This window comes from Pseudoduganella sp. GW821-FHT12E03 (genome assembly GCF_058807115.1).
The window spans coordinates 1-57,671 of sequence record NZ_JBXAQJ010000014.1 but is presented as its reverse complement, the minus strand read 5'-3'; the positions used below and the strand labels follow the sequence as shown (position 1 = coordinate 57,671).

Genomic DNA, 57,671 nt, shown 5'->3' with positions numbered 1-57,671 from the left:
GCACTGGGCGAAATCGTCCAGGATGCCACGGCAGCGGCTTTCCCAGTCTTCGCTCTGGAACAGGATCATGAAATCGTCGCCGCCGATATGGCCGACGAAATCCCGGTCCGGATCGCAGTGCGCCGTCAGGATGCGGCCCGTCATCTGGATCACGTCGTCGCCGCGGCGGTAGCCATACACGTCGTTGAATGGCTTGAAGTGATCGAGGTCGCAATAGCAGACCCAGAACCGCGTGCCGCTTTCCAGCAGGCGGTCGATATGTTCGTTGATCGGCACATTGCCCGGCAATTGCGTCAGCGGATTGGCATAGCGCGCCGCGTTGATTTGCATTTGCGTGATTTCCCGCATCAAATCGTGGCCGGTGCCCATGCCGATGTAGCGTCCCTGTGCCGTGATGATGAAACCGTTGAACAGGTGGTGGGCGTCCGACTCCGCCATGCGGCAGGATAATTCCTGCAAGCTGGTGCCCTTGTCGGCAATCAGCGGCTTGCCATCCATGAACTGGCGGCACGATTTGCGGCCATACAGTTCGCGCTGATACGGGCGGGCAAAGTGGTCGATCATCGCAAACCGGGTGATCAGGCCGCGCGGCACGCCGTCATCGACCACCGGGATGATCATCAGCTTCGTGTCTTGCATGAAGATGTCGTAGACATCGTTATTGTTCATACTGGAAGGGATGGCGGCGACTTCGGTCAGTAACTTTTCAATCGTCACGTTATGGTGCTCCGTACTGCGCTGCGGGTAGACCGCAACGCCGTTGCGCGACAGGGCTTTTGCCACTTCGGCAGGCAGTGCGCGCGCAGGCGCCGCGTGCGGGCGGCCCAGGTGGTAGCCCTGGCCATAGGTGACGCCGAGGTCGCGCAGCACCAGCAGTTCAGCCTGCGCTTCGATGCCTTCGGCAATCACCAGCGTGTCGGATTTGTCGGCGATTTCCTGGATCGAGCGCACGAACTGCAATTTCACCGGATCCTGGTTGATGCCCTGGATGAAGTGCATGTCGATTTTGACGTATTCCGGACGCAGCTCGGACCACAGGCGCAGGCTGGAAAAGCCTTCGCCCAGGTCATCGATGGCGATCTGGAAGCCGAGGTTGCGGTAATGCAGCACCGCTTCGCGCATCAAGTCATAGTTATAGGTCGGCTGGTTTTCCGTCAGCTCGATGATCACGCGTTCCGGATTGATCCCGGTTTGTTCGATGAATTGCAGCGTTTCGCCATGCGCGTCGTCGCGTTGCAGCAGCAGGCATTCGGGGCTGACGTTGAGGAACAGTTTGCCGGGCAAGTTCAGCTCCGCAAAACGTTCCAGCACCACGTGCCGGCACAGGTGCTCGACTTCCAGCGCCAGGTTGCAGGCCCGCGCCGCCTTGAACAGGTTCAATGGCGAATGCAGCGGGCTGTCGGACGGACCACGGATCAAGCCTTCATACGCAATGATGGCGCCGCCCTGCAAGTGGGCGATGGGCTGGAACAGCGCCGTCAATTGGCGGCGTTCGATAATATCGAGTAACTGAGCGCGCAGCATGGGGTCAAGTTCCGGCTTGGCGTCGGGTGGAAGGGCCGGCGAAGCCGGGCGGCGCAGGTAGGCCACGTTGTTCACAATATGAAACTTATTAATTGAAAGACCATTCCATATTAGTGCGCCAATATGACAACTTGATGAACTGGGGAAACAGATGAGCGGCATCATGGTGTAAAGGGCTAGGGCGAAATTTGCTCTGGGGCTACAATAGAACGTCTGAACATTGCCACCGCGCGCATGCCCATGATTCGATTCCGCCCCGCAGGATTTCGCCACACCGCTGTTTTCATGATGCTGGCTGCCGCCAGCGCGTTATCCAGCGCGTCCGGGGTGGCGGTGCAAGTGTCGGACGCGGCGGGCAATCCACTGCCTGATACGGTGGTGTATGTCGAGGCGGAAGGGGGCGCCGCGCTGCCCAAGGCGTCGAAGGGTGCGGAAATCGAGCAAAAGGGCTTGAAGTTCCTGCCACTGGTGACCGTCGTACAGGTGGGCAGCCGGATCGAGTTCCCGAATAACGACAAGGTGCGGCACCACATTTACTCGTTCTCAGCCGCGCACAAATTCGACCAGAAGCTGTATTCCGGCACCAGCGCGTCGCCGCAGATTTTTGACAAGCCCGGCATCGTGGTCCTCGGTTGCAATATCCACGACAAGATGGTGGCGTATATCCGCGTGGTCGAAACGCCGTATTACGGCAAGACCGACAGCGCCGGTGTGGTGCGTATCGAAGTGCCGGCCGGCGGCAAGTATGTGCTCAAAGTGTGGCATTACAACATGGCCGGTGGTCAGCCGCAGGAGCAGGCGCTGGCGGTGAAAGCCGGGGATGTGCTGTCCACGGCGACGTTCAGGCTGGCGCTGAAACCGCCGGCGGCGGAAGCGGCGTTGTAGGCCCGGCCATGCGCGCACGCTTGCACTTCCGCAGCCTGGAAAGCCGCATCCTGACCCTGTTCCTGCTGCTGATCGTGGCGGTGCAGGTGACGGGCTTGCTGGTGATTCAGCGCGGCATCGAGTCGAACGCGCGCGGCGCCATCGCACAGGAACTCAATAACGGCGGCAAGGTGTTCCGCCGGCTGTTGGACCAAAATGCCCAGAGCCTGCGCTTCGGTGCGCGCCTGCTGGCGCGGGACACCGCGTTTGTGGCGGCCATCGGCAACAATGACGAGTCGGACCGGGCCACGATCGAATCGGCCCTGGCCAATCACGGCCGCCGCATCAAGGCGTCGGCATCGATGCTGGTCAGCGCCGAGCGTGCCATCAGCGCCACCACCAGCGAGGTGCATGCGGCCGGCCTGAAAAAACTCGTGCTGGGCATGCTGGACCAGGCCGAAGCAGCCGACGGCGCCAATGGTATCGGCATTGTCGACCGCTATCCGTACCAGGTGGTGGTCATGCCGGTCAAGGCGCCGATCGTGATTGGCTGGATTGTCATGACGTTCCCGATCGACCGCCAGCTCGTCGAAGAGATGCGCAACATCAGCGCGCTGCAAACGTCGATTGTCACCCGCGACAGCAAAGGCGGATGGCTGCCGGTGGCGTCGACGTTGCCGATTCCGCTGGCGACAGCGCTGGTGCAGAACATGGAATCTGCCAAGCCGGGCAGCGACGGCGCGTTCGAAGCGGAACTGCCCGATGCGCGCTACAGCGCGCGCCGCCTTGAAATCGGCGAAGACGCCGGGCAGGGCGTGTCGGTCGTGCTGGCCCGGTCGTTTGACGATGCGATTGCCGAATACGCCCGCCTGGAGCGCTGGCTGCTGGCGCTGACGGTGGCGGGAATCGTGATTTCCGCGTCCATCAGCGTGGTGACGGCGAAACGCATTGCACAGCCGATCCGGGAACTGGTGACGGTCGCGAAGCGGCTGGAAAAAGGGGATTACAAGGGCCAGATCGAATTCGTGCGCGAAGATGAAATCGGCGCCCTGGCGCACGCGTTTGACAGCATGCGCGACGGGATCGCGCGGCGCGAGCAGGAAATCCGCCGCCTAGCGTATTGGGACACGCTGACCAATTTGCCAAACCGCGCGCAATTCGTGCTGCATTTACTGGATGCGATCGACGCGGCGCGCAAGCATGAAACCTCGGCCTTTGTGCTGATGATGGACCTGGACCGTTTTAAACATGTCAACGACGTGCTGGGCCACAGCTTCGGCGATGCGCTGCTGCGCCAGGTGGCCGAGCGGCTGCAACTGACCTTGGCCAACCGGCGCAACACCACGGCCCAGGTGGCCCGCCTGGGCGGCGATGAATTCGTCGTGCTGCTGCCGGACTGCAGCCTGGAACAGGCGCAAATGGTGGCCCGTGAATTGCTGCAATCGCTGGAGACACCGCTGTCGCTGGAAGACCAGATGGTCGACATCGGCGCCGGCATGGGGATCGCGGGCTATCCGCTGCACGGCGACGATCCGGAACAGTTAATGAGCCTGGCGGAAGTCGCGATGTACACCGCCAAGCAGCGCACCGAGGGCGCGGTGGTCTATGACGCCGCGTTTGACCAGTCCAGCGCGCAAAGCCTGTCGCTGTTGACGGAATTGCGCAACGCGATCGAGCGCAATGAATTCCGGCTGTTCGTCCAGCCCAAGATCGCGCTGGCGACCGGCCAGGTGGTGGGGGCGGAGGCGCTGGTGCGTTGGGTGCACCCCGAGCGGGGCAATGTGTTCCCTGACCAGTTCATCCCCTTTGCCGAGCAGACCGGCTTTATCCGCGTGCTGACGCGCTGGATGATGGAACAGTCGGCCATCCTGTCGCAGCAGTTGGCCAGCCAGGGCATTCATCTGAAACTGTCGGTCAACCTGTCCACGCGCGACTTGATGGACCAGGATTTGCCGGTCAAATTTGCCGACGTGCTGGCCCGCCACCAACTCGCGCCCTCCGCGTTTTGCCTGGAAATCACGGAAAGCGCCATCATGGACGACCCGGTCCGCGCCCAGCAAACGCTGGAGCGGCTGCACCTGATGGGCATGGATTTGTCGATCGACGATTTCGGCACCGGGTATTCGTCGCTGGCGTACCTGAAACGCTTGCCGGTCAATGAGTTGAAGATCGATAAATCCTTCGTGCTGAACATGGAGCACGACATCGGCGACACCAAGATCGTCCGTTCCACCATCGACCTGGGCCACAACATGGGCTTGCGGGTGGTGGCGGAGGGGATCGAGAGCGAAGCGGTGTGGCGCTTGCTGATGCTGATGGGGTGTGATCAGGGGCAGGGGTATTTTATGAGCAGGCCGATGCCGGCTGCCGACCTGGCCAAGTGGATTGGGCAGTGGCGGGCGCCGGACGGGCTGGCGGAGAGGGCTGTTTCTTCGACTGAGGCTGAGTTGTGATGGGGCGTGGCATTTTTTGGGCGGTTACTTTTTCCGTATGTGCTGCACTGCATCCGGTACATGCGCAGGACGGGTTTGGTATCGAGGACGAGAACTTGCGGCCGGTGCCACCTGCGGTAGCCGCAGCCTTGCGCGCCTATGTCAGGAATACGGACTACAAGGAATGCGCCGATGGGGAGTTTGTCGGTAGCGCCGTGGACCTGACTGGGGCTGGTAAAAAACCTGATTGGATTGCGAAGACTGCCGATGGATGCGCTTGGGGGGCGGCCACTGCAATCATCTGGGTATTAAAGAGGGACAAGACCCAGTACCGAGTCGTGCTTGGCCATGGTGGCCAGGGCGTAGTCCTTCTGGACACAAAGACGAAAGGACTTCGGGACCTCAGAATGCCTAGCGGTACTGCTGGTCATTATTCGGATTCGTTATTGAAGTTCGATGGCTGGCGATACAAAGTGATTAGCTCGTGCATGATCGATTGGCAGGATCCTGATGCAAGCAAGAAATATTCAAATGGGAAATGCCGGGAAAATTAGCCCTGGGCTCGTATATGACATGAAAAATGCAGGAAAACGCGAGAAGAACTGGAAGGATTTGTATATCAGGTCGACAAAGCTCGCACGCGCAAAGCAACTTGGTATTGAGTATCCTAGAGTTTCCGAAGCCGAACTAAGAAAAAAACCTGTTTCCGAGCCAGGTGAACGAATCAACGTCCTTTTCGTATGTAGCAAAAATCAATGGCGAAGTCCGACGGCAGAAACAGTCTGGCGCACTCATCCAAGATTGAATGTGCGGTCTGGAGGAACAAGCCCTAACGCTCGGCACCACGTTTCAGAGGATGACATTCGGTGGGCTGATGTAATCATGGTTATGGAAGAAAAGCATAAGTCTCGGTTAAAGGCGGAATACACGCGAGTTCTGGATTTTAAGCCTATCCATGTGCTGGATATTCCTGATGATTATAGGTATATGGATACCGAATTGGTCGAGCAGCTGATACAGGCAGTACCGTCAATTCTGATGTTAGAGTGATGTCGGGAATCGGCCAGAAGCGGACGGGTTTAGCATGGTCAACAGAGGAGCTTGAAAGTATTTATGGAGCAGGACACCAAGCCGTACTTGGCCATGAAGGAAGCGGGAGCCTCCGCTGAAGATGTATATCGTAAAGCTCGTGAAGGCGGTTACTAACGCCACGAATGTTTGAGTTTGATAGCGGCCGTTGCCGCCATAACACTTGAGAAGAAATCACAAAATTCGAAATAGATGAAAAAGATACTCACAGCAGTCCTTGGTGCTCTTGGTGTTACGTCGACAAATGTGGAAGCAGAACCACCCAAGGTGGTAAATGTGCCAGTTGAATCGATTCGATTTTCTATACCTACCATTTCTTTGGATTCGGTCGAGTTTGATATGCCGACCGCAAGTAGCTTCAAGGGTGCACCTCAGTTTCATGAAGATGAGTGGGCTCAATTGGAGTTTTTCCCAAGGACTCGCCTTTCCGAGGTCCAACAACTTCTGAAAGAACTTAAGTCCTTCGAAGCGGAAAATCGAATTCCATACGGATGGAAACAGATTTACAAACGCGAGCTTAGCCGCGCCCCGCTAGGCGTGTCACCGGTTGATTTGGGGCGTGAATTGAACGCCCAAATCCTTCCAGCGCCCATCCTAACCACATCTTCCCAGCCACTTGGGCAGGTACGGCATGGATATAGCTTGGAGCTGGGTAAAAATGCGTATCTCTATGGCCTGCAGTCAGATGGGCACATCACGGTGCTTGGAGTTTCATTACAGGGCGCTGATGATATCTTGCTCTCAAGTTCGTTCTTAACGCTGAACCAGCGATATGGATTGATATTGGTGGATTGGCGACAGCAGTTTGTGCTTACATCCGTAAATAGCAATGGGCAGTTTGAGTTGTGGCGCCCGTAGGCTGCTGATGGCCAAGAGTTGATCTTAGGTATTCATCTGTCCTTTCACAGTCGGGAGTATTCGTCGTGCAGTTGAAAATTCAGGTAACCCGTGGCGGCGAGGTGATTTTGGCGGGGGCATCTTCAAGTGGGACAGCCTATTATGGAGGACCACCTCCGGAAACAGGAATATGGAAGCTGAGCATCGTAAAAATTGAAAATTACTTTAATAGGATTTGAAAGGAGTGTCTTAAGTTGTGGCAATATTATTCTCGCTGGGCTTGCCTCAGCTTGGTAATGGTCCGAAATGCGAATATTTGGTATCACTGCTTGAAAGAATGCGAACTCGATGAATTGAATTTTTTTCACAAAGGAACTACGGAAGAGGGCTGAAACCTCTCATTTCCGGACTTCGCAGCGAACATAACGATTAGAATCCAGAGGAATATGCGGTTTTTTATAGTGATATTGTTTTCTCTTTTATCGGCTTGCTCAGTGACTTCGCCCTCCAGCCGAACATCAGAATTGCTCCCATCCACAATTGAAAAACTCTACGATGAGGGTTCCAAAAATTCGAATGGGAATGGGTCAGGTATCATTAAACTAAGCGAAAAAAAAGTTAACTTGTTTGTTAATGCGATTTGGGGGAGTTCGCTGAAAGATAAACTCAAGGAATCAAAGTTGCAGGATGCGATTAAACGTGGAGCTATAACGAGCATTACTTTTGCCGGCATCGGCCCTCTTGGGTGCGGAAGCGGTGAATTTAGACTTATTCGTATTGAGGAAGAGGAAGGCGGGGAGGTGTGGACCATAAATATTTGCGGGGAGAGAAGATGTTTATTTGATAAAACTGGAACTTTGCATCGTATTGGAGAATATCAGGTGCAACGAATTTCGCCTTGAATCACGATGGGCCTTAAGCCATTCCATTACACACATCTCGGCCTCCCGTCCTGAATGCTGCCGGAAAGCCGTTTACATTCAATGAGTTGCAAGCCCGCTTGTAAACTTGCTCGATTTCGCGTTTACTCTCGTCTTTTGGGCGGCGCACGTGAGCAGAAGGCAAGCAGCACAGAGTTGGACCGACGACGAATTTGCCGGACTGGACCTGGGCGATGCCCGCCGTAACAACAGGGCGAGAAAATTGATGGAAACATTCGCGGCCAAACCGAAGGCCAGCATTCCCGAAGCGTGTGACAACTGGACGGAGACGCATGCGGCCTACCGCTTTTTGGCCAACGAGGACGTGACATGGGATGGCATCCTGGCGCTGCACTGGGCACGCACGGTGGAGCGCATGGCGACACAGAAGGTTGTGTTGTGCATTCAGGACACGACTGAACTGGACTTCAGCGGTCAGGACATTGATGGCCTCGGTCCGCTCAACTATGAAGCGCGGCGCGGCATGTTTTTGCATCCAACGTACGCGGTGTCGGTGCAGCGTGAGCCACTGGGCTTGCTCGATGGGTGGATGTGGGCACGAGAAGCCCGTGGCGCGGACGGGCTTCGCCCTGCCAGTGTGAAGGAAAGCGAACGCTGGATCGAGGGCTACGAGCGGGTCGCAGAGCAAGCTGCGCATTTGCCCGATACGCGCTTGGTGTACGTGGCCGACCGCGAAGCGGACATGATGGGAATGCTCCGGCGTGCAGCCCAGTTGGACACGCCCGCCGATTGGCTGGTGCGCGCCAAATATGACCGGTGCCTTGCTGACGGCGAAGGTAAGCGCTTGTGGTCGGAAACCACGGCCGATACGCCACTGGGCGAAATCAGCTTCATCATGGACGGGCGCGGTAAGCAAAAAGCACGGCAGGTGCGCCAGCAGGTGTGGGCCAAGCGCGTGGTGCTGCGTGATGGCAAGCGCGGCAAGATCGAAGCGACCTGCATCGTGGTGCGCGAAATGGCGGCGCCTGCGGGCATCAAACCGGTGGAGTGGCGCTTGCTGACCAACCGCTCCGCCGCCACGCTGGCCGATGCCTGCGAACTGATTGATTGGTATCGGGCACGCTGGGAAATCGAAATCTTTTTCAACGTGCTCAAGAATGGCTGCGAAGTCGAAGAGCTGCAACTGTCCGCCATGGACCGGCTGGAGCGGGCGATGGCCCTGTTTATGGTGGTGGCCTGGCGTATCGCATACTTGATGCGCATGGGGCGCACCTGTCCGGATCTCGACGCCACATTGTTCTTTGATCCCGACGAAATCCGGGCGGCCTATTTGCTCAATAAAAAGAAAGCGCCCATTACGCCCGGCATGAACGAGGTGTTGCGCATGGTGGCCCGTGTCGGCGGTTTTCTCGCACGAAAACATGACGGCGAACCCGGCGTGAAGACAATCTGGCTTGGACTGCAGGATGTTCAAGTTTCGGCTCAGACAATCAGGACGTTACACGAAATGGGGGCTTTGCAAGATTGAGTTGTGTGTAATGGAATGACGTCAAGCTTCATCGTCCCGGAAGCGCGGTGAATGGAACCACTATAGTGCAGCGCGATTCCGCAGATTTCTTGGTGGATGGTGAGTCGCTATTAGCCCGTCTTGTCAAGATGAATGGCGGACATGGCGACTTCATGGGGGGCTTCGTGCACGGTTTTGCCGAAGCTAAAGCACAAGCCTTAAGTGAACTCTTGCTCGAGAAATTTGAGCAGCGTCGAGTCGGCATATACATTTGTCCTGAATGCGGCGATATCGGATGCGGAAGATTTTCGGTTATGGTGGAGCGGCGAGCCGATGAGGTAATTTGGTCAGAATTCGCCTATGAAAATGGCTACGAAGAGCCTTGGATATTTGAAAAAATGGGGTCGTTCCGGTTCGAGTCTTCGCAGTATGAAAAGGCTATTCGTCAGTCTGCAGAGATTTAATGGATGCCTCTATTCGGCCAAGAGCAGACATTGAGTGGACTTCCGTATGAGACCTCATATTATTTACACTGAATCGGCCATACTGTTGTCAAAGAAGGATTATGTGACATGGCAGGAAATACAGCAGGATTTCCCAGATTACAAAGCATCACTCGGCCCTTGGATTGATGCAGAGGTAGTGGAGTATCTTGATGAAGAGTATGTCGATATTTTTCCAAACGCGCACAAACAGGTTGCTGAGTTTCTAAACTCAGAGTCAAAGGCTGCTGTGGTACGGTTCGCGAAGCAGGTACCATAATCCAAGTCAGCAACCGGCCAGAAGTCGACGCCGATGCCGATGCCGAAAGAGTTAAATTTATTGGGCTAATTAGATGTGCCAGAATATTAATGAATACTTGGCGTCGCTAAACTGGACAGAGAAAGTACCACCTGTCGTGGACTTCCATATGTATTTCTTGGGTAACACCGAAGAGGAATGCATCGCACCGAATCAATGGGAATGCGGACGGCCATCCATCACTGAGCTGTATGCAAGGTTCAAGGAGATAGCGGCCAGGCAAGACGTAGAAAAAGTGCTAGTCGGATTGCACTCTGACTGGGATGACCCTGACTACACTGACGGTTTCCCTCCAGGGGAGAATGTTCATATTTTAACCTCCGCCAGCAAGTGTGACGTTGAGAATTGGATAGTTGGCCTAGGGGCTGATGGAGTGGTCAAGGGCTGGCCCTATGGGAAACCAGGAAACGCGCCGGAGCCGTCAGACGGGTACGCAGTTTATTCCGTATGCTGGGACTAATAATTATCTATTTGCTTATGAAAAAATCTGAACCTTGGACGAGTATCATTTCATATTGGAGTCGATACGGTCTGCCAATCCGTCAGGGCGTGACATTGGAGTCAATCAAGGCCTTTGAAGAGAAATACCAGATCACTTTACCATTCGACTTCGCTGAGTATTTGCAAGCCGTTGATGGAACTGGCATCGATGATTCAGACGAAAATATTCTTAGTTTCTTGTCGCTTGCTGAAATGCGGCCTGTTCACGAAGTGTTGGATGACTCTGGAGGTGTCGTGTACCCCGACCGGTTTGCATATCCCCAATGCTTTGTATTTGCAGACTATTTGATGAGCTCGTGGCTCTACGCTATTCAGATAACTTCGGACGCGGCGGCCTTAGGGCCAGTTTATCGTGTAACGGCGAGCGAAATTCCCGGCCAAATGGAGGCTGCTTCATTTCGCGAATTCATGACGAGGTATGCGAAAGACCCGGAAAGTGTTTTATAGCGAACGTCCGCAGGCGATTGCAGCCAGTCACCTAATAAGTAAGTACTGCAGGGGCGTCCCATTTTTCGCAGCCAGCCTAATTTCGAAGTCTGGAAAATCACCTATGGGCAGATATATCGCCTGCTTCGGTTCGTATCCCATGATTCAGTCCTTGCGAAATGTGTCTAAAGCTTGGACCGGTGAAACGGAGTATGGTTCGCTTTAGCGTTTCGCCCCTTGGAACTGGATCAAAATAGACGTTCGCCCTGAATTTGTAGACCATTCTCGACATACGCCTTGGTGTTTTCGACCGAACGAGACGTAGACGGCCCGGAATATACTGAGTTAGACCATGAATCAATTTGACATGTGTCTCGGGGATGCCGCCATAGGGGGAGACAACCGGCACTCATGTTGAGCTGGCCGCGTCGAATGCCGTGCTTTGGGGACGCAAAGTGCGACGTCAAAAGATGCACAGCCTGTGGCCATTTCATGTTTCTGAAGAACGCACCAAATATTCCTCGCCCCACACCCATCGAGATCGTATCTTATTTGCCACACTTACAGATATCATCATATACAGTGCGGCGATCCCAGCACTTGCCCAACACATCGACAACAACACACCCACGAAAACGAGACCACCCCGCTATGCAACTGAAACGCGCTTCCCTGATGTTCGCCCTGGCTGCCGCCTTTGGCGGTTCCGCTTTTGCGCAAACCTGCCCGGCCACCGGCCCTGCCACCAGCTACCCAGTGACCAAGAAAGTCGACCAGCAGGACAACTACCACGGCACCACGGTCGCCGACCCGTATCGCTGGCTGGAAGACGCGAACAGCGCGGAAACCAAGGAATGGGTGGATGCGCAAAACAAGGTGACGCAGGCTTACCTGGCGCAGATTCCGAACCGTGACGCCATCAAGCAGCGCCTGACCAAGCTGTGGAACTATGAGCGTTTCAGTGTGACGTACCAGGAAGGCGGCCGCTATTTCTATAGCCGTAACGACGGCTTGCAAAACCAGGCGGTGCTGTACACGATGAAATCGCTGTCCGACACGCCACGCGTGCTGCTGGACCCGAACACCCTGGCGCTTGATGGCACCGTGGCGCTGGCCGGCACCGCCGTCAGCCCGAACGGCAAATACCTGGCGTACAGCACGGCCGCTTCCGGCTCGGACTGGAATGAAATCCGCGTGCGCCATATCGATTCCGGCAAGGACACGGAAGACCACATCAAGTGGGTGAAATTCTCCAGCACCGCGTGGGCGCATGACGGTTCCGGCTTCTATTACAGCCGCTATGACGAACCGACCGAAGCCACCAAGCTGGCCGGTGTGAACTACTTCCAGAAACTGTACTTCCACAAACTGGGCACGCCGCAAAGCGCCGATACGCTGGTCTATGACCGTCCGGACCAAAAGGAATGGGGCTTCTCCGGCGAAGTCACCGATGATGGCCGTTACCTGGTGATCTCGTCGTCGCAGGGCACCGAGCGCAAATCGCGCATCTTTTTCAAGGACTTGAAGCAAAAGGATGCGAAAGTCACGGGCTTGATGGAAGCGTTCGACGCGGCCTATGACTTCATCGACAACGATGGTCCTGTGTTCTACTTCCGCACCGACAAGAATGCGCCGCGCTCGCGCATCATCGCGGTGGACGTGCGCAAACCGGATCCATTGCAGTGGAAAGAAGTCGTGGCCGAAGCGCCGCAAACCCTGGTGTCGGCCAACATCATCAACAACCAGCTGGTGGTCGATTACCTGAGCGACGCGCACAGCGCCGTCAAGGTGTTCGACTTGAAGGGCAAGTTCGTGCGCGACGTGGAGCTGCCAGGCATTGGTTCGGCCGGTGGCTTCAATGGGAAGCGCGGCGACAAGGAAACGTTCTATTCGTACACCAGCTTCACGAATCCAACCACGATCTATCGCTACGACATGAAGTCGGGCAAGAGCACCGTATACCGCCAGCCGAAGGTCGACTTCGATCCGTCGCAGTTCGAAACGCGCCAGGTGTTCTACACCAGCAAGGATGGCACCAAGGTGCCGATGTTCATCGTGTCGAAAAAAGGCATCAAGCTCGATGGCTCCAACCCGACTTACCTGTACGGCTATGGCGGCTTCAATATCCCGCTGACCCCGGCGTTCTCGGTGGCCAACCTGGCGTGGGTGGAAATGGGCGGAGTGTATGCGATGGCCAACCTTCGCGGCGGCGGCGAGTACGGCGAAGCGTGGCACAAGGCCGGCACCAAGCTGCAAAAGCAAAACGTGTTCGATGACTTCATCGGCGCGGCGGAATGGCTGGTGGCCAACAAGGTGTCGTCGCCGTCCAAGCTGTCGATCGGCGGTGGCAGCAACGGCGGCTTGCTGGTGGGCGCGACCATGACCCAGCGTCCGGACCTGTTCGCGGCGGCGATTCCTGCCGTCGGCGTGCTCGATATGCTGCGCTTCCAGAAGTTCACCATCGGCTGGGCGTGGACCTCGGACTACGGTTCGTCCGACAATGCCGATGAATTCCAGGCGCTGTATAAATATTCGCCGCTGCACAACCTGAAGCAGGGCTCGTGCTACCCGGCCACCATGGTGGTGACGGCTGACCATGACGACCGCGTGGTCCCGGCGCACAGCTTCAAGTTTGCCGCCGCGGCGCAAGCGGCGCAGGGTGGCGCCAACCCGATCCTGATCCGCATTGACACCAAGGCGGGCCACGGCGCGGGCAAGCCGACCGGCAAGCAGATCGAGGAAGTCACCGATCGCTGGGGCTTCCTGTCGAAAGCACTGGGCATGAAAGTGCAGGACGGCGCGGCTAGCGCGACCGGCAGCGGCGCGCAGTAATTGCCGTGACGGGGCCGGACCGGTGACTCAGCCGGTCCGGCTCACATGGCGTTTGGTGGGAAGCGGGGCGGCACCGCAGCAACGTAGGGCGGTAAGCCGCAGGCTTGCCGCCATTGCGTGCGCACCAGTGCTGCGATTGCCTGCGGCAGTGCCTAGACGGCGGCTTTCGCTATGCGAAAACCGCCCTACCTGTCCCATCCACGACATACCTTCCTCATTGAACGACTCCTATGTGCCGGGCTACCGTGCCTCAATTTCCTTCGACCATGATCGCAACCCGCTCCGCCTTGCTGGCCACCTTGTTGTTGACGGCCATTCCAGTTTTGCCCACCAACGCCGCCACGTCGGCAAGCCAATCAAAAACCCTGCAGGATCACATCCACGGCCTGGCTTCCCAGTCCGGTTTCATCGACCTGTGGCGCGATGCCGCGCAAGGCCGCGTGCTGCTGGGTGTTTCCGCGCTGGACCAGCCGTTCCTGCTAATGAGTTCTTTGCCCTATGCGCTGGGTTCGAACGACGTTGGCCTGGACCGCCGCCAGTCCGGCGAGGTGAAAATGGTGCGTTTCCAAAAGCATGGCAACCGCCTGTTTCTGGTGCAGGACAACACCCGCTTCCTGGCCAATTCATCAGACGTCGATGAACGCGCCGCCGTGGCGGAATCGTTTGCCGGCGCGGTGCTGTGGGCCGGCGAGATCCTGGCCAGCGATGGCGGGCGGCACCTTATCGATTTTTCCTCGTTCTTGCTGGCCGACCAGCATGGCGTGGCGGCCCGTTTGGCGGAAACGAAGCAGGGCAGCTACGGCGTGGATGCGAAACGCAGCGCGGTGCTGGCGGCGGACGCCAAGGCTTTCCCTGACAACATCGAGCTGGAAGCCTTGCTGACCTTCCAGGGCCCGGGGCAGGGTGAATGGGTGAAACAGGTGGCGGCCGACCCGAACAGCCTGACCATGCGCCAGCACATCAGCATGGTGCGGCTGCCCGACAGCGGATACCGTCCGCGCAGCTACCATCCGCAATCGGGCGGCTTTGACATCGGCTACATTGATTTCGCCACGCCGCTGGCGTCCAGCCTGGACGTGCGCTGGCAAGTGCGGCACCGGCTGGAAAAGACCGATCCCGCCGCCGCGGTCAGCACCGTGAAAAAACCGATTGTGTATTACGTCGACCGCGGCGCGCCCGAACCAGTGCGCACGGCCTTGCTGGAAGGCGCGCGCTGGTGGTCCAGCGCCTTTGAAAAGGCCGGCTTCAAGGATGCGTACAAGGTCGAACTGTTGCCGGAAGGCGCCGATCCGATGGATGTGCGCTACAACATCATCACCTGGACGCACCGCGCCACGCGCGGCTGGTCGTACGGGAACGCGCTGGCCAATCCGCTGACCGGAGAAATCATCCGTGGCGCCGTGACCCTGGGTTCGCAGCGCGTGCGGCAAGATATCCTCATCGCGGAAAGTTTGTTAGCGCCGTATGGAAAGAGCGGCAACAAGGAACAACTGGCCGAACAGATGGCGCTGGCGCGCCTGCGCCAGTTGTCCGCCCATGAGGTCGGACATACCCTGGGCTTTGCCCACAACTTTGCCGCCAGCCGCCATGGCAATGGTTCGGTGCTCGATTATCCGCATCCAGTGCTAAAGCTGACCGCGCAGGGCGAGGTGGACCTGGCCGATGCGTATGGCAACGGCGTTGGTCCGTGGGACGACTACATCGTCAAGCACGTGTATGGCCAGTTTGCCGGCGATGAGCAGGCGGCGCTGGCGCAACTGCGGCGCGAAGCGCAAGCGGCCGGGTTGACGTATGTTGGCGATACCGATGCGCGTTCGCCCGGCGCCGCGCATCCGCATGGCTTGCTGTGGGATTTTGGCCCGGACATCGTGAAAACCTGGGACAGTTTATCGGCCGTGCGCAAGCGGGCGCTGGACAACTTCAGCTTCAGTGTCTTGCCGGATGCCCGCCAGGCCGGGGAAATCGAAGCGCGGCTGGTGCCGGTCTACCTGCTGCAGCGCTATCAGGCCGAAGGGCTGGCGCGCCTGGTGGCGGGCGGTGAATTCGAATATGCGGCGGTGGCCGATATCCGGGCCGGCGCCGCGCGCGGCGGCGTGCGCCCGGTGGCGCCGGCCACCCAGCGCGACGCGCTGAATAAACTGGCGTCGACCCTGCAGGCCGAATACCTGGCGTTGCCGCCCAATGTGCTTGATGTGCTGACGCCGCCGTCGCAGGGCTATGAGCGCAGCCGCGAGTATTTCGACACCCGCATGGGCGGCGTGTTCGACGCGCTGTCGGCGGCCGAAGCGGGCGCCGCGCACAGCGCGTCGTTCCTGCTCGACGCCGGACGCCTGAACCGCCTCGCGTGGCAGCACGCGCGCGATGCGAAACAGCCGGGTGTGGCCGAAGTCGTCGGGCTGCTGTTGCAGCGCACCTGGCGGCGCGACGCGGTGCCCGCATCGGTGGCGGGTGGTGAAGCGGTGCAACTGGCCGCCAACTGGGTGGTGCTGGATACGGTCTTGCACACGCTGAACGGCGGCAAGCTGCACGCCGGCGTCGATGCCGAAGTGCGCCGCCTGCTGGCGGACTTTGCCGGCTGGCTCGGGAAAAATCCGGGGCAGGGCGTGACGGCGGCCAGCCGCCAGGAAGCGGCTACCTTCATCAAGGCCTACTTGCATGACCCGCGCAGCGTGAAATTGCGGCCGTTGCCGCCAGTGCCTCCGGGCGCACCGATTTGATGCGCGGTTGATGCACCTTGCAGCCGCGCCGGCGGGTGCGGCTGCCTGAAATGGTGCGCAGCGGGTGCGGCGAAACAATGCGCCGCACCATCATGGCGCTAAATCAATGCCCATTATTGGTGCAAGGCACTTGACGCACTCTTCGTGAGCAAAACAAGAAAAGCAGTCGAATCATACACTTAGTCATTTCAACACTTTTCGCACCAATTTGGTACGGAAATTGCTTGAACGCACACTCCTAGTTCAACTTTGCATTATTTTGGGGAGTGGTTTGAATGGCTGGTACACATTACGGCGCGGATGCCTTGTTCATCCTGCTGGGCGCCATCATGATTTTGGCGATGCACGCGGGGTTTGCTTTCCTGGAGCTGGGCACGGTCCGCAAGAAAAATCAGGTCAATGCGCTGGTGAAAATCCTGGTGGACTTTTGTGTTTCAGCCATCGCTTATTTCTTTGTCGGTTACAGCATCGCGTACGGCGTGAATTTCTTTGCCGGCGCTGAAGTATTGGCGGCAAAAAATGGCGTGGAACTGGTCAAGTTCTTCTTCCTGCTGACGTTCGCGGCCGCGATCCCCGCGATTATTTCCGGTGGCATCGCGGAGCGGGCCCGCTTCCACCCGCAAACCGCCGCCACCTTTGTCCTGGTGGGGCTGGTTTATCCGCTGTTTGAAGGCATGGTCTGGAACCAGCGCTTTGGTTTCCAGGCCTGGTTGCTGGCGACGTTTGGCGCGGAATTCCATGATTTCGCCGGGTCCGTGGTGGTGCATGCGATGGGTGGCTGGATCGCATTGCCGGCGGTGCTGTTGCTCGGTGCGCGCCGTGGCCGCTATACAAAAAATGGCGGCATTTCCGCGCATCCGCCATCGTCGATTCCATTCCTGGCGCTGGGCGCGTGGATTTTAATCGTGGGCTGGTTCGGCTTCAACGTCATGAGCGCGCAGGCGCTGGAAAAAATGAGCGGCCTGGTGGCGGTCAATTCGCTGATGGCAATGGTGGGTGGCACCCTGGTGGCCGTGTTCATGGGCCGCAACGACCCGGGCTTTGTCCATAACGGGCCGCTGGCCGGTCTGGTGGCGGTCTGCGCCGGTTCCGACCTGATGCACCCGCTGGGCGCGCTGGCCACGGGCGGCATTGCCGGCGCGATTTTCGTGTGGATGTTCACGCTGGCGCAAAACAAGTGGAAGATCGACGACGTGCTGGGCGTGTGGCCGCTGCACGGCCTGTGCGGCGCATGGGGCGGCGTTGCGGCCGGGATTTTCGGCGCGAAAGCGCTGGGCGGCATCGGCGGTGTTTCATTGGCGTCGCAAGTTATCGGCACCGTGACCGGCGTGGCGATTGCCGGCGCGGGCGGGTACATCGTGTATGGCGCGCTAAAGGCCACGGTAGGCTTGCGGCTGGACCCGGAACAGGAATTCCAGGGGGCGGACTTGTCGATTCACCGCATCACGTCGACGCCGGAGCGCGAGTCGAACTGGTGATATCGTGGGGCGGTAAGCCGCAGGCTTGCCGCCATCGCGTGCGGACCGGTGCTGCGTGTGGCGGCGGCGATGCATGCATGGCGGCTTTCGCGTTGCGAAAACCGCCCTACGCGATTGGCGTCCGCGACATGTTTGCGATCACTCAGGGCGCAGCGACGATCACTTCCACGCCGGCCTTCTCAAACGCGTCCGCCGCCTCGGCCGGCAGCGGCGCATCGGTAAAGAATTTATGGACCTGGCCGATGCTCCCTAGCCGCACCAACGCATGGCGGCCGAACTTGGTGTGGTCGGCCACCAGCCACACTTCGCGCGACTGTTCCATGATGGCTTGCGTGACCCGCACTTCGCGGTAGTCGTAATCGAGCAGGGTGCCGTCATTTTCAATGCCGGAGACGCCGATGATGCCGATATCGACCTTGAACTGGCGCATGAAGTCGATCGTGGCTTCGCCGATGATGCCGCGGTCGCGGTTGCGTACCAGGCCGCCCGCCACGATCACTTCGGCGTCAATGCCGCTGGTGAGAATGGTCGCCACATTGAGGTTGTTCGTGATGACCCGCAGGCCACGGTGATGCAGCAGCGCCTTGGCGACTTCCTCGCTGGTGGTGCCGATGTTGATGATTAGCGAACGGCCGTTTTCCACGCGGGCCGCCGCCAGCCGGGCAATCCGGCACTTGGCTTCCGTATCCATCGCGCGGCGCTGGTCGTAATCGATGTTTTCCACAGTGGATGGAATGCCGACCCCGCCATGGTAGCGCGCCAGCAGGCGCGCATCTTCCAGTTCGCGGAGATCGCGCCGGATGGTCTGGGTGGTCACCTCGAGCAGCCGAGCCAGTTCATCAACGGACGTGTCGCCATGCTGGCGGATGTGGTCGAGCAGTCGGCGGTGGCGTGGCGTCATCGGCATCCCAAAAGAACATAAACGAACCACCGCATTATAGACCAGCCGCCACGATGGGATACGATGCCGCTGAGTTCATATGGGTTGAGAGTCCCGTCTAAACGAACATAAACGAACGCATTCTTATTGCCTCGGTAGCATAATTGCGTACAATGGCGGCAGCGAATCGACCATTGAGAGGCTGGAAATGAACACAAACAAACATTTCGTTATTGGACGGGCAACATGATGGCCTCGCCATCCCGCCAGCTGGAATGCGATGTGCTGATTGTCGGCGGCGGCATCAATGGCGCCGGCATTGCGCGCGATGCGGCCGGACGCGGTTTGCGGGTGGTGTTGTGCGAACAGCACGACCTGGCCCAGCACACGTCGTCGGCCAGCACCAAGCTGATCCACGGCGGCTTGCGCTACCTGGAGTACTACGAATTCAAGCTGGTGCGCAAGGCGCTGCAGGAGCGCGAAGTGCTGCTGCGGTCCGCGCCGCACATCATGTGGCCGTTGCGCTTCGTGATGCCGCACGACGCGGCGCAGCGTCCGGCCTGGATGATCCGCGCCGGCCTGTTCCTGTATGACCACCTGGCGCGGCGCGAGTTCCTGCCCGGTTCGCGGGGCGTGGCGCTGGACCGCCATCCGGCCGGGGCGCCGCTGAAGGGCAGTTACCGCAAGGGCTTTGTGTATTCGGACGGCTGGGTCGACGATGCGCGGCTGGTGGTGCTCAATGCGCTCGATGCGCAAGAGCGCGGCGCCACGATCCTGACCCGCACCCCTTGCACCAGCGTGTGCCAGGTGGGCGACGGCTGGCATGCCACGCTCGACAGTATCGAGCAGGGCCGGATTGAAGTGCGCGCGCGCGCGGTGGTCAACGCGGCGGGGCCGTGGACTAGCCAGTTTGCCGCCAGCGCGTCCGGCGCCGGCAGCAGCTTTGGGCTGCGGTTAATCAAGGGCAGCCACATCATCGTGCCGCGCCTGTTTGACCATGACTATGCGTACATTTTCCAGAACCCGGACAAGCGCATCATCTTTGCGATTCCCTATCAGGAAGACTTCACCCTGATCGGCACCACCGACCTGGAATACACGGGCGAGCCGGGGCGGGTGACGATATCCAGTGAAGAAGTGGACTACCTGTGCGCGATGGCGAACCGTTATTTCAGCAAGCGCATTGCGGCGGCCGACGTGGTCGCGACATACTCCGGCGTGCGCCCGCTGCTCGATGACAACGCCAGCCAGGCTTCGGCCATTACCCGCGACTACGTGCTGGAGTGTCATGACGGGGCGCCGCCTTTCCTCAATATCTGGGGCGGTAAGATCACCACCTACCGCAAGCTGGCCGAAGAAGCGCTCGACATCCTGCAGCGCCGCCTGGGCCGCAGCGCGCCGTCGTGGACCGCCGGCGTGCCGCTGCCGGGCGGGGACTTGCAGCAGCCCGGCGAACTGGTGGCGACATATGACTTCGCCGACTTCCTGGTGGGCTTCCGCCATCGCTATCCCTGGCTGCCCGCCAAGCTGGCGCAACGCTATGCACGCGGTTACGGCAGCCGTGCGGCGCAAATGCTGGGCAATGCCGCCAGACTTGGGGACCTTGGCGCGGAACTGGCTCCGGGGCTGTATGAACGGGAAGTGCGCTACCTGATGGAAACCGAATGGGCTTGCAGCGCGGAAGACATCCTGTGGCGGCGCACCAAGTGCGGCTTGCGCAGCAGCCCGCAGGACGTGGAGCGGCTGCAGTTGTGGATGCGGCAGTGGCGGCTGCAAGCGGCGCAGGACAACGCCCCGCAGCCAGAGCCGCTGGCGCAACGCGCATAACACTGCGCTGCGCGCGGCAAGGCAAAATCGGCAATCATTTTAGCTATGTCATCGCAAATCGTGGAAGACGCTGGCTGTAGGGCGGCATTGACGGGGACGCCAAGTCAATGCCGCCGTGCCCGCACAACGGTACTGCCCGCGCTGGCGGCGGCGCATGCATGGCGGCCTCGCAGAGTCCACCTTACAGTAGGTGCATTCCACGACTCCCGGTGACATAGCCATCATTTTTAACAGGATCTGACATGGCATATCTTCTGGCAATGGACCAGGGCACTTCCAGTTCACGCAGTATTATTTTCCGCGACGGCGCCGTGGTGGCGTCGGCCCAGCAAGAGTTCCGGCAAATTTTCCCGCAGCCCGGCTGGGTTGAGCACGACGCGCAGGAATTGTGGGACAGCCAGCTGGCGACCGCCCGCGCGGTGCTGGCGAAAGCCGGTTTGCGCGCCGCCGACATTGCCGCGCTCGGCATCACCAACCAGCGCGAAACCACCGTCGTGTGGGAGCGCGCCACCGGCCGCCCGATCTTTAACGCCATCGTGTGGCAAGACCGCCGCACCGAAACCCTGTGCCAGCAGTTGCGCAGCGATGGCCTCGCCGACCCTATACGGCGTAAGACCGGGCTGGTGTTGGATCCGTATTTTTCCGCCACCAAACTCAAATGGATCCTCGGCAATGTGGACGGCGCGCGCCGCCGCGCGGAAAAGGGTGAATTGGCCTTTGGCACGGTGGACACCTGGCTGGCCTGGAACCTGACTGGCGGCCGGCTGCATGTGACCGATGTGTCCAATGCCGCCCGCACCATGCTGTGGAACATTCATGACGGTTGCTGGGATGCGCAATTGCTGAGCTGGTTCGATATCCCTGCGTCACTGTTGCCGGACGTGCAACCGTCCAGCCATCCTTTTGGCCATACGGATGCGGCCTGGCTGGGTGGGGCGGTGCCAATCGGCGGCATCGCCGGTGACCAGCAAGCCGCGCTCTTTGGCCAGGCCTGCGTCAAGGCCGGCATGGCAAAAAATACGTACGGCACCGGTTGCTTCATGCTGCTCAATACCGGCGCCGCCGCTGCGCAATCGAACAATGGGCTGATCAGTACGGCGGCGTGCCAGGTGGGCGGCCAGCGCCAGTATGCGCTGGAGGGCAGCGTGTTTATTGGGGGCGCGGTGGTGCAGTGGCTGCGGGACGGGTTGCAGGCGATCGAGCAGGCAGCGGACATCGAGGCGCTGGCGGCGTCCGTGCCCGATGCCGGCGGTGTGGTGTTCGTGCCGTCCTTTACCGGACTGGGCGCGCCGTACTGGGTGCCATCGGCCAAAGGCGCGATCTTTGGCTTGTCGCGCGGCACCACGGTGGCGCACATTGCCCGCGCCGCGCTGGAATCCATCGCGTTCCAGAGCGCGGCGCTGCTGCAGGCAATGCAGCGCGACGCCGCCGCCCCGATCACGGAATTGCGCGTCGACGGCGGCGCCTGCGCCAATTCCCTGCTGCTGCAATTCCAGGCCGACCTGCTTGGCATCCCGGTGGTGCGCCCGCAAGTCACGGAAACCACGGCGCTTGGCGCGGCCAGTCTGGCCGGACTGGCGGCAGGCGTTTATCGCGGCGCCGATGACCTGGCGGCGCAATGGCGGGTGGACCGGGTGTTTGAGCCGGGCATAGGGCGCGATGAGGCGGCGCGCCGCATGGAGGATTGGGAGCAAGCCATTGCCCGGATCGGAACCAGCGCCAACACAATGTAAAGTTTGCTTGACATGCTGATTTGCCAAGTCTACTATGTAAAGGTCACTTTACATCAATGGAGGCAGCACTATGCAACAAGATCGTCAGGTTTCGCAGCATGAACGCCGTATCGCCCGCCGCTACCGGCTGGAGTTAAGTGGCAGCTTCGCGATTTACGTCGCGCTGATGGCGCCATCGGCCCTGTGGGGCGAGGGGCTGCAAGACGGGGCGCTGAAGACGGCGGCTGCAGTGATGCCGATGGTTGGTTTTTTGCTGATGATCTGGGCCATTGCCCGCCAAGTGCAGCGCATGGATGAATATGTGCGGCGCCAGCTACTCGAAACGATCGCCATCGCGGCGGCGGTGACGGCGGGCGTGACGTTCACCTACGGGTTCATGGAAACGGCTGGGTATCCCCGTCTCAGCATGTTCACCGTGTGGGGTGTGATGGGGAGCGCCTGGGTGGGCGTCTGCGCCTTGCGCTGCATGATGGCGAAGCGCCGATGAAAAACACAATAAGGGAATTGCGCGCCGAGCGGGGCTGGAGCCAGGCTTACCTGGCTGACCAGCTGGCGGTCTCGCGGCAGACGGTCAACGCCATCGAGACCGGGCGTTACGACCCCAGCCTGCCGTTGGCGTTTGCCATCGCACGGCTGTTCGGCGCGTCCATCGAAGCGATCTTTTCAGAATCGGAAGGCGCCTGAGGGCGGGCCACCGCGTTAGCGGTGGATCACCACCAGCAACCCTTTCGCTTCACTCTTGCCGGGATTGCGGATCGCATGGTCCTGGTCGCCCGCGTAGCGCGCGGTGCCGCCCAGCTTGACCTTGCGTTTCACACCGGCCACTTCCAGTTCCACGGAACCATGCAATAAAGTCAAGTGTTCCGTGGTGCCCGGATCATGCGCCTGCGACACCAGTTCGCCGCCCGGCGCCAGGGTCAATTCATACCATTCATATTTGCCGGCCAGCTCCATCGGGCCGAGGATGCGCAGCAGGTAGCCGGCGTGCGCGCCGGGCAGGGTGGGGGTTTCGTGTGCATCCAGGACCCGGATGGTTTCCACCGCCTTTTCCGCGGCCGACAGCAATTCCCCGATCGCCACCCCCAGTGCATTGGCCAGCCGCCACGTGATGGCGATGGTCGGATTGGCTTTTTCGCGCTCGATTTGCGACAGCATGGATTTGGAGACCCCGGCGATACGGGACAGGTCTTCCAGGGTCAGGCCGCGCGCCAGGCGCAGGCGCTGCAGGGCGGCGCCGACTTCGGGCGGGGTGTTATTCGGGACGGCTTTCATGAGGTTTTCATTTTTCTTAATGTGCAATGCATTGCAAAGTTCAATGGCCTTCGGTAATATTCGATATATTGAACTAGAGTTCGATATGAAGAATTTCACGAGGGCGTCGGACAAACAAGAGTAAACTCTGGAACAGGTTCACCGCGATTCTACCCAGAGGTCCCGCCGCACGCCACCCCACCACGGAGAAGAAACCATGAGCAAGCAAGCCGCGTTTTACAGCCAACTGCAGCAAACCCTGACCACCCTGCGCGAAGAGGGTCTGTTCAAGCCGGAGCGTGTGATCGCTTCGCGCCAGGGTTCTGAAGTCACGGGTGCGGACGGGCGAATGCTGATCAATATGTGCGCCAACAATTACCTCGGCCTGTCGGGCCAGGAATGGGTGGCGCAGGCGTCGATTGCCGCGACGGAAAAATATGGCTATGGCTTGTCGTCGGTGCGTTTCATTTGCGGCACGCAAACCGTGCACAAGGAACTGGAACAGGCGCTGTCGAGCTTCCTCGGCACCGAAGACACCATCCTGTACGCCGCCGCGTTCGACGCCAACGGCGGCGTGTTCGAGCCGCTGTTCGATGAAAACGACGCCATTATTTCCGATGCGCTGAACCACGCGTCCATCATCGACGGCATCCGCCTGTGCAAGGCCGCCCGTTTCCGCTATGCGCACAACGACATGGCCGACCTGGAAAAGCAACTGCAAGCCGCTTCAGATAAACGCCACAAGATCATCGTCACCGACGGCGTGTTCTCGATGGACGGCACCATCGCGCAACTGGACAAGATCGTGGAACTGGCTGAAAAGTATGGCGCACTGACCCTGATCGACGAATGCCACGCGTCCGGCTTCATGGGCAAGACCGGCCGCGGCACCCATGAGCACCACAATGTGCTGGGCAAGATCGACATCATCACCGGCACCCTGGGCAAGGCGCTGGGCGGCGCCATGGGCGGTTTCACGTCCGGCCGCAAGGAAGTCATCGAGATGCTGCGCCAGAAGTCGCGCCCTTACCTGTTCTCCAACACGCTGGCGCCCTCGATTGCCGGCGCTTCGCTGGAAGTGCTGAAACGCCTGTCGGCATCGACCGAACTGCGCGACCGCCTGCATGAAAACACCGCGTATTTCCGCAAGGAGATCGAGCGCATCGGCTTCACCATCAAGCCGGGCACGCACCCGGTGGTGCCGGTCATGCTGTTCGATGCGCAAGTGGCGCAAAAATTCGCGGCGCGCATGTATGAACTCGGCGTGCTGCTTTCCGGCTTCTTCTATCCGGTGGTGCCGATGGGGCAGGCGCGCGTGCGCGTGCAACTGTCGGCGGCGCATACCCGCGAACAACTGGAAACGGTATTGAAAGCATTTGAACAGGCTGGCCACGAGCTGGGCCTGTTGAAAAAATAACCAAGCGTACAACGCTGAACGGATAAGAACATGGAAAAGATTTTAGTCATTGGCGCCAATGGTCAGATTGGCAGCGAACTGGTGGACGCGCTGGCCCAGCAGCACGGCGCGCAAAATGTCATCGCCACCGATATCGGTGAAAAAAACGTGTACGGCGCGGCGCGCTACCAGGTGTTGAACGTGCTGGACAAGGCCGCGCTGGATCAACTGGTGGCCGAGGAAAACATCACCCAGGTGTACCAGCTGGCCGCGATGCTGTCGGCCACCGGCGAAGCGGCGCCGCTGCGCGCCTGGACCCTGAACATGGATGGGTTGCTGAACCTGCTGGAGACCGCGCGGGTACGCGGCGAGCAGGGCAAGCCGCTGCGCATCTTCTGGCCATCGTCGATTGCCGCGTTCGGCCCGAACACGCCGCAAAACGACACGCCACAGCTGACCACCATGGATCCGACCACGATCTACGGCATCAGCAAACTGGCCGGCGAACGCCTGTGCGAGTACTACTTCCTGAAATATGGCGTGGACGTGCGCAGCATCCGCTACCCGGGCATCATCAGTTTCAAATCGCCACCGGGCGGCGGCACCACCGATTATGCGATCGCGATTTTCCACGCGGCGCTGCGCGGCGAGACGTATTCCTGCTTCCTGGGACCGAAAACCACCTTGCCGATGATTTACATGCCTGACGCGATCCGCGCCACGATTGAACTGATGGATGCGCCGGCGGCACAAATTAAAGTGCGTTCCTCCTATAATGTGGCGGGCGTATCGTTCAATCCCGAGCAACTGGCCGAGTCGATCACTCGCGCCGTGCCGGGATTCAAGATCGAATACAAGCCGGACAGCCGGCAGGCGATTGCGGATACCTGGCCGCACAGCCTGGACGACTGTCATGCGACCGCCGACTGGGGCTGGAGAGCCCGTATCGGTGTCGAGGAAATGGTCAAGGACATGCTGGCAAACATCGATGTCAGCATAGGGCAAGCCGCCTGACCGGGCCGCATCAGCGGGCCAAATAAGCGGGCCAAATAAGCTGCCTACCCGGCAGCGCAACCTTACGACAAGAAAAGAGACATCCGATGGACATGAGCGTTTTCGACCTGTTTAAGATAGGCATAGGTCCCTCCAGTTCGCACACGGTGGGGCCGATGGTGGCGGCGCGCCGCTTCCTGGTCGATGCCGGTTCGTTGGCCGATGCGGTGAATGTCGAGGTGGCGCTGTATGGCTCGCTGGCGCTGACCGGCGTTGGCCACGGCACCGACAAGGCCGTGATTCTCGGGCTGATGGGGGAAACCCCGCAGCATGTGAATCCGGACCAGGTCGATGCGATGCTGGCGGCGGCGGAAGCCGCGAAGGAACTGAAGCTGCTCGGCACGCACACCGTGCCGTTCTCGAGCGCGGTCAACCTGCGGTACCACAAAACGGAAAACTTGCCGGAACACCCGAACGGCATGCGCTGCAGCCTGCGCCGCGCCGACGGTTCCGTCTTGTCGAAAGTGTATTACTCGGTCGGCGGCGGTTTTATCCGCGAAGAAGGTGAAACCGACAGCGGCGGCGCCAAGCGCGCCGTGGCGGTGCGCTTCCCGTTCGACACCATGGCCCAATTGCTGGGACATGGCGTGACCAGTGGTTTGACCATCCCGCAGATGCTGCGCGCCAATGAGCTGGCCCGTATCGGGGCCGCCGAACTCGATGCGGGCCTGGACCGCATCTGGCACGTGATGCGCGACTGTATTACGCACGGCCTGGAAACGGAAGGCAAGCTGCCGGGCGGCTTGAACGTCAAGCGCCGCGCCGCCGGCCTGTGGCGGCAGGCGAAAGGCGCGCCGCTCGCCAACGAGTTGCCGCACGATGCGCTGCACCAGGTCAGCCTGTATGCGATGGCGGTCAACGAGGAAAACGCGGCTGGTGGCCGGGTCGTGACGGCCCCCACCAATGGCGCGGCCGGCATTATTCCCGCCGTGCTGCGCTATTACGCGGAAGATTGCCGCCCGAGCGATCCGGTGGCCGGCGTGCGCAGCTTCCTGTTGACGGCGGCCGCGATCGGCATGCTGTGCAAGCGCAATGCGTCGATTTCCGGCGCGGAAATCGGCTGCCAGGGCGAGGTCGGCGTGGCCTGCGCGATGGCGGCGGCGGGGCTGGTGGCGGCGCTGGGCGGCAGCAACGCGCAAATTGAAAACGCGGCGGAAATCGGCATCGAACATCACCTGGGCATGACGTGCGACCCGATCGGCGGCCTGGTGCAAATTCCCTGCATCGAGCGCAATGGCATGGGTGCGGTCAAGGCGATAACGGCGGCGTCGCTGGCGCTCAAAGGCGACGGCACCCACTTCGTGTCGCTCGACGAAGTCATTGAAACCATGCGCCAGACCGGCGCGGACATGCAGGCCAAGTACAAGGAAACCTCGCTGGGTGGCCTGGCCATCCACGTGGTGACGGTGAACCACGCGGCTTGCTGACGGCGGCAGTCCACGGTGCGGCGGCACGGCCGCACCGACCGGCGTTGTGAAGGTGGAATCAAAAGAGCAGAATATTCTAAATATGTGCGCAATGTACATATAAAGTCTGGCCGGACTATAATACCCGTTCGAATACGCATGCCAACCGGACTTTCATACCTATGCAATACGTGTCTACCCGCGCCAACGGTGCAACCGCTTCCCAATCTCCTCAACAATTCTCCGACATTTTGCTGGGCGGCCTGGCCCCGGACGGTGGCCTGTACCTGCCGACCGAATACCCGCAAGTGACGGGCGCCGAGCTTGATGCATGGCGCAAATTGCCCTATGCCGACCTGGCGTTTGAGATTCTGAAGAAGTTCGCCACCGATATTCCGGAAGCGGACTTGAAGGCGCTGACGCAAAAAACGTATACGGCGGACGTCTACCGCAATGTCCGTGAAGGCGAACTGGCGTCCGACATCACGCCGCTGCGCGTGCTGGAAGAGGGCAATGGCAAGAAGCTGGTGCTGCAGGCGCTGTCGAACGGCCCGACCCTGGCGTTCAAGGACATGGCCATGCAATTGCTGGGCAACCTGTTCGAATATGCGCTGGCGAAAAAAGACGCGCAACTGAACATCTTTGGCGCCACCTCCGGCGACACCGGCAGCGCGGCGGAATATGCGATGCGCGGCAAGCAGGGCATCAAGGTCTTCATGCTGTCGCCGCACAAGAAAATGAGCGCGTTCCAGACCGCGCAGATGTTCAGCCTGCAAGACCCGAACATTTTCAATATCGCGGTCGAAGGCGTGTTCGATGATTGCCAGGACATGGTGAAAGCCGTGTCGAACGACCTGGCCTTCAAGGCCAAACAAAAAATCGGCACCGTCAACTCCATCAACTGGGCCCGCGTCGTGGCGCAGGTGGTGTACTACTTCCGTGGCTACCTGGCGGCGACCACGTCGAATGACCAGAAAGTGTCGTTCACGGTCCCGTCGGGTAACTTCGGCAATATCTGCGCCGGCCATATCGCCCGCATGATGGGCCTGCCGATCGACAAGCTGGTGGCCGCCACCAATGAAAACGACGTGCTGGACGAATTCTTCCGCACCGGCGTGTACCGCGTCCGCAAGTCGGCTGAAACGTACCACACCAGCAGCCCGTCGATGGACATCTCGAAGGCGTCGAACTTCGAGCGCTTCATCTACGACCTGGTGGGCCGCGATGCGGAACGCACCCGCGCCCTGTTTGCGAAAGTGGAAACCCACGGCGGTTTCGACCTGTCCGGCTATCCGGGCGGCGACGGCGACGAGTTCCACAAAGTCAAAGACTATGGTTTTAAATCCGGCAAATCGACCCACGAAGACCGCCTGAATACGATCCGCGACGTGGCCGACGATTACGGCATCGTGATCGACACCCACACCGCCGACGGCATCAAGGTCGCCAAGGAAAACCTGGAACCGGGCGTCACGATGATCGTGCTGGAAACCGCGCTGGCCGCCAAGTTCAATGAAACCATCCTGGAAGCACTGGGCCAGGATGCCGAGCGCCCGGCCGGCTTTGACAACATCGAAGCGCTGCCGCAGCGCTTCGTCGTGATGCAGGCCGACGTGGAAAAAATGAAAGACTACATCGCATCCAATACGGGGCTGTAAATGGCGGGACCAGGCGAGGATAAGCCAATGAAGCCAAACAAGCCGATGCTGACGGTCAGCGAAGCGCTCGATTTCCTGCTGTCGGCGGCCACGCCGGTGGCGGAAACTGAAACGCTGCCGACCCTGGAAGCCAATGGCCGGGTGCTGGCGCAGGCGCAGGTGTCCGGCATGAATGTGCCGTCCGCCGACAACACCCAGATGGATGGTTACGCGGTCCGCGCGGAAGATTGCGCGGGTGGCGGCGCCACCCTGACGGTGTCGCAGCGCATTCCCGCCGGTCACGTGGGGCAACCGCTGCTGCCCGGCACCGCCGCCCGCATTTTCACGGGCGCGATGATCCCGGAAGGCGCGGATGCCGTCGTCATGCAGGAACAGTGCGAACTGGCCGGCAACCTGGTCACCGTCAACCATGCGCCGAAGTCCGGCGAATGGATCCGCCGCGCCGGCGAAGACATTACCAACGGCAGCGTGATCCTGGCCGAAGGCACGCGCCTGCGCAGTCCCGAACTGGGTTTGGCCGCGTCGGTCGGCCTGGCGCAATTGCCGGTGCGGCGCCGCCTGCGCGTGGCGGTGTTCTTTACCGGCGACGAACTGACGATGCCGGGCCAGCCGCTGGCGCCGGGCGCGATCTACAATTCGAACCGTTTCACCTTGCGCGCACTGCTGGAAAACCTCGGTTGCACCATCACGGATTTCGGCATCGTGCCCGATTCGCTGGACGCCACGCGCGCGGTGCTGCGCCAGGCGGCCGCCGGCAACGACTTGATTATTACCTCCGGTGGCGTGTCGGTCGGCGAGGAAGACCATGTCAAGCCCGCCGTTGAGGCGGAAGGCAAGCTCACCATGTGGCAGATCGCCATGAAGCCTGGCAAGCCGCTGGCGTTTGGCGAAGTGCTGACAGGAGAAAATACGGCCTTCTTTATGGGCTTGCCGGGCAATCCCGTGTCGAGCTTTGTGACGTTCCTGATGTTCGTGCGGCCCTTCATTCTCAAGCTGCAGGGCGTGCGCGACGTGGCCGCGCTGGCGCCGAAAGCCTATGCGCTGCGGGCGGACTTTGATTGGCCGAAAGCGGACCGCCGCAATGAATTCCTGCGCGCGCGCCTGAACGGCGAGGGCGGGCTGGAACTGTTTGCCAACCAGGGTTCCGGCGTGCTGACGTCGACCGTGTGGGCCGATGGCTTGATCGACAATCCGCCGGGCCAGGTGATCAAACGCGGCGACACCGTGCGTTTTATTCCGTTTTCCGAGGTGATGCAGTGAAATTGACGCTGAAATTCTTTGCCAGTGTGCGTGAAGCGCTGGGCATGCCGACCGACACGGTGGAGTTGCCGGCGTCGGCCGCCACGGTGGCGGACGTGCGCGCCGCACTGATCGCGCGCGGCGGCGCCTGGGCCACCGCGCTGGGTGAAGGCCGCGCGCTGCGCATGGCGTGCAACCAGGTGATGTGCAAACTGGAGACCGAAGTCAAAGAGGGCGACGAGGTCGCCTTCTTCCCGCCCGTCACGGGAGGCTGACCTGGTGGGGCGGCGCCGCACCAGCGCCCGCCGTCACTGCTCCACCAGCAGCCCGAGCAACACCAGCGACTGCTGCCACCCCAGATAGCACGACGCCGCCGGTATCACCGCCGGCACGCCTTCCTGCACGATGTGCACTTCCGTGCCACAGTCAACCGCCGTTAACGTGACGGTGGTCTGCATTTCGCCCGGCAGGTTCGGGTCGTCGAACGTGGCCGTATAGCGCAATACGGCGCCCGGCTTCAGCTCGCGGTAGACACCGCCAAACGAATGCCCATGGCCGGTCCCGATGTCGGTAAACGACATGCGGTAGGCGCCGCCTTCACGCGCATCCATTTCATGCACGGTACACGCATAGCCATTGGGCGGCAGCCACTTTGCCATGGAGGCCGGCGTCAGGAAAGCGTTGTAGATACGTTCCGGCGTGGTGCGCAGGATGCGGTGCAGGCGGATGGTATTGGTGCTGGTGCTCATGGTGTTCTCCTGGATCGATGAATGGGGGGCTTTCATGGCGACGACGGACCATGACGGGCCGAATCGACATCCTACGCAAAAAATAGAGTGTTATTCCTTGTATCATCTTGCTAGTGACGCCACAAATAATTACTGGTGGGAATAAATTATTACCTGACAGGAATGTCGTATATACTGGAATTGTCACTTCTCCGGTTACCTCACCCCGCAGCCGGAGCCATACCCCATACAGTGTCGCCTCCTCCCTGCGGCCGGAATTCCAGGAGGAGTCATGCGCACATTTTTCAACCGGCTGCCATTCGCGACCCAGCTCTTGATCGGGTTTGGCGTCATTGCCGGACTGATGTTTTTCAGCGACATGCTGAAAATGGTGGACGGCGCCCGCAACATGGCTGCCGTCGAGCATTACTTCCGTACTGAAGACCGGATCGGCAACCTGGCTGCCGACAGCGTGGCCGCCCTGGAAAAAGCGCGCCGCCTGGAACAGGACTTCCTGCAGCGCCTGCGCATCTCGGGCAGCGAAGCCGCCAACGCCAACGCCAACGCCAACAGCGCCCGCCCCGTATTCGACCAATTGGCCGTGGTGCGCGGCATGATGGCGGAAGTCCGCACGTTGCGTCCCGACCTGTCCACCGCACGCCGTACCCGTGCGGTGGAAACCTACACCTTGTTGTATGAACACCACTTCCTGCGCGTGGTGAATTTGTATGGCCAGTCGGCGCTCTTCGCGGGGGCGTCCCGTGCGCTTGACAGTGCGATGCCGGGCATGGCGCCGTTACAGGGCGACCTGCGGGCGCTGCATGCGGCGGAACAGCAATTCCTGCGCGGCGGCAGCGCGCGCGATGCCGCCGCCACGGAAGATGCGGTGGCGCGGCTGCAACAGCGCCTGCTGCAGGTGCATTTGCCCGAAGCGCAGCGCAAGGCCACGCTCGATGCGGTACAGCGCTTCGGCGACGCTTTTTCCACCTATGTGCAGATGCAGCTGGAAATCGATAGCGCCACGGTGGAATACCTGGAGGCCGCGCGGGAAATCGAACCCGCGCTGACACAACTGCGGGAACAGTCGGCGGCGGCGCAGGACAGCGTGCGCGGCAAACTGCAGGGCGCCACCAGTGTGCTGGGCATGCTGGCCGGCCTGGCGTGGCTGATCAACCTGGTGGCGGCGCTGGCGCTGGCAGCCTGGATGGCAGGCCATCTGCGGCGCTGGTGCGGCGCGGCGGCGCAGTTTTGTACCCGGATAGCGGCGCGGGACTGGACCGCGCGCCTGCCCGAGGTGGAGGGGAATACCGACTTGGGCCGGGTGGCGCAAGCGATGAACGGCATGGCCGACAGTTTGCAGCAGGGCAGTGCGCAGCTGGAGCAGCAAGCAGTGGCGCTGGAAAAGGCCAACCGCGCGTTGCGCATGCTGTTCCGCTGCAATGAAGGCATGATGCGGGCCATCAGCGAGCCGGAATTGCTCGATGCCGCGTGCCGGCAACTGGCGGGCGAGGGCGCCTATCCGCTGGTCTGGATCGGCGTGCCGTGCCACGACGAGCTGTCGAGTATCCGACCGGCCGCCATGGCCATGCATCCGGCCGGCGCCATTGTGGACGCCAGCGCATTGCGTTTTTGCTGGGGCGGCGCACCGGAACAGCGGGGCCTGGCCGGAGAAGCCATCGTACGTGAACAAACCGTGGTCGCGCGCGTCAGCGAGGATGAGCCTGGGGAGATGGGTTTTGCCTGCGGCGCCGGATTGCCGCTGTTGTGGCGTGGCGAGCTGCTGGGGGTATTGGTGCTGTACAGCCGCGACCAGCTCGCCTTTGACGGCGACGAACTGCAATTGCTGCAAGACCTGGCGTCCGACCTGACGGCACGGCTGGCCGGCCTGCGCGACACCTTGCGCCGGCGCCTGGCGGAGCAGGCCAGCGATTACCAGTGCCGGCATGACCCGCTGACCGGCCTGCCCAACCGTTCATTATTGGGCGAGCGGCTACAGCAGGCGTCGATCCGCGCCATCCGTGAGTCGCAACGGGTGGCGGTGCTGGTGCTGGGGCTGGACCGCTTCCGCACCATCAGCGCGCAGCATGGCGCGGACGCCGCCAATGGCTTGCTGAAACATGCCGCGCAGGCGCTGACGTCCGGCCTGCGCGATGGCGACACGGTGGCGCGCCTGCTGGGCGATGAATTTGCCGTGGTGGTGGGCGGCCTGGCGTCGCAGGAAGATGCGATGACGGTGGCGGCCAAGCTGATGGCGGCGGTGCAGCAACCGTTCGTGGTGAACGGCATCGCGCTGTCGACCACCGCCAGTGTCGGCATCAGCCTGCACCTGCGCGACGGCGCCGACACGGCGACCCTGCTGTGCTGTGCCAACGCGGCGATGGTGAGCGCGCAAGCGATGGGCGGCAACCGCATGCGCTACTATGCACCGGAACTGAATGAACGGGCGGTGCGGCTGGCGGCGCTGGAGGCGGACCTGGTGCGGGCGTTGGCGCAGGGCGACCTGGCTGTCCACTACCAGCCGCGCGCCATGCTGGCCACCGGCGGCATCGTGGCGGCCGAGGCGCTGCTGCGCTGGCGCCACCCGCAATGGGGCATGGTGCCGTCCTGTGAATTCATGGCGGCCGCCGAGCGTTCGGGTCTCGTGATTGAACTGGGGCGTTGGGTGATGCGCGACGTGTGCCGGCAATTGCGCACCTGGCGGGACGAGGGGCGCGAGCCGCCGGTGGTGGCCATCGCGCTGACCGCGCGCCAGTTCCGCCACGAGACGCTGGCAGCTGATCTGCGGTCGGCGCTGGCGGAATTCGATGTGGCGCCGGACCGGCTCGAGCTGGACGTGGCGGAGTCCACGGTCATGCACCGCCTCGACGACGCCATCGCCCGGCTGCACGCGCTGCGCGCCATTGGCGTGCGGCTGTCGCTGGAAGACTTCGGGGTCGGCAATTCCTCGCTGGGCCGGCTGCGCGAACTGCCGGTGCAATCGTTGAAGATCGGCCAGTCGTATGTGCGCCATCTGGTGGACAATCCGGCCGACGCGGCGGTCTGTGGCTCCATCATTACGCTGGCGCACAACCTGGAATTGACGGTGGTGGCGGAGGGCGTGGAATCGGCCGATTCCGCGCAATTCTTGCGCGAACAGCATTGCGATGAAATCCAGGGGCAGTATGTGGCGCATGCGTTGCCGGCGGCGGACTTCGCGGGCCTGATGGCGCGGCCGGTGGTGATGGCTTGACGGACTGTTCGGCGGGGCGGCGTGTACAATGCTGTCCCTTATGGAACCTCGCACCCACCTGCACACATCCCGCGTCGCCGTCATCGGCGGCGGCCCGGCCGGCCTGATGGCGGCCCAGACCCTGGCGCAAGCCGGGATTGCCGTGGACGTCTATGACGCGATGCCCTCGGTCGGCCGCAAATTCCTGCTGGCCGGACGCGGCGGCATGAACATCACCCATGCCGAAGACTATGCCACCTTTATGACCCGCTATGGCGCCCGCGCCGAGGCATTGCGGCCCATGCTGGACGCGTTCACGCCGGAACAGGTGCGCGGCTGGATCCACGGCTTGGGCATCGATACGTTTGTCGGCACGTCCGGCCGCGTGTTCCCGGCCGATATGAAGGCGGCGCCGCTGCTGCGCGCCTGGCTGCACCGGCTCAAGGAGCAGGGCGTGCGTTTCCACCAGCGCCATCGCTGGGTCGGCTGGTCTGAGGATGGTGCGTTGCGGTTCGAATCGCCTGACGGTCCGGTACAGGTCCGGGCCGGCGCCGTGGTGCTGGCGCTGGGTGGCGGCAGCTGGGCGCGGCTGGGTTCCGATGGCGCGTGGCTGCCGCTGCTGCGGCAAGCCGGTGTCGATACGGCGCCGCTGGCGCCGTCCAATTGCGGCTTTGATGTCGGCTGGAGCGAGCACTTCAGTACACGTCATGCGGGCGATCCGCTGACGACAGTGGCGATTGGCTATGACGGCGCCGATGGCGTTACGGTGTGGAAGAAGGGCCAGTTCGTGGTCACCGCGACCGGCGTCGAAGGCAGCCTGGTGTACGCGCTATCCGCGCCGCTGCGCGAGCGCATCACGTGCGATGGCAGCGCCACGATGTTCCTGGACCTGCTGCCGGACTTGAGCGCGGAGCGGGTGCGCGATGAAGTCAGCAAGCCGCGCGGTGCGCGTTCGATGTCGAGCCATTTGCAGAGCCGGCTTGGCATCAAGGGCGTCAAGGCGGGTTTGCTGCGTGAGTGCGCCAGCAAGGAAGCATGCGCGGACCCGATGCAACTGGCGCGTGTGCTGAAGCGCTTGCCGGTGGTGCTGCGCGCGCCAAGGCCCATCGATGAAGCCATCAGCAGTGCGGGCGGGGTGCGCTTCGAAGCGCTGGACGGAACCATGGTCAAGGCCTTGCCCGGCGTGTTTGTGGCCGGTGAAATGATGGATTGGGAAGCGCCGACCGGCGGATATTTGCTGACTGCGTGTTTTGCCACCGGCATCCAGGCGGCAAAAGACGTCCAGGCGTGGCTGAAACCGTAGTCGCAGCGCTAGCTACTACGGCTGAGCCGCCGGACTGTTTGACAAACCTCACGCCGGTTTCACCGCCAAATACGCTTCCACCTTTGTTTTCATGGCCTTACACATCGGGCATGACAGTTGCAATACACAGTGCGGGCACGCCGTGGATTTCAACCGTACCGACTGTGGGAGATGCAAATGAAGACCTCATCATCAACATCATCAATCGTTCTGGCCCTGGGGCTCGCGCTCGGTGCCGGCCTGGCGCATGCAGGCGTCTTTATTAACGGCGGATTCGAGGATGGCAACGCGAATGGCTGGACCACCGGTGAAGGAACCCGGGCATTCATCGGCAATTCTTCGATTGCGCCGGCCGACTTCCTGCCAGCGGGGAGCCGCTATAGCGGCCCGTCAACCCGTTCATCCTTGATTGCCGCCGGCACCGCGGATCCGATCGTTGGCGCCGCGCTGGGCTCAACGGTTTATGCCGGCAAGTTTTCCTATCGGGCCGAAGATACATCCTTTGGTGGCCTGGCCTCCGCCATCAGCCAGCAAGTGTTGAACTACACCGACCCCAACATCTTCTTTGCATGGAAAGCCGTGCTGCAAAACGGCGGCCATGCGGAAGAAGATTCGGCCGAACTCGTCATCACGCTGACCGACAACACCACCAATACCTTGTTGATCAGCCGGGTCTACAACGCGGGCGCCGGCGGCGGTGGCGTCGACAGCCGCTTCACGGCGCTGGGCGATCTGTTCTACACGCCGGACTGGCAGATCGAGCAACTGGCGATCGACGCGTCGCTGTCGGGGCATGACTTCACGCTGTCACTGCTGTCGGCGGACTGCTCACCGACCGGCCACTTCGGCTACGCCTATCTGGACGGGTTCGGCGGCATCCTGCCACCGCCCGGCGGCACCATACCCGAGCCCGGCACGGTTGCGCTGCTGCTGTTCGGCAGCGCGTGCATGGCGGCGGCACGGCGGCGCAAGATGCGGGGCTAAGTGGGGATGGTTGATGCGAGGCTGCCAGGGCACGGGCAGCCGACCAGGTGCATTCGGCCGAGGGGGATCTGGCGGCAGCAGGTGCGGTTTTGCCGGCGCGTGATGCCACAACACCGCATGCGACCGTGAACCGGTCATTGGTATGGATCACCCGTGAAATTGCGCACTCCGGCCTTGTCGGATTTCTTGCGCAATAAAGTAATGGCGCATGCAAAGAACACGACGGCGAAAATCAAGAACAGGCCGCCCCATAATTTAAGATTCATCATCGCTCTATCGCCGGTGTACAGACTTCCTGCCTGCAACACACCAAGGGCGCAATAAAGTGCCGCTGGAATACTAAGGATGAGTGCTAGTAATAGAAATCGTCGTTTCATGATATTGGCAGCCTGTATGAGGATGGATATGGATGAAATAGAAATTTTTAATCCATAGTCAGCGCTGAATTTTAGGTGTTGTATAGCTTTCCTTACTAAGTAGGGCGAGCAATTTTGGGGATGCCGGTATGGAACTAATTTTCAATTCTTTGAGACACTTCTATTGCGTTCCCAGTATTACTCGACCTGAGTGAGGCAATTAATGCCACGCCGCACACTGCGAGAGGAAGGGATACGATAAATCCTGCAAGAGCGGCAATGCCCCCATACGGAAGCCATGTGCTCCAATTAATACCCTCATCGGAATGGAATTCATTCTGAGGATTGTGTTCCCATGTCACGTAAAGCAATGCCGCTCCCAAAAGGAGTGCAACACAAAGGGCAACAATGACAGGGATTGCCATGGTCAGCTTGAATTTTTTACTATTGCTGGCATCCATCTCTGAAGTCCCACTGAATAAATTTTGCCGCGCCCGCTGGTGTTGGTTGCAAAGTTGCGCACGGCAACATGGCTTATTCGGCCCCCGTGATCAAAGCGTGGATAAAAGCGGCAACGGCCAAAATGATGATCAAGCCGACAAAGCTGGCGACGACATACAGGAATGGCTTACCCCAAGGCCGGCGTACATAGTCCTTTCCAAACCGTGCCTGCACATATCTGACCTGGGGCTTGGCGCTGGAAACGTACCAGCTGATAAGCATCACGAGAAAGCCGACACGGGATATCGCATCCAAGGCTTTGGCATCGGGAAAAACAATATCAAGCAGGCAGGAACATAACAGCCACACGATACTGACGATGAACCAGGTTTGTGAACCCCGGGCCTTTTCTGGTTCGCCCAGCGCCTCCCAATTCTTCATGTGCAGGAAGGCGCCAAATGCAACCGAGAACAATAAGCACCAGTTTGCAGCCGCGTTTGGGTTCCAAATTGGTGGATTGGTTTGACCTTTAGCGCTGATTTCAGTCAGGTCTGCATTGGGGGCGCAATATGGATTGTTGCTCAACATGGACTCCATCGTTAACAGGCGGGCGTAGCGATGTGGCGCTGACCGCCCGATCTTACGGGCGCGCGGGCAGACAGGCTATCAATCCCAGCAACCGATTGGTGCAATCATCATTGCTACATATGCAATGACGCGCCGCATAGCGCGCTGACGGCCTAGAATTCCACTGGATAGTACGTCCTGTTGGCCCCTTCAAGGCCGAGAGTGATTCCGTAGTTCGGCTTCTCTCCGAGATCTTCAATAATGATGCGAACTCCGTCAGCTGACTCAACATACCTGGTCACATAAACATGGCGTGGCTTCATATCTTCGACGACCAGCGACGCGTCGGCGAAGTCATAGCCACTGAGTTTGAAGTTGGTTGCGTATCGAATGTCGAAGACGTGTTTTCCAGGCCGGACTCTCACCCAGACAGGACAGCCGGCTTGAGCGCACGACGTATCTTTGCCGTCGACCATGCGAATTCTTGGATCGTTGAACTTTGTGGCCTTATTGTCGAACGCGGCGAATACTGCGGTTTCCGACAATGGTTGATTTCCTTCGAACATCACATACGGGGTGCGATGAAATGCGCAGCCTGTCAGCGACGCTGCGAGCAGTAATGTGAAAAGGATCTTCATTTTTTTGTCATGATTTCCATAGAATTCCTCCCAAAATCGCGGTGCAGCGGCGCCGTGAAGCGCCTGCTGGAATATGATGTTGGGCGATTGCTTCAATTCCCTTCCTTCCAGACTTTCCCCCATAGCGTGGCGTCCCTAACCCGGTGCAGCCAAGTCACCGCCTTGGATGGATTCCTTGGCACGCCTTCTCCATGTTCGTACATATAGAGCAACGCCTGCTGCGCTGGTAAAAAGCCCTGGTTGGCGGATAGGAGGAACCATTTTTCAGCCACCAAGCCATCTTTTCGCAACCCCTCGCCAGTAGCGTGCATGCGCCCCAAGGCATATTGACCCTGGAAATGCCCCTGCTTAGCACATGCGGAATACCACTCGATTTCTTTACTTTTATCCCGCGCAACCCCCTCGCCGCTTTGATACATGTACGCGAGATTGCACTGGGCGGAAGCTAGCCCCTGTTTTGCGGCTTGTTCGTAATATCTAAAAGATAGCGATGAATCCTTCGGGATGCCATTGCCGGTTCCATAGCGAACGCCCAAGTCGCTTTGAGCACGGGGGTCGCCAGCGTCCGCACGCTGAGTCAATGCTGCGATATCGAGCCCGTCGGTAGCAGTCTTGTCGTAAAGCCCTTTGACAGGTCGAACGTCGCCAGGAGTGATCACTGTATTGGTCTGGCAAGCGGACAAAGCAACGGCAGTTGCCAATGCGACGAGCGATTTCAGCATGGACTTGCCCTTCCGACGTGCCGATTCACCGGCGTGGCCTGGCGTCCACAGGAGCTCAAGATTAGAACGGTTGATGTTCACAAATGCGCCTTTCTCTATTTCGTTACGAGCCATTCCATGTGTTCGGGGTATGCAAGCCCAACCGTGAGCCAGCCTCAAGCATAACCAACCGCTCCGCCATTAATCAGCAGGGGGCTGGCGCTGGCTATACTTGCCAATCAGCTCATCCGCAAGCCGTTGACCTTCCGCCAGCTCCGTACCGCTGAGAAGTGGTGTCAGCTTGTTCAACGAAGCCTGCGCGGATTGGGCAATCTTCCTTTCCACATCATCCACCGCAAACTGCTTGGTAGCTGTCGCTATTGCGCACTGGAACCAGGCATAGGCCTTGGCACGGCTTGGTTCGACGCCCCGGCCTTCCCTGTATGCATTGCCGAGATGGGATTGGGCTTCCGACACCGCCAGTGCTGCGCCTTTGCGCCACAGGGCCACGGCTTTGTCGGGCTGAGATGCGCCCCCGAGTCCGTAGTAGTAAAGAAAACCCAGGTTGTTGAGCGCTTCGTCCGGGCCGCCTTCGGCCAGCGACCGCTCCCAATGTTTGCGTGCCTGCGCATAATCCTTGATTCGCCAAGCCTCAACGCCCAGGTTATAGGGCGTTTCGGCTGCAACTGCGGAGGTGAAGCAAAGGAGCAAGCCGATCAGAAGTGCGCGCAGAATCTTGGTCATCGACAGGTCATCAGTAGCCGGAAACATAAGCCACCATTGTTACATATGCAATGACTTGCGGCAATTCTATCGCCGGTCAAAACAATTGCCCCTGCGGCGACGCCACCACCTCACGCGGCGCCGCTTCGGCCGCCATCAATTCCGCCGGATACGCCCGCAAAAACGCCCGCGCCTGTTCCGGATCCTTGCAACCGAGCCACGCATCGTAGTCTTCACGCCGGATCACCACCAGGCTGCGCTTTTCATCATCCGGCTTGTGAAAACGGCGCATCAGCGGATGTGCATCGGCATTGATCGTCAATTGCGTAAAGGACCGGCTGCGGGTTCCATCCGGTTCCAGATACGTGCGGTACAGTCCCGCCACGGCAAACGGTTCATGGTCCGCCATGCCGATCGACCAGCGCTCGGCGCGGCCGCTTTCGTAATTGGGTTCGAAGAACGCATGCATCGGCACCAGGCACAGGCGGCAGTTGTGCCATGCGCCGCGATAGGTGCGCAGGTCGGCCACGGTTTCCGCGCGCGCGTTCATGGTGGTCATGCGCTGGCCGGGGGCCAACTGGGATTGGGGGATGAAACCGTAGGAGGCGACCACCAGCCGGCGGTGGCCGTGGATGTCGTGCACGATGATGGGGCCGCGGTAATCCTGGTACAGCTCGTCGCGCCAGTCTTCACTGGTTTCCAGCGGGGTGCGGAAAAAGTCGAAGCAGAGCTGCCGGGAGACGGTGATGTAGTTGACACACATCACCGTATTTTAACGTCATTGGTTCCAGCTGACTTCACCCGAGCCGGTGCGGCTCACATTGCGGGTGTCGGGATTTCCGTACACCTTGATGTCGCCGCTGCCGCGCAGGGTCAGTTCGGCGGAACGGCGGGCAAACACATTGGTGGTGCCAGAGCCTTTGAGGTTCACGGTGACCTGGTCGGACGCCATGTGCTGAGCATCGAGGTCACCCGAACCGTTCAGGTCGGCATTCAGGGTTTTGCAACTGCCACTGGTCTTGATCTGGCCGGAGCCCACCATTTCCAACGCGACCGCGTCGCTGTTGCCGGTATTGAGGTTCAGGTCGCCGCTGCCGTGGACGCCGGCTTCCACCTGTTTGAAGCGGCCATTGAACTTGACGTTGCCGGAGCCGAACAGTTGCACGGTCAGGCGTTCGCCGGAAAAGCCGTCGACGCTGCTGTCGCCGGTGCCGCGCACTTCCAGTGCATTCAGCGAGGGCAGCACCAGTTCCACTTGCAGTGGACGGCGGTGGTGGAACAGCATGCCCTTGGTGCCGATGTGCAGCACATTGCCATCTTGTTCGGTGGACACGTTGGCCAGCAGGCGCTGTTCGCCACGCACTTTCAGCGATGGCTTGTCGCCCTGAATCAGGGTCAGGTCGATTGGACCGGACAGTTCCACGGAGGTCACGCCAGGCGCCACGGCGCGGGTTTCACTGCCCAGCGCACGACCCGCCGCGCTGGTGGGGTTGGTTTGGCCGTGGGTGCGCAACATGCCGTAGGCAAACGCGATCAGCACGAAAGACAACAGCAACAGGCTGACGCCAATTTTAATCAAAGCACGCATGGTGTCTCCTGTCCGCCTCAATGACCCTTGAGCAGGGAAAAATTCATCTGGATATAACGCTTGATGCCGGCGATCGTGTATTTCGTCACGACCAGGCTCAGCAGGCAAAACATGATGCCGAGGATGACCATGCCCATACCGAACGCGGTTTGCGTGACGCGCGATTCTTTATCGAGTTCCGTGGAAATCTTGACGCTGCCATTGGCCACGCGCTCGGCCTTTTCTATGATGCGGCCCGAGGCGGTTTCATTGTCTTCCTCGTCGTGGTCGGCGTTATCGTCGTGATGGTCGCCGTCGCGGTCCTGGAAGACTTCAATGCCGGTCTGGCCAATCGAAACCCGGGTTTGGGCGCCGCGCTCATCGTCGCCAAAGTGGACGAATTCGCGCAGCGGCCCATCGAGCACCAGTTCATTGGTGCCGGCCAGGCCGCTGGCGGTGATGGCGATGCCGGAAATGTAGAACGCGAAGGCGCAGGCATAGGCCGCGGTCAGCAGCGAGGCAAACACAATCGCCGGCACGACCATGAACAGGTTGAATACGGCCAGGCCGATGAACGACACCGCCATGCGCGCCCAGCTGGCGGGCGTTTTCGCCTGCTGGTAAGCGTCCATGTGCATGCTGGCGCGCAGCGACATGGCGATTTTGCGTGGTTCACCCAGTTCTTCGGCGATTTCCTGTTCGCTGCGCCCGGCCACCATGCCGTCAATGAAGCGCTGCTCGTAGTCCGCCATGGTCCTGGCCACGGTTTCCGGCGGTAATCCCGCCAGGGCTTTGTGCAGCGTGTCCAGGTATGCCTGCTTGTTCATATTCAATCCTCTACAACCTTAGTTCAGCACGGTCTGATGCTGCAATGGCAAGGCCGCCGCGCCATGTTCGCCGTCCACGATCACCGCCGTGGCGGCTGCGACCAGTGCCAGTACTACCAGGGTTTTCAGTGTCAGTCCGAAGTTCATCGCGATGCTCCTGTGCATTTATCGATGATGTGACTGTACGCAAACCCGCCATGACCAGCCACTGATGTGCGACAAGATGCAAATTTGGCGGAGCAGACAGCCATATACCGGGATAGTCGGAGCGCCGGAGCCAACCTATTTCTTGCTTTTAAAAAACTCCACTGCCGCCGCGACGCCGCTGCGCACCGCGCCTTCCAGCGTCGCGGGGTAGTCGCCGGCCGTATAGTCGCCCGCCAGCAGCAAGCCCGGCAGACCGGTGGCGTTGGCGGGGCGGTCCAGTGCGGGGGCACAGGCGAAGGTGGCGCGTTTTTCCGTGATGACGCGGGACCACTGGGGATGCGCCAGTTCAGCCCGGCGCAGGACGTCAGCCAACTGCGCGGCCACTGCGGCGGCCAGTTCATCCTGGCCCTGCGCGGCGGCGTCGCCCGAAGCGCTGATGACGACCGCCAGCAATCCCGCCTGATTCGCATCGAGCTGGCCACGGTCGAACACGAACTGCCCCCAGTGGCCGGTGTCCGGGGTGTCGATCAGCGCCACAAAGGGCAGGGCGAGGCGGGTGGATGGGGCGTATTGCAGATACACGGTGGTGATGGCTTCATAGCTGAAGGCGCGCAGCCGGGCGGCCAGCGTGGCAGGGGCTGCCGATGCAGCCGGCTCGGACGAGTCTGCCGGACGCGCCGGAGGCGCGTGATTTGCCGTGTCCGTAGTGTTTGCCGGGATTGCCCGGCTTGGCGTGTGCGCAAGGTCCGGCCGCTTCTCCGGTTCGTCGATGGCCGCCAGCAGCGCCGCCGCCTGTGGCGCGCCACAGGCCAGTATCACGGCATCGAAGCGCTGTTCCCAATGCTCGCCCAGCGCGGCGCCGGTGGCTTGCACGCGCCAGCCGCCGTCCGGTTGCGGCAGCAGCGAGGTGGCCTTGGCACCGGCATGGACCAGGCCGCCGTGCCGCTGCACATAGTTTGCGGCCAGGTCCGGCAGCAGGGCGGACAGGTCTGCTTTGGGCACCAGCATGTCCGAGGCGGCGCGGCCGGCGCCCAGGCTGTCGCGCAGCACGGCCAGGAACACATTGGCGGACGCCCGTTCCGGTGGCGTGTTCAGTGCCGCCAGGCACAGCGGACGCCACATCAGCTGGATCAGGCGCTCGGTCTGGTCGAAGCGGTGCAGCAATTCCGTGACCGTGCAATCGGTGTCGTATTGCCAGCCCATCCAGCGCGCCGTGGTGGAAAAACGCGCCAGGCTGAGTTTGTCTTCGCGGTCCAGGCCGGTGGCGCGCAGCAAGGCGCCAAGCAAGTGGAACGGGGCCGGCAGACGCGGGGCGATGAAATCCATGCCGCCGGCGCCGGGCGCGTAACGCATTTGCAGGGGGACGTTGAGCAGCGCGCCCTTGTGGTCGACGCCAACCTTGCGCATGAGCTTCAGGGTGTCGCGGTAGGCGCCCAGCATGATGTGCTGGCCGTTGTCGAGCGTGCGGCCATCGAGTTCCACGCGGCGTGCGCGGCCACCGAGCGTGCGCGCGGATTCCAGCAGGGTGACGTGAATGCCGCGTCCCGCCAGCTCAACGGCGGCGGCGCAGCCGGCCCAGCCGGCGCCGATGATGGCGACGCGCCTGACGCTCATGCTGCGACGGCTCCGTAGGGCGGTTTTGCGGCACGCAAAGCCGCCATGCCGGCAGCCCGGCGGCGTGCGCAGTGTCGTTGACGCAAGCACGGCGGCTTTGCTGCGCAAAACCGCCCTACGGTATCGACGTCATTGGTATGAATCAGCATGGTCGACGCCACGTTACTGGATTCAGCCACGAATATACGTCTTCCACGCCAGCCACAGCTTGCGGATCGGCGTCAGCGAAATGCGCTGGGTCAGCACGTGGAAGCCGTCTTGCTGGATTTCCGTCAGCAGGGTGCGGTAAATTGCGGCCATGATCAGGCCGGGGCGCTGGGCGCGGCGGTCTTCTTGCGGCAGCAAGGCAAACGCTTCGTCGTACATTTTCTGTGCGCGGTCAGCCTGGAAGCGCATCAGGTTTTCAAAATTCTCGCTGTGGCGCGCGTTCAATAAATCAGCGGCCGTCACATTAAATTGCTGTAACTCGTTGACCGGTAAATAAATACGGCCTTTGCGGGCGTCTTCGCCCACGTCGCGGATGATATTCGTCAGCTGGAAGGCCAGGCCGAGTTTTTCAGCATATTGCAAGGTTTCCGGTTTGGTCGCGCCGAAAATGCTGGCCGACAGAATGCCGACCACACTGGCCACATGCCAGCAATATTTTTTCAGGCCCGGATAATCCAGGTACCGGGTCTGGTTCAAATCCATTTCCATGCCGTCGATAATGGCCTGCAAATGTTCCTGTTTCAGCTGGTAGGTTGGCAAATGCGGCGCCAATGCCTGGGTCACAGGGTGGTTCATATTCCCCAGGTACATGCCGGCAATTTCCTTGCGCCACCATTCGAGTTTCACACGCGCCACGCCTTCGTCCGTGCATTCATCGACCGTGTCATCGACTTCGCGGCAAAAAGCATACAGCGCCATGATGGCGCGGCGGCGCTCCACGGGCAGGAACAGGAAGCTGTAATAAAAACTGGACCCGCTGGCGGCGGCTTTCTGCTGGCAGTATTCGTCGGGAGACATATATAAAAGGCAATGCTGATACTAAATAAAGCCGCTATTCTAAGCGATGCGCCGGCATTGCGAGCCTTTTTAGCTGCCGGCGCATGGTCAGCGCACGCCACACGATCTTCAGCCAGTCCGGTTTGCCCAGCTTCGGGCGGTGGCGGAACACGTCGTATTCGACTTCCTCGATCGCTTCCAGGATGCGCAAGCCGCCTTGCACCACCATCCGCAATTCCAGTCCGATCCGCCCTGGCAGCCGCAGCGCCAGCGGCGCGCCCGACAGCATCAGCGCCCGCGCCCGCGCCACCTCGAACTTCATCAGGCTGCGCCACTTGACCTGCCCATCCAGATGGCCCAGTTGCGCCGGCGAAACAGCGAAGCGGGCCAGGTCGTCGAGCGGCAAATAAATGCGCTCCTTGTGGATGTCGATGGCGACGTCTTGCAGGAAATTGATGATTTGCAGCGCCGAACAAATCGCGTTCGAGTCGCGCACATTGGCTTCGTCGGCCTCTTTGTACAACGACAGCATCAATAAGCCCACCGGATTGGCCGAGCGCGCGCAATAATCGAGCAAGTCCTCGTAATTGCGGTAGCGCTGCACCACCACGTCCTGTTTAAAGGCCGACAGCAAATCGTGGAACGGCGCCATCGGCAAATCGAATTCGCGGATCACCCGGGCCAAGCGCTCGAACATTGGCGGCAAGCCTTCTTCATTGCGGCCGATGCGCTGCAGCTGCAGCTCATAGACATTCAGCGCCGCCAGGCGCTCATCGGGTGTGGCGTCGCCTTCATCGGCCAAATCATCGGCGCTGCGGGCAAACGCGTAAATCGCCTCCACGGCCGGCACCAGGCGGCGGGGCAGCAGGACAGAAGCAACAGGGAAATTCTCGTAATGGTCGACGGGCATAGAGGCTAACAACTAAATGACGCGAAAGTCATTTGCATTCGGAACGACTAGGCATATAATTTTTGATTGACGGAAAGTCATTCTCTTGACCGGCATCATAGTGCCTTGACGGTAATGCTGCAATGCAGCTTTTCCGTACCGGGCAATACAATAAAGGAAATTACCGTGTCTCCTTCCCTCCGCCCCTCGTCCCGATTGACCGTTCTGACAGCTGGCGTGGTTGCCTTGCTGGCGCTGGCCGGTTGCCACAAGACGGAAGAAAAAACCGAAGACATCCGCCCGGTACGCGTGCAGCAAGTGCGCGCCAGCGACATTGACCTGTTGTCGGAATTTGCCGGGGAAGTGCGGGCTCGCGTGGAGTCGCGGCTGGGATTTCGGGTTGGCGGCAAGATCGTGGCGCGCCTGGTCGATACCGGCGCGGTGGTGAGGAAGGGGCAGGCGCTGATGCGGCTGGACCCGCAGGATTTGCAACTGGCGCAAGCCCAGGCCCAGGCCGCGCTGCGGGCGGCGGAGACATCGCGCGATTTCGCCAAGGCCGAACTCAAGCGCTACCAGGAATTAAAGACACAGAATTTCGTCAGCCAGACCATCCTTGACGGCAAGGACGCCTCCTATAAGGCGGCGCAAGCCAATGTCGAAGCGGCGCAGGCGGCGTTCCGGGGGCAAAGCAACCAGGCGGGCTACGCCACGCTGGTGTCCGATGTCGATGGCGTGGTGACGGCGGTCAATGCCGATGTGGGCGCCGTGGTGGCGCCCGGCACGCCGGTGGTGCAGGTGGCCAAAAGCGGCGACAAGGAAATCGTCATCGGCCTGCCGGAAGACAAAGTCGATGTCTTGCGCGGCGTGGCCGATGTGCGCGTGCGGCTGTGGGCCCATCCCGAGCAGGTGGCGGCCGGCAAGGTGCGGGAAGTATCGCCAGCCGCGGATCCCGTGACCCGTACCTATCCGGTCAGGGTGACGATTCCCGAAGGCTTGCCGGAGGCAAAGTTGGGTATGACGGCGTATGTGGCGTTTGCGTCGAAGACGCCGGAGGCGCAAATCCACGTGCCCTTGTCGTCGCTGTTCTATGAGCGCGGGGCGACCTCGGTGTGGGTGGTGGAAAATAATGCGGTGCGGTTGGTGCAGGTGCAGCCGGGCGGCGTCTCCGGCAATGAAATGGTGTTGAGAAGCGGGTTGAAGCCGGGGCAGGTCATTGTCACGGCGGGTGTCAATCAGTTGAAGCCGGGGCAGAGAGTCACAGTGCTGGGCGGTGAAAAATCGGCGCCCAAGGCCGCCGCCAGCGTCGCCGCCAGCGCGGCCGCCAGTGGCACACCTGCCGGGGCGGCAAAATGAAGGGCGGCTTTAACCTCTCGCGGTGGGCGCTGGAGCACATCCCGCTGACCCGTTACCTGATGGCGGTGCTGCTGATTGGCGGCATGCTCAGTTACATGAACCTGGGCCAGGACGAAGACCCGCCATTTACTTTCCGTGGCATGGTGGTGCGCGCGATCTGGCCGGGTGCCACTGCCTTGCAAATGGCCGAACAGGTCACGGACAAGCTGGAAAAAAAGCTGCAGGAAACGCCGTATATCGATGAGATCAGCAGTTATTCGAAGCCCGGCGAAACCACCATCATCCTGCGCCTGCGCGAATCGTCGCCGCCGAAGGATACGTCCGCCGCCTGGTACCAGGTGCGCAAAAAGCTCGGCGATATCCGCTATACCTTGCCGCAGGGGGTGATCGGGCCGTTCTTCAACGATGAATTCGGCGATACCTTTGGTTCGATCTTTGCGCTGTCGGCGGACGGTTTCACCTATGCGGAGCTGAAGGATTACGCGGACTTCGTGCGCCAGCGCCTGCTGGCGGTGCCGCAAGTGTCGAAAGTGGACTTGCTGGGCGTGCAGGATGAAAAGATCAATATCGTCTTTTCGCACAAAAAATTTTCCACCCTGGGCGTGCCGTTTGAAGCCATCGTCGGCCAGATCGCCGCGCAAAACACCATCGAATCGGCCGGCGTGCTGGTGACGCCGCTGGAAAACCTGCAAGTGCGGGTGAGTGGCGCCCTGGCATCCGTCAAAGACCTGGAACGGATGGAATTGCATGCCAACGGCACCACGTTCCGGCTGGGCGACTTCGCCACCATCGAACGCGCCTACCAGGATCCGCCGCAAGACAAGATGCGCTACAACGGCAAGGAAGTCATCGGACTGGCCGTGTCGATGGAAAAGGGCGGCAACATCATCAAGATGGGCAAGGCCATGGAGCTGGCCGCCGAAGACATGCGCACCAAGCTGCCGGTCGGCATCAACCTGGAGCGGGTAGCCAACCAGCCGGCCGCCGTGTCGGCGTCGGTGGGGGAATTTGTCCGCACCCTGGTGGAAGCGATCCTGATCGTGCTGGCCGTGAGTTTTGTGGCGCTGGGCCTGCACAGTAAACCCAAGCTGCGGCTCGATGCGCGGCCCGGCCTGGTGGTGGCGCTGACCATTCCGCTGGTGCTGGCGGTGACGTTCCTGTTCATGCACATCCTCGACATCGACTTGCACAAGATTTCGCTGGGCGCGCTGATCATTGCGCTGGGTTTGCTGGTCGATGACGCCATCATTGCCGTGGAAATGATGGTGCGCAAGATGGAAGAAGGGCAGTCGCGCTTCGATGCGGCGATTGCCGCCTACACGTCGACCGCGATGCCGATGCTGACCGGCACCCTGATCACCGTGGCGGGCTTCTTGCCGATCGGGATGGCGAAATCGATGGCGGGTGAATACACGTTCACGCTGTTTTCCGTCAATGCGTTGGCGCTGGTGATTTCCTGGTTTGTCGCCGTGATCTTCACGCCGTATATCGGTTACGTGCTGCTGCGGGTGCAACCCCATGCCGACGGCCACCATGAATTGTTCGATACGCCCGGCTACCGCAAATTCCGCGCGCTGGTCGCCTGGTGCGTGGAGTGGCGCATGGTGACCATAGGCGCCACGCTGGCCATCTTCGCGCTGGGTATCTATGGTTTTAAATTCATTGAAAAGCAATTCTTCCCGGATTCCAGCCGCCCGGAACTGATGGTGGAAATGTGGACGCCGGAAGGCTCGTCGTTCCAGTTGAACGAAGGACTGGTGAAAAAGTTCGAGGGCATCGTCGGCAAGTATGACGGCGTGGCCAGTATCACCAGCTATGTCGGGACCGGCAGCCCGCGTTTCTATTTACCGCTGGACCAGATTTTCCCGCAATCGAACGTGTCGCAAATGGTGGTGCTGGCCAAGGATTTGAAGGCGCGCGAAGCGCTGAGAAAACAGATCATTCACCTGTTCAAGACGGACTTTCCCGAGGTGCGGGGGCGGGTAAAACTGTTGCCGAATGGTCCGCCGGTGCCGTATCCCGTCATGTTCCGCGTTTCCGGTCCGGAGGTGGCGCAAGTGCGGGCGCTGGCCGATGATGTCAAGGACATCATGCGCGCCAATCCCAACACGCTGGGCGTCAACGATAACTGGAACGAGTCGATCAAGGCGTGGCGGCTGGACCTGGACCAGGACAAGATGCGGGCGCTGGGCGTGACCACGCAGACCGTGATGCGGTCCGCCAACACGATCCTCTCCGGGACCACGATCGGCCAGTTCCGCGAAGGGAACCGCCTGATCGATATTCAGGTGCGCCAGCCGGTGGATGAGCGCAGCACCATGCAGGCCCTGCAGGACACTTATCTGCCGACCGCGTCGGGCCGCTCGATCCCGGTCAGCCAGGTGGCGCGTGTGCACTTCGTGTGGGAGCCGGGCGTGGTGTGGCGCGAGGGCAGGGAATGGGCCATCACGGTGCAGTCCGATGTGGTCGATGGCATCCAGGGGCCGACCGTGTCCGGGCAAATCCTGCCCAAGTTGGAAGAATTGAAGAAACGGATGCCGCCGGGCTACCAGATCACGGTCAAAGGCGCCGCAGCCGACACCGGGGCGGCGGAGGCGTCGATTGCCGCCAACTTGCCATTGGCCGTGTTTATCATCTTTACGCTGCTGATGTTGCAATTGCACAGCTTTAAACGGTCGCTGCTGGTGTTCCTGACCGGGCCGCTGGGGATCGCGGGCGCGGCAGGCGCGCTGCTGGTGATGGACCGGCCGCTGGGCTTTGTCGCCAACCTGGGCGTGATTGCGCTGTTTGGCATGATCATCCGCAATTCCGTGATCCTGGTGGACCAGATCGAGCAGGATATCGGGCAGGGCGCGGAACCGTGGGATGCGGTGGTGGAAGCGGCGGTGCGCCGTTGCCGGCCGATCGTCCTGACCGCCGCCGCCGCAGCGCTGGCCATGATTCCACTGTCGCGCTCGGTATTCTGGGGGCCGATGGCAGTGGCGATCATGGGCGGCCTGATCCTGGCCACGTTATTGACGTTGCTGTTCCTGCCGGCACTGTATGCGGCGTGGTTCCGGGTGAAAAAACCGGCGCACCGGAGCTAAGGAAGCACACCGGAAAAAAATTTCAAGCAATTGCTGTGTAAATGTTGTGGTAAAGCTAAAAAAGCCCTTCCACATTCCGGGAAAAACAGTAAAATACCGCGTTGAAGTTGAAAGCCCCCGTTCAAACGGGGAAAGGGTGACCCAGTTTTCAATTAAAAAGAAAATGCGGGTCACCCTTTGCTTTTGTACAAATACGCCGCGAGGATGGCGAAATTGGTAGACGCACCAGGTTTAGGTCCTGACGCCAGCAATGGTGTGGGGGTTCGAGTCCCCCTCCTCGCACCACAGTATTCTTTACATTTTTTGGACGATTTTTACATGGCAACTGCAGTCGAAAACCTGGGCAAACTCGAACGTCGTATCACGATCTCCTTCCCGCTGACCGACGTCCGCACGGAAGTGGAGAAACGCCTGAAAGTGCAAGCCAAATCGGCTAAAGCACCAGGCTTCCGTCCTGGCAAAGTGCCCCTGAAAATGGTCGCAGCACAATACGGTTATCAAATCGAAACCGAAGTGCTGAACGATAAAGTTGGCCGCGCATTCAACGATGCCGCCAACGAAAACCAGCTGCGCGTGGCAGGCTTCCCACGTATCGAACCTAAGAACGACGCGCCAGAAGGCCAGCTGTCGTTCGACGCCACCTTCGAAGTGTATCCGGAAGTGGAAATCGGCGACCTGACCGCCGTGGAAATCGAGACCGTCAAAGCCGACGTGACCGACGCTGAAATCGACAAGACCATCGAAATCCTGCGCAAGCAGCGCGTGCACTTCCACACCAAAGGCGAAGCCGGTGAACACGGCGACGGTGGCGAGGCGATTGCCGCCAACGGCGACCGCGTGACCGTGGACTTCGTCGGTTCGATCGACGGCGTGGAATTCGCCGGCGGCAAAGCCGACGACTTCGTGTTCGTACTGGGCGAAGGCCGCATGCTGCCGGAATTCGAAGCCGCCACCGTTGGCCTGAAAGTCGGCGAAGCCAAGACCTTCGACCTGGCTTTCCCAGAGGATTACCATGGCAAGGACGTGGCGGGCAAAACCGCACAGTTCACCATCACGCTGAAAAAGCTGGAATGGGCGCACCTGCCGGAAATCGACGCTGAATTCGCGAAATCGCTGGGCGTTGCCGATGGCGACCTGGCTAAAATGCGCGAAGACATCAAGGTCAACCTGGAGCGCGAAGTGCGCGGCCGTGTGAAAGCACGCAACAAGGAAGCCGTGATGGAAGCGCTGGCCAAGGCCGCGACCCTGGACATTCCTAACGCCCTGATCGAGCAAGACACCCAGCGCCTGGCCGAAATGACCCGCCAGGACATGGCGCAGCGCGGCATGAACGTCAAGGACGTGCCATTCCCGCCAGAACTGTTCAAAGACAAGGCCGAGCAGCGCGTACGCCTGGGCCTGATCCTGAACGCCCTGGTTGCACAAAACAACCTGCAAGCCGAGCCTGAGCAAGTCAAAGCACAAATCGAAGACTTCGCACAATCGTACGAAGATCCACGTGAAGTGCTGAAGTACTACTACAGCGATCGCCGCCGCATCGCTGAAGTCGAAGCCCTTGTTTTGGAAGAAAACGTCGTTAACTTCGTTCTGGGCCTGTCGAAAAACTCGTCGAAGCAAGTTGCCTTCGATGAGCTGATGGGAAGCAACGCGCAAGCGTAATCCAGCATCGGCGTCCGGCCTTGAGCAATCAGGGCGGGGCGCCTGCTGCTTCACAAGGAAAACATTGAATGATGAACCGTAATCCGGCACTCGACACTGAAATGCTCGGCCTGGTGCCGATGGTGATTGAACAAAGCGGCCGCGGCGAGCGTTCGTACGACATCTACTCGCGCTTGCTGAAAGAGCGTGTGATCTTCCTGGTTGGTCCGGTCAATGACCAGATGGCCAACCTGATTGTCGCCCAGTTGCTGTTCCTGGAGAGTGAAAATCCGGACAAGGATATCTCGCTCTACATCAATTCGCCGGGCGGTTCCGTGTCCGCGGGCCTGGCGATCTACGATACGATGCAGTTCATCAAGCCGAACGTCTCCACGCTGTGCACCGGCATGGCCGCATCGATGGGTGCTTTCTTGCTGGCGGCGGGTGAAAAAGGCAAGCGTTTCTCGCTGCCGAACTCGCGCATCATGATTCACCAGCCGTCGGGTGGCTCGCAAGGCATGGCGTCGGACATTGAAATCCAGGCCAAGGAAATCCTGTACTTGCGTCATCGCCTGAACCAGATCATGGCTGATCGCACCGGCCAGTCGGTCGAACAGATCGCCAAGGATACGGATCGCGACCGCTTCCTGTCCGCCGAAGACGCCGCCGAGTATGGCTTGATCGACAAAGTGTTGACCAGCCGCGCCTGATGTTGCGCTCAGTGGCTCGTACTAAGCTGATGCGTATTTAGCCTCAAAGTGACGCCCGAAACTCATATGGTTCGGGCGTTTCTTTTTTATTTCAGGTAGCATGTGTCCTGTACGCTCTGCACTAAGTAACACGGCGCACGACGCAGTCCCCTACCTTGTAACTACATAAACAAGTCCCATGTCCGAGAAAAAATCCTCCAGCGGCGAAAAACTTCTGTATTGCTCGTTTTGCGGTAAAAGCCAGCACGAGGTGAAGAAGCTCATCGCCGGTCCATCCGTCTTCATCTGCGACGAATGCATCGACTTGTGCAATGACATTATTCGCGACGAAACGGCCAGCATTGAATCGGTGGCGGGCGCCAAGTCCGACTTGCCGACCCCCCATGAAATCAAGGACTTGCTGGACCAGTACGTGATCGGTCAGCAGACTGCCAAGCGTATCCTGTCGGTTGCCGTCTACAACCACTACAAGCGCCTGAAGCACCTCGGCAAGAAGGATGACGTCGAACTGGCGAAGTCCAACATCCTGCTGGTGGGCCCGACCGGCTCCGGCAAGACCTTGCTGGCGCAAACCCTGGCGCGCATGCTCAACGTGCCGTTCGTGATTGCCGACGCGACCACCCTGACCGAAGCCGGTTACGTGGGTGAAGACGTAGAGAATATCATCCAGAAACTGTTGCAGAGCTGCAACTACGATGTGGAAAAGGCGCAACGCGGCATCGTCTACATCGACGAGATCGACAAGATCTCGCGCAAGTCCGATAACCCGTCGATTACCCGCGACGTGTCGGGCGAGGGAGTGCAGCAAGCCCTGCTGAAACTGATTGAAGGCACCATGGCTTCGGTGCCGCCGCAAGGTGGCCGCAAGCATCCGAACCAGGACTTCGTGCAAATCGACACCACCAACATCATGTTCATTTGTGGTGGCGCCTTCGACGGACTGGCCAAGATCATTTCCAACCGTTCGGAAAAGTCCGGCATTGGTTTCTCGGCCGAAGTGAAGAGCAAGGAACAGCGCGCCGCCAGCGATTTGCTGATGGAAGCCGAACCGGAAGACTTGATCAAGTTCGGGCTGATCCCTGAACTGGTGGGCCGTTTGCCGGTGGTGGCGACCCTGGCGGAACTGACCGAAGAAGCGCTGATCCAGATTTTGATCGAGCCAAAAAATGCGTTGGTGAAGCAATATTCGAAACTGCTTGAAATGGAAGGCGCGGAACTGGAAATCCGTTCGGCTGCGCTGCACGCGATTGCTAAAAAAGCCCTGGCCCGCAAAACCGGCGCCCGTGGCTTGCGTTCGATTCTGGAACATGCATTGCTGGATGTAATGTATGAATTGCCGAACGAATCGAATGTCAGCAAAGTGGTGATTGATGAAAATACCATCACCAGCGGCGCCAAGCCATTGCTGATTTATCAGGAATCGCCTAAAGCTTCCGGTGAAAATTAAATAAGGCCTGCACACGGCAGCAAAATTCATTTTGCATCCGTGGGGCAAGGCGGTACAATTTAAACCAATAAGCAGGCTTCATTCGAAAAGCCACCGCGCCTGTATAGACGTGTGTGGCTTTTTTATATGGTGAATGAAATTACTGCTTATTGCCTGCTTATTTTTAAAGCAGAACCGCATCAACAGACTTATTGGCAATATCTTTTATCCACGTGAATTATTTATTGCCTCTGGTCTTGTGAATTGGCAAAACATCGCCACCATCAGGTACACGCTTTCACATAAGGTACGCCATGACAACTTCCAAATTAACTGAGCAAACTCAGCTGCCGTTATTGCCACTGCGGGATGTCGTCGTCTTCCCGCATATGGTGATACCGCTGTTCGTGGGTCGCCCAAAATCGATCAAAGCGCTGGAAGCGGCTATGGAACAGGGCAAGAGCATCATGCTCGCAGCACAGAAAGCCGCTGCCAAGGACGAGCCCTCCGCCTCCGATATTTACGAAATCGGCTGCGTGGCCAATATTCTGCAAATGCTGAAGCTGCCAGACGGCACCGTCAAGGTGCTGGTGGAAGGCGCGCAGCGCGCACGCATCCGCAAGATCACGGATGCGCCAACCCACTTCGTGGCCGACCTGACCCCGCTTGATTCGGAAGAGGGCGACGATTCGGAAATCGAAGCGATGCGCCGCGCCATCGTTCAGCAATTCGACCAGTACGTCAAACTCAACAAGAAAATTCCGCCGGAAATCCTGGCGTCGCTGTCGGGTATCGACGATGCCGGCCGCCTGGCCGATACCGTGGCCGCGCACCTGCCGCTGAAGCTCGAACAAAAGCAAGTCATCCTGGAAATCTTCAACGTCGGCAAGCGCCTGGAGCATCTGCTCGGCCAGCTGGAAGGCGAGCTCGATATCCTGCAGGTGGAAAAACGCATTCGTGGCCGCGTCAAGCGCCAGATGGAAAAGTCGCAGCGCGAGTACTACCTGAACGAGCAGGTCAAGGCCATCCAGAAAGAACTGGGCGAAGGGGAAGATGGCGCCGACCTGGACGAGCTGGAAAAGAAAGTCGCCGCCGCCAAGATGCCAAAAGAGGCGCTGGACAAGGCCAACGCCGAGCTGAAAAAACTCAAGCTGATGTCGCCGATGTCGGCCGAAGCCACGGTGGTGCGCAATTACATCGATACCCTGGTGTCGCTGCCGTGGAAGAAAAAATCCAAGGTCAACAACGACCTGTCGAATGCCGAGAAAACCCTCGACACCGACCACTATGGCCTTGAGAAGGTCAAGGAACGCATCCTGGAATACCTCGCGGTGCAACAGCGCGTCGACAAATTGAAAGCGCCGATCCTGTGCTTCGTGGGTCCTCCAGGCGTGGGTAAAACCTCGCTGGGCCAGTCGATCGCCCGTGCGACGAACCGCAAGTTCGTGCGCATGGCGCTGGGCGGCGTGCGTGACGAGGCCGAGATCCGTGGCCACCGCCGTACCTACATCGGTTCGATGCCGGGCAAGGTGCTGCAATCGCTGGCGAAAGTCGGCGTGCGCAATCCGCTGTTCCTGCTCGACGAGATCGACAAGATGGGCGCGGACTTCCGCGGCGATCCGTCGTCGGCGCTGCTCGAGGTGCTGGATCCGGAACAAAACCACACGTTCTCGGACCACTACATCGAAGTGGACTTCGACCTGTCGGACGTAATGTTCGTGGCGACGTCGAACTCGTACAACATCCCGCCGGCGCTGCTGGACCGGATGGAAGTGATCCGCCTGTCGGGTTATACCGAAGATGAGAAAACCTCGATCGCGCAGCGCTACCTGTTGCCGAAACAAGTCAAGAACAATGGCTTGAAGGAAGGTGAAATCACCATCTCGGAAGCCGCGATCCGCGACGTGATCCGCTACTACACCCGCGAAGCCGGCGTGCGTTCGCTGGAACGCGAAGTGTCGAAGATCTGCCGCAAGGTGGTCAAGATGCTGCTGCTGAAGAAGACCGAGAAGAAGGTCGCCGTGACGCCGAAAAACCTGGACAAGTTCCTGGGCGTGCGCCGCTACGACTTTGGCGTGGCGGAAAAGCAAAACCAGGTGGGCCAGGTGGTCGGGCTGGCATGGACCGAAGTGGGCGGCGATTTGCTGACCATCGAATCGGTCACCATGCCGGGCAAGGGCAACGTGATCCGCACCGGTACGCTGGGCGACGTGATGAAGGAATCGATCGAAGCGGCGCGCACCGTGGTGCGCAGCCGTGCCAGCCGCCTCGGCATCAAGGCCGAAGTGTTTGAAAAGAGCGATATCCACATCCACGTGCCGGAAGGCGCGACGCCGAAGGACGGTCCATCGGCCGGTATCGGCATGACGACCGCGCTGGTCTCCGTGTTCACGGGCATTCCGGTGCGCGCCGACGTGGCGATGACGGGCGAGATCACCCTGCGCGGCGAAGTGCTGCCGATTGGCGGGTTGAAGGAAAAACTGCTGGCGGCCCACCGTGGCGGCATCAAGACCGTCTTGATTCCCGAGCAAAACGTGAAGGACCTGGCCGAGATTCCGGACAATGTGAAAAACAAGCTGGAAATCGTGCCGGTGCGCTGGATCGACAAGGTGCTGGAAATCGCGCTGGAACGCCAGCCGGAACCACTGGTGGAAACCCCGCCGGTGGAAGCCGTGGCGGCCGCGCAGACCAAGGCTGACGGGCAGAGTGAGGTCGTCAAGCACTAAAACCCGGCTGATACTGGCCAGTTAAGCCACAAACAGGCGCCAATTCGGCGCCTGTTTTCATTTTTACTGGTGTTTTCGCCAGTGTTTCCCTTGACACAAGGCTTTCCCGGCTTGTCTAATACCGCCTGAGATTTTTCTCTGCCGGCGGCCAGCCGCATCATTGCTGGTTGAAAACGGTATAAATGATATAAACCTTTGTGACGGGGACTTTTGTGAACAAGACTGAATTGATCGACCATATCGCTGCTTCCGCTGACATTTCGAAAGCGGCAGCCGCCCGCGCCCTGGACGCGATGATCGATGGCGTAACCACCACCCTGGCCAAGAACGACAGCGTCACCCTGGTCGGCTTTGGCACCTTCTCCGTGAGCGAGCGCGCAGCCCGTACCGGCCGCAATCCGCGCACGAAAGAAGAAATCGTAATCGACGCAGCCAAAGTTCCTAAATTTAAGGCTGGTAAAGCCCTGAAAGATGCTGTAAACTAACGGACTTCGGTAAGCAGCGGTATGCAAGTACACTGTTTGCCGGGTAGTTAAACCGGGGCGGTTAGCTCAGTTGGTAGAGCGGATGCCTTACAAGCATTAGGTCGGGAGTTCGACCCTCTCACCGCCCACCACGTTTAACGATCGTTGTGCCTTGTATTTGCTGGAGTGGTAGTTCAGTTGGTTAGAATACCGGCCTGTCACGCCGGGGGTCGCGGGTTCGAGCCCCGTCCACTCCGCC

51 protein-coding genes and 3 tRNA genes (1 of these 54 running past the window's edge) are annotated in these 57,671 nt (G+C 60.1%); 37 read left to right on the top strand and 17 right to left on the bottom strand.

Features of this window, described 5'->3' with window-relative positions:
* A protein-coding gene (locus AC1RRC_RS28755; RefSeq protein ID WP_493059083.1) for a GGDEF domain-containing protein crosses the window boundary here: on the bottom strand, window positions 1-1,524 show its 5' portion. Its footprint begins 231 nt before the window's first position; the window shows 1,524 of its 1,755 coding nt (coding positions 1-1,524); the start codon lies at window positions 1,522-1,524; the stop codon falls past the left edge of the window.
* Between the two features lie 285 nt (window positions 1,525-1,809).
* Here AC1RRC_RS28755 and AC1RRC_RS28750 point away from each other — a divergent pair, with 285 nt between their 5' ends.
* The 14 genes from AC1RRC_RS28750 to AC1RRC_RS28685 all read left to right on the top strand — a co-directional run bounded on the left by AC1RRC_RS28750 (window position 1,810) and on the right by AC1RRC_RS28685 (window position 17,889).
* Window positions 1,810-2,409: a methylamine utilization protein gene (locus AC1RRC_RS28750; protein ID WP_493059082.1), complete on the top strand. Its 600-nt coding sequence runs from the start codon at window positions 1,810-1,812 to the stop codon at window positions 2,407-2,409.
* 8 nt (window positions 2,410-2,417) lie between these two features.
* Window positions 2,418-4,841, top strand: a complete 2,424-nt coding sequence (locus AC1RRC_RS28745) for a putative bifunctional diguanylate cyclase/phosphodiesterase (protein ID WP_493059081.1) — start codon at window positions 2,418-2,420, stop codon at window positions 4,839-4,841.
* Window positions 4,841-5,374 (top strand): hypothetical protein, encoded by a 534-nt coding sequence (locus AC1RRC_RS28740; protein ID WP_493059079.1) that lies wholly within the window; start codon window positions 4,841-4,843, stop codon window positions 5,372-5,374. Before AC1RRC_RS28745 ends, AC1RRC_RS28740 begins: the two co-directional genes overlap by 1 nt.
* Entirely contained in the window at window positions 5,331-5,870 is a 540-nt protein-coding gene (locus tag AC1RRC_RS28735; protein ID WP_493059078.1) for a low molecular weight protein tyrosine phosphatase family protein, read from the top strand. Before AC1RRC_RS28740 ends, AC1RRC_RS28735 begins: the two co-directional genes overlap by 44 nt.
* A gap of 231 nt (window positions 5,871-6,101) precedes the next feature.
* The gene (locus AC1RRC_RS28730) at window positions 6,102-6,767 is read left to right on the top strand and encodes a hypothetical protein (RefSeq protein WP_493059077.1); all 666 of its coding nucleotides are present in this window, start codon (window positions 6,102-6,104) and stop codon (window positions 6,765-6,767) included.
* Window positions 6,768-7,240: 473 nt separating this feature from the next.
* Window positions 7,241-7,648 (top strand): hypothetical protein, encoded by a 408-nt coding sequence (locus tag AC1RRC_RS28725; RefSeq protein WP_493059076.1) that lies wholly within the window; start codon window positions 7,241-7,243, stop codon window positions 7,646-7,648.
* Window positions 7,649-7,796: 148 nt separating this feature from the next.
* Window positions 7,797-9,155, top strand: a complete 1,359-nt coding sequence (locus tag AC1RRC_RS28720) for an IS4 family transposase (protein WP_493059213.1) — start codon at window positions 7,797-7,799, stop codon at window positions 9,153-9,155.
* Between the two features lie 65 nt (window positions 9,156-9,220).
* A complete protein-coding gene (locus AC1RRC_RS28715) occupies window positions 9,221-9,598 on the top strand; it encodes a hypothetical protein (protein ID WP_493059075.1) in 378 nt (125 codons plus the stop codon).
* A 34-nt stretch (window positions 9,599-9,632) separates the two neighbouring features.
* Complete coding sequence (locus AC1RRC_RS28710; protein ID WP_493059074.1) at window positions 9,633-9,896, top strand: hypothetical protein; 264 nt, start codon at window positions 9,633-9,635, stop codon at window positions 9,894-9,896.
* A 73-nt stretch (window positions 9,897-9,969) separates the two neighbouring features.
* Window positions 9,970-10,395 carry a hypothetical protein gene (locus tag AC1RRC_RS28705; protein WP_493059073.1) on the top strand — a complete coding sequence of 142 codons (426 nt, stop codon included), beginning with the start codon at window positions 9,970-9,972 and terminating at the stop codon, window positions 10,393-10,395.
* Window positions 10,396-10,412: 17 nt separating this feature from the next.
* The gene (locus AC1RRC_RS28700; protein ID WP_493059072.1) at window positions 10,413-10,883 is read left to right on the top strand and encodes an SMI1/KNR4 family protein; all 471 of its coding nucleotides are present in this window, start codon (window positions 10,413-10,415) and stop codon (window positions 10,881-10,883) included.
* A 630-nt stretch (window positions 10,884-11,513) separates the two neighbouring features.
* Window positions 11,514-13,694 carry a prolyl oligopeptidase family serine peptidase gene (locus tag AC1RRC_RS28695; RefSeq protein WP_493059071.1) on the top strand — a complete coding sequence of 727 codons (2,181 nt, stop codon included), beginning with the start codon at window positions 11,514-11,516 and terminating at the stop codon, window positions 13,692-13,694.
* Between the two features lie 266 nt (window positions 13,695-13,960).
* Window positions 13,961-16,411 (top strand): zinc-dependent metalloprotease, encoded by a 2,451-nt coding sequence (locus tag AC1RRC_RS28690; RefSeq protein ID WP_493059070.1) that lies wholly within the window; start codon window positions 13,961-13,963, stop codon window positions 16,409-16,411.
* 275 nt (window positions 16,412-16,686) lie between these two features.
* A complete protein-coding gene (locus AC1RRC_RS28685) occupies window positions 16,687-17,889 on the top strand; it encodes an ammonium transporter (RefSeq protein ID WP_493059069.1) in 1,203 nt (400 codons plus the stop codon).
* A gap of 142 nt (window positions 17,890-18,031) precedes the next feature.
* Here AC1RRC_RS28685 and AC1RRC_RS28680 read toward each other — a convergent pair whose 3' ends face one another.
* Window positions 18,032-18,790 (bottom strand): DeoR/GlpR family DNA-binding transcription regulator, encoded by a 759-nt coding sequence (locus AC1RRC_RS28680; RefSeq protein WP_493059068.1) that lies wholly within the window; start codon window positions 18,788-18,790, stop codon window positions 18,032-18,034.
* A gap of 225 nt (window positions 18,791-19,015) precedes the next feature.
* On the opposite strand from AC1RRC_RS28680, the gene glpD reads away from it, so the two are divergent.
* From glpD to AC1RRC_RS28660, 4 genes are all read left to right on the top strand, one after another.
* Window positions 19,016-20,596: a glycerol-3-phosphate dehydrogenase gene (glpD, locus tag AC1RRC_RS28675; protein ID WP_493059067.1), complete on the top strand. Its 1,581-nt coding sequence runs from the start codon at window positions 19,016-19,018 to the stop codon at window positions 20,594-20,596.
* Between the two features lie 242 nt (window positions 20,597-20,838).
* Entirely contained in the window at window positions 20,839-22,329 is a 1,491-nt protein-coding gene (gene glpK, locus AC1RRC_RS28670; RefSeq protein ID WP_493059066.1) for a glycerol kinase GlpK, read from the top strand.
* Between the two features lie 70 nt (window positions 22,330-22,399).
* Window positions 22,400-22,816, top strand: a complete 417-nt coding sequence (locus AC1RRC_RS28665; RefSeq protein ID WP_493059065.1) for a hypothetical protein — start codon at window positions 22,400-22,402, stop codon at window positions 22,814-22,816.
* Window positions 22,813-23,013: a helix-turn-helix transcriptional regulator gene (locus AC1RRC_RS28660; protein WP_493059064.1), complete on the top strand. Its 201-nt coding sequence runs from the start codon at window positions 22,813-22,815 to the stop codon at window positions 23,011-23,013. The genes AC1RRC_RS28665 and AC1RRC_RS28660 overlap by 4 nt, the downstream gene beginning before the upstream one ends.
* A gap of 15 nt (window positions 23,014-23,028) precedes the next feature.
* Here AC1RRC_RS28660 and AC1RRC_RS28655 read toward each other — a convergent pair whose 3' ends face one another.
* Window positions 23,029-23,601, bottom strand: coding sequence for a helix-turn-helix domain-containing protein (locus AC1RRC_RS28655; RefSeq protein ID WP_493059063.1), 573 nt, complete (start codon window positions 23,599-23,601; stop codon window positions 23,029-23,031).
* Between the two features lie 196 nt (window positions 23,602-23,797).
* Here AC1RRC_RS28655 and kbl point away from each other — a divergent pair, with 196 nt between their 5' ends.
* From kbl to moaD, 6 genes are all read left to right on the top strand, one after another.
* The gene (gene kbl, locus AC1RRC_RS28650) at window positions 23,798-24,997 is read left to right on the top strand and encodes a glycine C-acetyltransferase (RefSeq protein WP_493059062.1); all 1,200 of its coding nucleotides are present in this window, start codon (window positions 23,798-23,800) and stop codon (window positions 24,995-24,997) included.
* A gap of 30 nt (window positions 24,998-25,027) precedes the next feature.
* Window positions 25,028-25,990: an NAD-dependent epimerase/dehydratase family protein gene (locus AC1RRC_RS28645; RefSeq protein ID WP_493059061.1), complete on the top strand. Its 963-nt coding sequence runs from the start codon at window positions 25,028-25,030 to the stop codon at window positions 25,988-25,990.
* 86 nt (window positions 25,991-26,076) lie between these two features.
* On the top strand, window positions 26,077-27,456 hold the full coding sequence (locus tag AC1RRC_RS28640; RefSeq protein ID WP_493059060.1) for an L-serine ammonia-lyase: 1,380 nt from the start codon (window positions 26,077-26,079) through the stop codon (window positions 27,454-27,456).
* Window positions 27,457-27,617: 161 nt separating this feature from the next.
* Window positions 27,618-29,093, top strand: a complete 1,476-nt coding sequence (gene thrC / locus AC1RRC_RS28635; RefSeq protein WP_493059059.1) for a threonine synthase — start codon at window positions 27,618-27,620, stop codon at window positions 29,091-29,093.
* A 27-nt stretch (window positions 29,094-29,120) separates the two neighbouring features.
* A complete protein-coding gene (locus tag AC1RRC_RS28630; protein ID WP_493059058.1) occupies window positions 29,121-30,353 on the top strand; it encodes a molybdopterin molybdotransferase MoeA in 1,233 nt (410 codons plus the stop codon).
* Complete coding sequence (moaD, locus tag AC1RRC_RS28625; RefSeq protein ID WP_493059057.1) at window positions 30,350-30,607, top strand: molybdopterin converting factor subunit 1; 258 nt, start codon at window positions 30,350-30,352, stop codon at window positions 30,605-30,607. Before AC1RRC_RS28630 ends, moaD begins: the two co-directional genes overlap by 4 nt.
* Before the next feature lie 33 nt (window positions 30,608-30,640).
* On the opposite strand, the gene AC1RRC_RS28620 is transcribed toward moaD, so the two are convergent.
* Complete coding sequence (locus tag AC1RRC_RS28620; RefSeq protein ID WP_493059056.1) at window positions 30,641-31,081, bottom strand: SRPBCC family protein; 441 nt, start codon at window positions 31,079-31,081, stop codon at window positions 30,641-30,643.
* Window positions 31,082-31,352: 271 nt separating this feature from the next.
* Here AC1RRC_RS28620 and AC1RRC_RS28615 point away from each other — a divergent pair, with 271 nt between their 5' ends.
* The 3 genes from AC1RRC_RS28615 to AC1RRC_RS28605 all read left to right on the top strand — a co-directional run bounded on the left by AC1RRC_RS28615 (window position 31,353) and on the right by AC1RRC_RS28605 (window position 36,555).
* Window positions 31,353-34,289, top strand: coding sequence for an EAL domain-containing protein (locus AC1RRC_RS28615; protein WP_493059055.1), 2,937 nt, complete (start codon window positions 31,353-31,355; stop codon window positions 34,287-34,289).
* Window positions 34,290-34,329: 40 nt separating this feature from the next.
* Window positions 34,330-35,571 (top strand): TIGR03862 family flavoprotein, encoded by a 1,242-nt coding sequence (locus tag AC1RRC_RS28610; protein ID WP_493059054.1) that lies wholly within the window; start codon window positions 34,330-34,332, stop codon window positions 35,569-35,571.
* 177 nt (window positions 35,572-35,748) lie between these two features.
* Complete coding sequence (locus AC1RRC_RS28605; protein ID WP_493059052.1) at window positions 35,749-36,555, top strand: PEP-CTERM sorting domain-containing protein; 807 nt, start codon at window positions 35,749-35,751, stop codon at window positions 36,553-36,555.
* Between the two features lie 134 nt (window positions 36,556-36,689).
* Here the strand turns inward: AC1RRC_RS28605 and AC1RRC_RS28600 are convergent, their stop codons facing one another.
* The 13 genes from AC1RRC_RS28600 to hpnC form a co-directional block, all read right to left on the bottom strand.
* Window positions 36,690-36,932, bottom strand: a complete 243-nt coding sequence (locus tag AC1RRC_RS28600) for a hypothetical protein (protein WP_493059050.1) — start codon at window positions 36,930-36,932, stop codon at window positions 36,690-36,692.
* A gap of 134 nt (window positions 36,933-37,066) precedes the next feature.
* The gene (locus tag AC1RRC_RS28595; RefSeq protein WP_493059049.1) at window positions 37,067-37,372 is read right to left on the bottom strand and encodes a hypothetical protein; all 306 of its coding nucleotides are present in this window, start codon (window positions 37,370-37,372) and stop codon (window positions 37,067-37,069) included.
* 73 nt (window positions 37,373-37,445) lie between these two features.
* Window positions 37,446-37,940, bottom strand: coding sequence for a hypothetical protein (locus AC1RRC_RS28590; protein ID WP_493059047.1), 495 nt, complete (start codon window positions 37,938-37,940; stop codon window positions 37,446-37,448).
* 152 nt (window positions 37,941-38,092) lie between these two features.
* Window positions 38,093-38,653: a putative periplasmic lipoprotein gene (locus tag AC1RRC_RS28585; protein WP_493059046.1), complete on the bottom strand. Its 561-nt coding sequence runs from the start codon at window positions 38,651-38,653 to the stop codon at window positions 38,093-38,095.
* A complete protein-coding gene (locus tag AC1RRC_RS28580; protein ID WP_493059045.1) occupies window positions 38,650-39,393 on the bottom strand; it encodes a tetratricopeptide repeat protein in 744 nt (247 codons plus the stop codon). Before AC1RRC_RS28580 ends, AC1RRC_RS28585 begins: the two co-directional genes overlap by 4 nt.
* A 66-nt stretch (window positions 39,394-39,459) precedes the next feature.
* Complete coding sequence (locus AC1RRC_RS28575; protein ID WP_493059044.1) at window positions 39,460-40,002, bottom strand: tetratricopeptide repeat protein; 543 nt, start codon at window positions 40,000-40,002, stop codon at window positions 39,460-39,462.
* A gap of 76 nt (window positions 40,003-40,078) precedes the next feature.
* Window positions 40,079-40,744 carry an SOS response-associated peptidase gene (locus AC1RRC_RS28570; protein ID WP_493059043.1) on the bottom strand — a complete coding sequence of 222 codons (666 nt, stop codon included), beginning with the start codon at window positions 40,742-40,744 and terminating at the stop codon, window positions 40,079-40,081.
* A 15-nt stretch (window positions 40,745-40,759) separates the two neighbouring features.
* Window positions 40,760-41,569 (bottom strand): head GIN domain-containing protein, encoded by an 810-nt coding sequence (locus AC1RRC_RS28565; protein ID WP_493059042.1) that lies wholly within the window; start codon window positions 41,567-41,569, stop codon window positions 40,760-40,762.
* 17 nt (window positions 41,570-41,586) lie between these two features.
* Window positions 41,587-42,375 carry a DUF1700 domain-containing protein gene (locus AC1RRC_RS28560; protein ID WP_493059041.1) on the bottom strand — a complete coding sequence of 263 codons (789 nt, stop codon included), beginning with the start codon at window positions 42,373-42,375 and terminating at the stop codon, window positions 41,587-41,589.
* 18 nt (window positions 42,376-42,393) lie between these two features.
* Window positions 42,394-42,522, bottom strand: coding sequence for a hypothetical protein (locus AC1RRC_RS28555; RefSeq protein WP_493059040.1), 129 nt, complete (start codon window positions 42,520-42,522; stop codon window positions 42,394-42,396).
* 135 nt (window positions 42,523-42,657) lie between these two features.
* Entirely contained in the window at window positions 42,658-44,136 is a 1,479-nt protein-coding gene (locus AC1RRC_RS28550; protein WP_493059039.1) for a hydroxysqualene dehydroxylase, read from the bottom strand.
* Window positions 44,137-44,307: 171 nt separating this feature from the next.
* A complete protein-coding gene (hpnD, locus tag AC1RRC_RS28545) occupies window positions 44,308-45,141 on the bottom strand; it encodes a presqualene diphosphate synthase HpnD (protein WP_493059038.1) in 834 nt (277 codons plus the stop codon).
* 34 nt (window positions 45,142-45,175) lie between these two features.
* Window positions 45,176-46,030 (bottom strand): squalene synthase HpnC, encoded by an 855-nt coding sequence (gene hpnC / locus AC1RRC_RS28540; RefSeq protein ID WP_493059036.1) that lies wholly within the window; start codon window positions 46,028-46,030, stop codon window positions 45,176-45,178.
* A gap of 165 nt (window positions 46,031-46,195) precedes the next feature.
* Between hpnC and AC1RRC_RS28535 the strand changes: the two genes are divergently transcribed.
* The 10 genes from AC1RRC_RS28535 (at window position 46,196) to AC1RRC_RS28490 (ending at window position 57,669) form a co-directional block, all read left to right on the top strand.
* Window positions 46,196-47,362, top strand: a complete 1,167-nt coding sequence (locus AC1RRC_RS28535; RefSeq protein ID WP_493059035.1) for an efflux RND transporter periplasmic adaptor subunit — start codon at window positions 46,196-46,198, stop codon at window positions 47,360-47,362.
* Entirely contained in the window at window positions 47,359-50,448 is a 3,090-nt protein-coding gene (locus AC1RRC_RS28530; protein WP_493059034.1) for an efflux RND transporter permease subunit, read from the top strand. The genes AC1RRC_RS28535 and AC1RRC_RS28530 overlap by 4 nt, the downstream gene beginning before the upstream one ends.
* Window positions 50,449-50,646: 198 nt before the next feature.
* Window positions 50,647-50,733 (top strand) — tRNA-Leu (locus AC1RRC_RS28525).
* Window positions 50,734-50,766: 33 nt separating this feature from the next.
* On the top strand, window positions 50,767-52,107 hold the full coding sequence (tig, locus tag AC1RRC_RS28520) for a trigger factor (protein ID WP_493059033.1): 1,341 nt from the start codon (window positions 50,767-50,769) through the stop codon (window positions 52,105-52,107).
* 71 nt (window positions 52,108-52,178) lie between these two features.
* The gene (gene clpP, locus AC1RRC_RS28515) at window positions 52,179-52,796 is read left to right on the top strand and encodes an ATP-dependent Clp endopeptidase proteolytic subunit ClpP (protein ID WP_493059212.1); all 618 of its coding nucleotides are present in this window, start codon (window positions 52,179-52,181) and stop codon (window positions 52,794-52,796) included.
* Between the two features lie 178 nt (window positions 52,797-52,974).
* Window positions 52,975-54,243 carry an ATP-dependent Clp protease ATP-binding subunit ClpX gene (gene clpX, locus AC1RRC_RS28510; RefSeq protein ID WP_493059032.1) on the top strand — a complete coding sequence of 423 codons (1,269 nt, stop codon included), beginning with the start codon at window positions 52,975-52,977 and terminating at the stop codon, window positions 54,241-54,243.
* Between the two features lie 293 nt (window positions 54,244-54,536).
* Window positions 54,537-56,948 carry an endopeptidase La gene (lon, locus tag AC1RRC_RS28505; protein ID WP_493059030.1) on the top strand — a complete coding sequence of 804 codons (2,412 nt, stop codon included), beginning with the start codon at window positions 54,537-54,539 and terminating at the stop codon, window positions 56,946-56,948.
* 212 nt (window positions 56,949-57,160) lie between these two features.
* Window positions 57,161-57,433 (top strand): HU family DNA-binding protein, encoded by a 273-nt coding sequence (locus tag AC1RRC_RS28500; protein ID WP_371868212.1) that lies wholly within the window; start codon window positions 57,161-57,163, stop codon window positions 57,431-57,433.
* A gap of 55 nt (window positions 57,434-57,488) precedes the next feature.
* A tRNA-Val gene (locus AC1RRC_RS28495) sits at window positions 57,489-57,564 on the top strand.
* A 31-nt stretch (window positions 57,565-57,595) separates the two neighbouring features.
* Window positions 57,596-57,669 (top strand) — tRNA-Asp (locus AC1RRC_RS28490).
* Window positions 57,670-57,671: the final 2 nt, after the last annotated feature.

What these genes read in the sequence shown, in the direction of transcription:
- AC1RRC_RS28600 (WP_493059050.1), bottom strand. Translation starts at nt 36,932, where the DNA reads ATGAAACGACGATTTCTATTACTAGCACTCATCCTTAGTATTCCAGCG.
- kbl (WP_493059062.1), top strand. Translation starts at nt 23,798, where the DNA reads ATGAGCAAGCAAGCCGCGTTTTACAGCCAACTGCAGCAAACCCTGACC.
- AC1RRC_RS28550 (WP_493059039.1), bottom strand. Translation starts at nt 44,136, where the DNA reads ATGAGCGTCAGGCGCGTCGCCATCATCGGCGCCGGCTGGGCCGGCTGC.
- AC1RRC_RS28735 (WP_493059078.1), top strand. Translation starts at nt 5,331, where the DNA reads ATGCAAGCAAGAAATATTCAAATGGGAAATGCCGGGAAAATTAGCCCT.
- AC1RRC_RS28655 (WP_493059063.1), bottom strand. Translation starts at nt 23,601, where the DNA reads ATGAAAGCCGTCCCGAATAACACCCCGCCCGAAGTCGGCGCCGCCCTG.
- AC1RRC_RS28640 (WP_493059060.1), top strand. Translation starts at nt 26,077, where the DNA reads ATGGACATGAGCGTTTTCGACCTGTTTAAGATAGGCATAGGTCCCTCC.
- AC1RRC_RS28630 (WP_493059058.1), top strand. Translation starts at nt 29,121, where the DNA reads ATGAAGCCAAACAAGCCGATGCTGACGGTCAGCGAAGCGCTCGATTTC.
- AC1RRC_RS28580 (WP_493059045.1), bottom strand. Translation starts at nt 39,393, where the DNA reads ATGGCTCGTAACGAAATAGAGAAAGGCGCATTTGTGAACATCAACCGT.
- hpnC (WP_493059036.1), bottom strand. Translation starts at nt 46,030, where the DNA reads ATGCCCGTCGACCATTACGAGAATTTCCCTGTTGCTTCTGTCCTGCTG.
- clpP (WP_493059212.1), top strand. Translation starts at nt 52,179, where the DNA reads ATGAACCGTAATCCGGCACTCGACACTGAAATGCTCGGCCTGGTGCCG.
- AC1RRC_RS28680 (WP_493059068.1), bottom strand. Translation starts at nt 18,790, where the DNA reads ATGACGCCACGCCACCGCCGACTGCTCGACCACATCCGCCAGCATGGC.
- AC1RRC_RS28615 (WP_493059055.1), top strand. Translation starts at nt 31,353, where the DNA reads ATGCGCACATTTTTCAACCGGCTGCCATTCGCGACCCAGCTCTTGATC.
- AC1RRC_RS28745 (WP_493059081.1), top strand. Translation starts at nt 2,418, where the DNA reads ATGCGCGCACGCTTGCACTTCCGCAGCCTGGAAAGCCGCATCCTGACC.
- clpX (WP_493059032.1), top strand. Translation starts at nt 52,975, where the DNA reads ATGTCCGAGAAAAAATCCTCCAGCGGCGAAAAACTTCTGTATTGCTCG.
- AC1RRC_RS28575 (WP_493059044.1), bottom strand. Translation starts at nt 40,002, where the DNA reads ATGACCAAGATTCTGCGCGCACTTCTGATCGGCTTGCTCCTTTGCTTC.
- AC1RRC_RS28690 (WP_493059070.1), top strand. Translation starts at nt 13,961, where the DNA reads ATGATCGCAACCCGCTCCGCCTTGCTGGCCACCTTGTTGTTGACGGCC.
- AC1RRC_RS28610 (WP_493059054.1), top strand. Translation starts at nt 34,330, where the DNA reads ATGGAACCTCGCACCCACCTGCACACATCCCGCGTCGCCGTCATCGGC.
- AC1RRC_RS28685 (WP_493059069.1), top strand. Translation starts at nt 16,687, where the DNA reads ATGGCTGGTACACATTACGGCGCGGATGCCTTGTTCATCCTGCTGGGC.
- tig (WP_493059033.1), top strand. Translation starts at nt 50,767, where the DNA reads ATGGCAACTGCAGTCGAAAACCTGGGCAAACTCGAACGTCGTATCACG.
- glpK (WP_493059066.1), top strand. Translation starts at nt 20,839, where the DNA reads ATGGCATATCTTCTGGCAATGGACCAGGGCACTTCCAGTTCACGCAGT.
- AC1RRC_RS28695 (WP_493059071.1), top strand. Translation starts at nt 11,514, where the DNA reads ATGCAACTGAAACGCGCTTCCCTGATGTTCGCCCTGGCTGCCGCCTTT.
- AC1RRC_RS28590 (WP_493059047.1), bottom strand. Translation starts at nt 37,940, where the DNA reads ATGTTGAGCAACAATCCATATTGCGCCCCCAATGCAGACCTGACTGAA.
- thrC (WP_493059059.1), top strand. Translation starts at nt 27,618, where the DNA reads ATGCAATACGTGTCTACCCGCGCCAACGGTGCAACCGCTTCCCAATCT.
- AC1RRC_RS28595 (WP_493059049.1), bottom strand. Translation starts at nt 37,372, where the DNA reads ATGGATGCCAGCAATAGTAAAAAATTCAAGCTGACCATGGCAATCCCT.
- AC1RRC_RS28700 (WP_493059072.1), top strand. Translation starts at nt 10,413, where the DNA reads ATGAAAAAATCTGAACCTTGGACGAGTATCATTTCATATTGGAGTCGA.
- AC1RRC_RS28665 (WP_493059065.1), top strand. Translation starts at nt 22,400, where the DNA reads ATGCAACAAGATCGTCAGGTTTCGCAGCATGAACGCCGTATCGCCCGC.
- lon (WP_493059030.1), top strand. Translation starts at nt 54,537, where the DNA reads ATGACAACTTCCAAATTAACTGAGCAAACTCAGCTGCCGTTATTGCCA.
- AC1RRC_RS28740 (WP_493059079.1), top strand. Translation starts at nt 4,841, where the DNA reads ATGGGGCGTGGCATTTTTTGGGCGGTTACTTTTTCCGTATGTGCTGCA.
- AC1RRC_RS28620 (WP_493059056.1), bottom strand. Translation starts at nt 31,081, where the DNA reads ATGAGCACCAGCACCAATACCATCCGCCTGCACCGCATCCTGCGCACC.
- hpnD (WP_493059038.1), bottom strand. Translation starts at nt 45,141, where the DNA reads ATGTCTCCCGACGAATACTGCCAGCAGAAAGCCGCCGCCAGCGGGTCC.
- AC1RRC_RS28750 (WP_493059082.1), top strand. Translation starts at nt 1,810, where the DNA reads ATGATGCTGGCTGCCGCCAGCGCGTTATCCAGCGCGTCCGGGGTGGCG.
- glpD (WP_493059067.1), top strand. Translation starts at nt 19,016, where the DNA reads ATGATGGCCTCGCCATCCCGCCAGCTGGAATGCGATGTGCTGATTGTC.
- AC1RRC_RS28565 (WP_493059042.1), bottom strand. Translation starts at nt 41,569, where the DNA reads ATGCGTGCTTTGATTAAAATTGGCGTCAGCCTGTTGCTGTTGTCTTTC.
- AC1RRC_RS28570 (WP_493059043.1), bottom strand. Translation starts at nt 40,744, where the DNA reads ATGTGTGTCAACTACATCACCGTCTCCCGGCAGCTCTGCTTCGACTTT.
- AC1RRC_RS28645 (WP_493059061.1), top strand. Translation starts at nt 25,028, where the DNA reads ATGGAAAAGATTTTAGTCATTGGCGCCAATGGTCAGATTGGCAGCGAA.
- AC1RRC_RS28730 (WP_493059077.1), top strand. Translation starts at nt 6,102, where the DNA reads ATGAAAAAGATACTCACAGCAGTCCTTGGTGCTCTTGGTGTTACGTCG.
- AC1RRC_RS28530 (WP_493059034.1), top strand. Translation starts at nt 47,359, where the DNA reads ATGAAGGGCGGCTTTAACCTCTCGCGGTGGGCGCTGGAGCACATCCCG.
- AC1RRC_RS28605 (WP_493059052.1), top strand. Translation starts at nt 35,749, where the DNA reads ATGAAGACCTCATCATCAACATCATCAATCGTTCTGGCCCTGGGGCTC.
- AC1RRC_RS28560 (WP_493059041.1), bottom strand. Translation starts at nt 42,375, where the DNA reads ATGAACAAGCAGGCATACCTGGACACGCTGCACAAAGCCCTGGCGGGA.
- AC1RRC_RS28705 (WP_493059073.1), top strand. Translation starts at nt 9,970, where the DNA reads ATGTGCCAGAATATTAATGAATACTTGGCGTCGCTAAACTGGACAGAG.
- AC1RRC_RS28660 (WP_493059064.1), top strand. Translation starts at nt 22,813, where the DNA reads ATGAAAAACACAATAAGGGAATTGCGCGCCGAGCGGGGCTGGAGCCAG.
- AC1RRC_RS28555 (WP_493059040.1), bottom strand. Translation starts at nt 42,522, where the DNA reads ATGAACTTCGGACTGACACTGAAAACCCTGGTAGTACTGGCACTGGTC.